This window comes from Nocardia sp. NPDC056611 (genome assembly GCF_042792755.1).
Classification (GTDB): Bacteria; Actinomycetota; Actinomycetes; order Mycobacteriales; family Mycobacteriaceae; genus Nocardia.
This window is the reverse complement of record NZ_JBHTVV010000005.1, coordinates 450,516-506,180: the sequence shown is the minus strand read 5'-3', so window position 1 is coordinate 506,180 and position 55,665 is coordinate 450,516. Positions and strand designations below refer to the sequence as shown.

The following is a 55,665-nucleotide window of genomic DNA, read 5'->3' as shown; positions in this document are numbered from 1 at the left end:
GCCGACCACCTGTCCGGCGTCCGCCTCACCGACGGCACCGTCATCCCCCGTGAAGTTCTTGCCGCCCCCACCCACATGCGACCCCGAGCTGCCTTCCTCACCGACCTCGGCCTCACCCCAACACCCCACCCCTCGGGCGTAGGCGAATACATTCCCGCCGACGCCACCGGCCGCACCGAAGTCCCCGGCGTCTGGGCGGCGGGAAACGTCACTGACCTCTCCGCTCAGGTGGGCAACTCCGCCGCCGCCGGCTCCATGGCAGGCGCCCACATCAACGCCGACCTGGTCGCCGAGGAAACCCGCCAAGCTGTTGAGGAGCATCGAGCTCGCGCCCTGCTGTAGTCGGGATCAAGACGAGACCAAAGACAAAAGAAGACCAAAGACAAAAGACGCCTGGAGAAGGAAGAGAGGTGGCCGAGCTTGCGAGGCCCCTCACCTACCAGCCCCCTCTAGGTTCGGCCGCGCATCGTCCCGGGGCAAGGACGACGAGATCTTTGGGGTTTGTCTGTAGAAGGTGATGCATGCAGTCCGTGGGCTGGGATCGGCGGGATACGGATCCCAACCCGGCGTCAGCCCCAGTCCGGCAGGGCAGGCGAGGTGACCACACTTCGCGCAGCTTTGCGCACGCCAGTGCGACACGAGCAGCCGGGTGTCACGCTGCCCGTGAGCGCCACGTTCGGCAACTGGAATCGACGGCAGCGGCGATCGCCTGCCCCACGTGATGACGATCGTTCACGCGTGGGGTGCCGGTCGGATCAACACTCTTCGGCGCGATCCACCCCGTCCGGCCGGGGTAAAGCGAATCTTTACCCATTACAACGGTTTTCCAGCCATCAGGGCCGTCGTTGACCAGCGCGTGACAGTGGTCGCACGCCAAGGTCAGGTTGGTGACGTCGGTTGGCCCGTTCTTGGCCCAGTCATTGATGTGGTGGACGGCGCACATGTTGGCGGGTTGTTCACACCCTGGTCGAGTACATCCCTTGTCGCGGGCGAGAAGTGCCAATCGTTGGGCGCGGTTGGCGGTGCGGCGGGAGCGGCGCAGGTAGAGCGGCATCCCGTCGCCATCGAGGACCGCGATCACCGGCCGGGTGCCCTCGGCCATCTTCAGCGCCTCGTTGACCGAGATCTGGGTGCCCGACGCGGTGGTGGCGACACCGGTGCCGTTCTCGAGGTCGGACAGGCTCATGGTGAGCACGACCTCGACCGGCAGCCCACGGTGCATGCCCAGGGTCCGCATGTTCACACCCGGCTGCACCAACGCCAGCAACGCGTCATGAGTCCGCTGCCCGGCATCACGACGATCACGACGCGCGGCAGCATCAAGAACACTGTCGGCGATAAACCCACCAGTGGCCGACGGGCTTTCCGGATCCTCGACATTGCACATGCCCGGCCGCGCCAGCTTCGCGAACACCGCATCCAGGCACGCACGCAGCTCTGGCGTGATCCAGCCCTCGATCCGGGTCATCCCATCCACGCCGGGACGGCACAACGTGATCCCACGACGGCGGCGACGGTCAGCGTCCGACACCACTTTCCCGTCGGGATCAAGGCGGGCGAGGATGTCACGCCCGATCTTCAACAGATCATCGGGCCACCCATGACGGGAGTAGTCCACCAAAATCTGTTCGGCTTCCACCCGCGCCTCGGCAGGCACATCAACCGGCAGGTGGTTCATCACGTCCATGATGTGACGCACGTGATCGCGCGAGATCTCCCCGGCCGCAAACGCTTCGGCCGTCACGGGCAGTACCGGCGGCGCGACATGCCCGGTCTGCTGGACGAATTCGCCGCAGTGGTGGGTGATCTTCACCCGCACCGACGCGTCGTAGCGGGACAGTCCGAGGGTGTGGCGCAGGAACGGCACCATCTTCCCCGCGCCACTGCGCGAATGCAGCGACCGTTCTCCGGCTTCGATGATCAGACGGGTATCCAGTGCGGCGAGTTGACGCTTGCAGGTTTCGAGCTGCCGCATCAACGACACAACGTCCTCGTCGGAGAACTCCACCATCCCGTTCTGCAAGGATTCGGTCAGGGTCGAGACCGCGGCCGCCAGTTCAGCGATACCGCAGTCGTCGAGTGTCACCCCATTCGAATCCATGCCTCCATTTTACGCCCGCGTGATCATCCTCGGAACCCGAAATGTCCAGTATTGCAACATATTTCGAGATAGTCTAAGCCGGTCTTCCGGACAAGACCTTGCTGTGGCGATTCCGGGCAATAACCGTGTTCATTCCGAACATCAACTCGGCAGGCGGAGCATTTAGGGGCGGAATGTGTTTCCACCCTGATGGTTTGGCGCTATCAGGGGTTGGGCAGTAGTCCGTGCACCAGTGCTCGGATTCCTGGTTCGGGGTCGAATTCAGGTTTCGGCCAGGTGATTTGGTGGAGGATGTGGCCGTCGAGGTGGTCGAGGAGGGTGTGGCAGTGGGGTGCGGGGGTGGGGGAGCCGAGGCGTTCGAGCCAGGGGGCGAGCCATGTGGTGATGGTGGTGCGGGCAATCGCCAGGGGTTCGAGGAGGTCGGGGTTGGCGACGGCTTCGAGGAAGAGGGTGTAGCGGGCCAGGGTTCGGCTGCGGGCCGGGCCGAGGGCGTGGCGGGTGACGGCGGTGAGGGCTTCGACGAGGGCGGCGTGGGTGTCGGGGCGGAGTAGGCCGCTGACGACTTCCCAGTCGTGGCGGTCGAGTTCGACGAGGTGGGTGACGATGCCCAGGAGGAGGGCGTCGCGGGTGCGGAAGGAGTTGGAGGCGGTGCCGGCGGGGACGGCGGCGGCCTTGTCGGCGGCCTGGAAGGTGAGCCCTCGGGGGCCTTCGGTCGCCAGGACCTCGATCGCCGCGTTCAGTACCTGCTCCCGGCGGGACATCACTCCTCCTTGCACTATGTCTGTAGTGTCCGACACTATGAATGTAGTGTAGCGTCGGGACGTGGCGTCACTGCCACACGTCGAGGAGCCATCATGCCCGTGTCATCCGTTGCCGGCCTGCCCCGAGGTCACAAGACCATGCTTCTGGCTCACCGGGCCATGATTCGAGATCTGGATCGGGTCCAGCGGACCGCCCTGGACCTGGCGGCGACGCCGAATCCGGTGCGCGCCAAGGCGCTGGCCGAATACCTGGGCAAGCTTGCCACGGTGATCCATCATCACCACGAGGGCGAGGACGAGTTCCTGTGGCCGCGCCTGCGTGACGCCGGCGCCGATGAACAGGCCCTGGAAATCCTTGCGGCGGAACACTCCGAGCTCGCCACCCTGCTGAGCGCGTGGCAGGAGTTCGGCGCGACGCCGGTCGCCGACTCCGCGGCGGCCAACCGCCTGTCCGAGCTCACCACCGCCGTCCGCGGTCAACTCGCCGCGCACGCCGCGGACGAGGAACGCGAACTACTCGGCCGCCTCGCCCCGGTCCTCGACGAGCCCACGTGGAAGGGCTTCGAGAACCACATGCGAAGTACGGCCCCGCTGTGGACCCTGCGTTTCATGCCCGCCTGGCTGCTGTCGGTCGCCGGTCCGGACGATGCCGCGGGCGTCCCGGTTCCCTTGCTGGGCAGGCTGTTCGGCGGCTGGCTGGAACGCGCCCAGCGGGCCGCTTTCGGCGACAACTATTGAGCCGGTGTGTGTCGTGCTCCGGAGGGGAGACCACGGCACCACCGTTATTGCACGGCCCGCCTACTGCGGAAACGGCAGCGAGGACTGGGCCGCGTCTCGGCCCGAGCGCTTGAGGAATTCGCGGGCCAGCTCGCGGTATTGCTCGGCGCCTTTGGATTTGGGGTCCAGGGTGGTGAGGGGTTCGCCGGCGATGGTGGAGTCGGGGAAGCGGACAGTGCGCGAGATCATGGTGTCGTAGAGGCGTTCGCCGAAGGTGTCGGCGACTCGGTCGAGGACCTGGCGCGAGTGCAGCAGCCGGGAGTCGAACATGGTGACCACGATTCCCGACAGTTCGAGGCGCGGGTTGAGGCGTTCGCGAACCTTTTCCATGGTGTCGTTGAGCAGGGCCAGGCCGCGCAGCGAGAAGAACTCGCACTCCATGGGGATGATGACGCCGTCGGCGCAGGCCAGGGCATTGACGGTGAGCAGGCTCAACGACGGTTGGCAGTCGATGAGGATGTAGTCGTAGCGGTCGCGGATGGGGTCCAGCACCCGGCTCACGGAGTGTTCGCGGCCGACTTCGTTGACCAGCTGGATCTCCGCGGCGGAAAGGTCGATATTGCTGGGTAGCAGATGCAGATTGGTGACGGCGGTCTTGATCAGGACATCGTCGATGGGCGGGGCGTTGCGGCCGAGTAGGTCGTAGACGGTCAGTTCCAGGTTGTGGTGGGCCACGCCGAGCGCCGCCGAGAGCGCGCCCTGCGGGTCGAGATCGACCAACAGGACCCGCAGCCCGCACTCGGCAAGCGCGGCACCTAAATTGACCGTCGAGGTGGTCTTTCCGACGCCGCCCTTCTGATTGCACAGGGCAATCACCTGGGCCTCGCCCGTACTCGCCACGTCCTCCCCAACAGCATTGTTTGCCGACATTTCGCCAGAATAACCTGTCACGTGTCGGAACTGGCGGACCCGCTCCGGGGCGCTTTGTCGCAAAATCGCTGGGCATTAGCCAATCCCGGTGTGGAGGGCCCCAACCCATGTCGCCCTCCACCCCCGGATCGGACGGACCGGCAGTTCAGCGACCCGGCAGCACCAGGATCTTCACGTGCTCCTCCGGGTCCCGCAGCGCGGTGAACGCCTCGGCTACCCCGTCGAGCCCGACGCGGCCGGTGATGATCGCCTCGGCGTCGATCTGCCCGGCCGCCAGTCGCTCCAAGGTGATCTCGTAGGCGTTCTCGTACGGCCCGTGCCCGAAATTGATGGCGATCCGCCGGAACTGGCCCACCACCGGAATGATCGGCTCGTCGGCGAACGGCGCGGCCACCACCTGGATGCGCGAATTGAACGGCATGGTCCGCATGAGGGTGCCGAGGATTCCGGCGCGCCCGCTGCATTCGAAGGCGATGAGAATGCCGGTGCCGGACTGGCCGACAACCGAATCCTGCTGTGCCACCGCCGTCATCCAGGCCGCGATCGGATCCTGCTCGTTCGGATCGACCACGATGTCCGCGCCGACGGCCCGCGCCAGCTCGCGGCGCTTGGGCGAGGGTTCGGAGGCGACCACCAGCCGCGCCCCGCGCGCCTTCGCCGCGATGATGGCCCCGAGGCCGATTGTCCCGCAGCCGATCACCAGCGCCGAGTCCTCGGGCGTCAGCCCCGACTGCTGCACATGCATCTCGCCCACGTGCAGCGGCTCGGCCAAGGTGGCGTGCTCGAGCGACAACCCGTCGGGCACATGCCGCACCCACCACGAGTCCACCACGATGCTCTCGCCGAACGCCCCGTGATAGTCGTTGGAGTAGCCGATGATCGTCGGAATCCCGGTGGCGGTCTCGGTGGCCAGCCCGATCCCGGCGACCCGGTCCCCGACCGCGAAATCGGTGACACCGGAACCGATCTCGCTGACGGTGCCCGCGTACTCGTGCCCGAGCACCACCGGCCGCTCGGTGTCGAAGGTCGCCAGCGGATACCCGCTGTCGGTGGCTACCTGCACGAATCGGCAGGGGTCCTTGGACATCGACAGGTCGCTGCCGCAGATGCCGCACGCGGCGACCGCGATGCGCAGCTGGCCGGGTCCGAGGGCGGGCGGCTCGGCCACCTCGGTGGCGGTGAACTCGCCGTTCAGAAACTGTGTGGCGCGCATGGTGTCAGGCTCCCGTCGCGGCGGCTTCGCCGTAGTAGTCGGTGTGGGCCTTGGTGATCGCGGTGACCAGCTGCCCGATCAGCAGTTCCCGGTTGTCGGCGGCGTACTGCAGGCTGTCCTCGCGGCGGCGGTTGCGATTCTTGAAGTGCGGGATCACCTCCGAGGCGAACAGCTCGTAGCTGCGCTTGGTGTCCTCCCAGCTCGCCATGTCCACGTGCAGCACGAGCATGGTGCCGAAGCCGCCCGTCTTCTCGATCAGCTTCTCGATCCGCTCGATCGCCTCGTCGGGCGTGCCGATGATGGCCTGCCCGAATTCGCCGAGGTTGTCATTGCGCCACTGGTCGATGATTCCCTTGGGCGTGTCGGCCCAGGCGGGGTTCTCGCCGGTCTGCCGGTTCACGTAGGCGGCCATGGATCCGATGCGCCGGCTCACCGCGCGCTCGGCCTCCTCGCGGGTCTCGGCCAGGAAGATCGGGTTGACCAGCCGCCACCGCGAGCGGTCGGCAATGTGCCCGTGTTCGGCGCACGCCTTCTCGTAGACGCCCCAATTGCGGTCCAGCACTTCGAATCCCATGGGCGAGCTGGCGGCCAGCGACAGCAGCGACAGCCCGTGGGTGCCGGCCAGCACCGACCCGTTGGGGGAGATGGTGGAGGCGGTGGCGACCTCGATCCCGGCCGGATCGTAGGTGGGCAGCTGGGCACGCGCGTCGCGCAGGGTGAACCAGTCGGTGGTCATATTGACGACCTCGCCGCGCAGCAGCGCCAGGATCGCCTCGAGCGCCTCGCCCTGGCGGCGGCGCTGATCGGAGGGGTTGATGCCCATCATGTGCGCGTCGAGCGGGATCTTGCCGGGCCCAGTGCCGAAGATGAGCCGTCCGCGGGTCTGCAGGTCGAGCTGGGTGATGCGGTCCACGGTGACCAGCGGGTGGTGGTAGGGCAGCGACATGACGCCGGTGCCGAAGCGCAGGCGTTCGGTGCGTTCGGCGGCCGCGGCGATGAAAACGTCGGGCGCGGGCACGATCTCGGCGCCGGTGGAGTGGTGCTCGCCCATCCAGGCCTCGTCGAAGCCGAGGTGGTCGAGGTGTTCCATGAGATCGATGTCGCGCCGCAGCTGGAGGGCCGGGTCGGCGTCAAGGGGGTGGTAGGGGGCCAGGAACGCCCCGAACTTCATCGATTCAGCGGTCCACATGCGGGATCTCCTTACCCAGTGCGCCGGGCTTCGTCGCCCGGAGCGGTTCCCCGAGTAAACCTGGATCAAGTGATCCAGAAATGTGGTCGTCCCGGTGAGTGGGCATGATTCGAAAACTGAGGTGGAAGTACTGATCGCATCTCGATAATGGGCGGTTTCAGCGTCCGGAAATCGTTCTGTCGATCCACTTGTGTACCCCGGGCTGGCGGGCCCGCCGCGCCGATGTGCGAAGCTCGTGGCGTGACCGTCCCGATGCAGAACCGCCAGGGCAATGCGACCCGCACCCGGCTGGTGAAGACCGCCGAGCGCCTGTTCGCCGCCCAGGGTGTGGACGCGGTGTCGGTCCGCGCGGTCAATGCCGCGGCCGGTCTGGGTCCGTCGTCGGTCAACTACCACTTCGGCACCAAGGACGATCTGATCGCCGCGGTGCTGCTGGATCTGGGCGCCGCGGTGCGTGACCGCATTCGCGCCAATGCCGATGCGCTGGCGGCGCGCCCCGAGCCGCCGACCGCGGAGACGCTGGTGCGCGCGGTCACCGAGCCGTATCGAGACCTGCTGCTGGCGCATCGGACTCGCGGCATGCGCTGGATCAAGATCGTCACCCAGCTCTCCCTGCTCTCGCATCCGGCGCTGACGACCGCCGAGCAGGACCTGCCCGATCAGCTGCACGTCCAGCTGCGCCGCGCCTTCCCGGCCTCGGATCCCGATCGCCTGGAAGCTCGCTGGGCCATTGCCCTCATGGGTTTCCTGCAGGCGCTCAGTCGAGCCGATGACTGGCATCCGGGTGCGACTCCACCGCCCGCGCAGGAGCTCTCCGACTTATACGAAGACCAGGTCGTTTTCCTGATCGGTGGGCTCGATCGTCTACTGAGTGGGACTGCCGGCTGACAGTTCATGCCTCGTTTATCCGTATGTCTGGACGCTGGACCAGGTTAGCTGTAGCGTCACTGTACGATTCGCGAGAGGCTTGCTGTCTGTCCTCTCCCGGTTCATGGGCGCGGCTGTGCCGCATGCCAATCCGTTGCTTGTTGGTCGACCGTTCGTTCACGTGCAGTCGGGGGCGCGAGACTCGAACGGCTGAAGTGTGAGGGAACGTCGTTGTTCGCAGTATCCGCCAGGGCGGTGGTCCTGGCCTTGAGCATCCTGACCGCGGGGGCGGTGTGCGCCCCCGTATCGGCTCAACCCCTTTATCCCACACAGGATTCCGATCCTTTCTACAACCCGCCCGCCGATCTGAGCGGTTTCGCGCCCGGTGACGTGGTCCGTACCCGTCGCATCGACCCGGGCCTGTACGTGGGCACCGACGGCTGGCAGGTCGCCTTCCGTTCCAGCAATTCCCAGGGCCAGCCGATCCTGGGCATGACCACGGTGCTGATGCCCAAGGGCGTCAAGAACCCGCCGCTGGTCTCCTATCAGGCCCTGATCAATTCCCTGGGCTCGCAGTGCAACCCGTCGCGCTCGCTGTTCAACGGCGAACTGCAGGACGGCGCGGGCGCCATGCTGCCGATCGGGCGGGGCTGGGCCATCTCGATGCCGGACTACCTGGGCCCCAATGTGGCCTACGGTGCGGCGAAGCTGAGCGGCATGGTCACCCTGGACAGTGTGAAGGCGGTCCGCAAGGTCGCCGAGCTGGGCCTGGGCAACTCGCCGGTGGCGCTGGCCGGGTACTCCGGCGGCGGCATGGCGACGGCGTGGGCCGGGGCCCTGCAGCCGGAGTACGCCCCCGATCTGAAGCTGGACGCTGTGGTGGCGGGCGGCATTCCGGCCGACCTGGAGCAGATGGCGCTGTCGCTGGGCTTCGCCCCGCACCCGGGCTTCGGCCTGGCCTTCGCCGCGGCCATGGGGCTGGAGCGCGAGTATCCGGACCGTCTGCCGATCTCGGATCAGCTCAACGAGAATGGCCTGTGGTTCCGGGAATTCACCCATGACGCCTGCCGCCGCTTCCTGTTGTTCCACGGCGCCTTCCGCAGCGCCGATCAGATGGCCGCGTCCAAGAGTCTGATGGACTCGCCGGTGGCGCACGAGGTGCTGCGGGAGAACAGCCTGCGCTATCACCCCGGCAACCCGACTGCCCCGACCTACTTCTGGCAGGGGCGTTTCGACGAGCTGACGGCCTTCGATCCGGTTGCCGAGGTGGCCGACCACTACTGCAAGTCGGGCGCGCCGGTGGTGTTCCGGCCCTTCGAGATCGCCGAGCACATGACCACGGCGGTGGCGGGTTTCCCGGACGCCTGGAACTACGTGGAGTCGCGTTTCCGCGGGGATCCGGTCCAGACCAGCTGCTGAATTCGATAACCAATTGTGTGCTGCGCCACCCTGATCGCGTCGATACGTCAGCAGGGACAGAGTGCTTCGTTTCTGAATTTCCTTTGGTAACAGCTTGATCCCGAAACTTGTCAAGCGCTGGTTCGTCCATTATTCCTAGATGGAAGTAGTTAGCTGGCTCAACGCTGAGCCGTGTTCCAAGGGGAGAAGTCCGATGCGAATCCTGCTCGTGGCCAGCGCCTTCGACAGCCTGACGCAGCGCATCCGGATCGAGCTGGCCGAGCGGGGTCATCTCATCGGGGTCGAACTGGCGCTCGGTGACGACGCGATCAGGGCCGGGGCGGCGGCCTTCGGGCCCGACCTCATCGTCGGGCTCATGCTCGCCGAACCGGTCCCGGCGGACCTGCGCGCCCGGCACGTGGTGCTGATCGTGCGGCCGGGGCCGGAAGGCGATCGCGGTCCGTCGTCACTGGATTGGGCGATCGGCACCAATGCCGCGTCGTGGAGCGTCACCGTGCAGCGCGCCGGTGACGCGTCCGGCCTGGGTCCGGTCTGGGCATCGGAATCGTTCCCGATGCGCATGTGCTCCAAGAGTGAGCTGAACCGGACCGAGGTCGCCGACGCCGCGGTAGCGGCCCTGCTGCGCGCGCTGGACCGGTTCGAACAGCACGGCGCCGCACCGATCGACCCGCGCACCGAGGTGACCGCGCCGCCGCACCCGCGCTACGCCCAGTACTTCCGACGCATCGACTGGGCTCACGACAGCACCGCGACGGTGCTACGAAAACTCCGTGCCGCCGACTCGAATCCGGGCGTGCTCGACGAGCTGTACGGCGGCGAGTACTTCCTCTACGGAGGTCATCTGGAGGACCGGCTGCGTGGCGTTCCGGGCACGGTGATCGCCACGCGCGACGGCGCGATCTGCCGCGCCACCGTCGACGGCGCGGTGTGGATCCCGCAGCTGCGGGCCCACCCGCATCCCGACGGCCCGCCGACGTTCAAACTGCCCGCCACCGACGTGCTCGGCCCCGAGTTGCTCGCCGATATTCCCGACGTGCCGGTGAGTCCTTGCGAAGCCGCTGTGCGCGTCACCTGGTCGGAACTGCGCTACTACGAATACGACGAGGTCGGCTACCTCGGATTCACCTATGCCGGTGGCGCTCTGAGCACCCGCCAGTGTGAACGCCTGCTGGCGGCCTACCGTCAGGCGTGCACCCGCGCGGTGAAGGTGCTGGTCCTCGGCCCGGCCCGAGACTTCTTCTGTAATGGCATCCAGCTCAATGTGATCGAGGCGGCCCCCGACCCCGCTGCCGAATCCTGGCGCAATATCAACGCTTTCAACGACCTCGTCGAGGCCGTCCTGACCACCACCGACAAGCTCGTGATCTCCGCGCTGCCCGGTAATGCCGCCGCCGGCGGCGTGATGCTGGCCCTGGCCGCCGATGAGGTCTGGTGCCGTGAGTCGGTGGTGCTGAACCCCCATTACCGCGTGTCGGGCCTGCGCGGTTCGAAATACTGGACCTACACCCTGCCCCGCCGGGTGGGCGCGGCGTGCGCGGATCGCCTGACTGGAGAGGCGCTCCCGATCGGCGCCCGCGCCGCCGCCGCGCTGGGCCTGGTGGATCACGCGGTGCCCGGCGATCCCGCGGAGTTCCGCACCTGGGTCCGGCACGCGGCCGCCGCCCTGGCCGCCGACCCCGACCTGCCCGCCCGCATCCACGAGAAGCAGCGCCGCCGCGCGGCCGACGAGGCGGTGAAACCGTTGGCGGCGTACCGCTCCGAGGAGCTCCAACACCTCACCGAGGAGGTGTTCGATCCCGCCTCGCCGTTCCACCGCCTGCGCCACGAGTTCGTGACCAAGTCCGGCCCGCCGAGCACCCCGGCCTACCTGCTCGGGTAGGTCAGGCGGCCAGTCGCAGCACCAGCGCCCCGGCGATGATCGACCCGAAGGCGATCACCTTGGGCGCGTTGATCTTCTCCTTGTAGATGAGCGCGCCCAGGACGACGGTGCCGATCGAGCCGAGGCCCGTCCAGATCGTGTACCCCACCCCGACATCGAGTGTGCGCAGGGCGAGACTGAGCGTGTAGATTCCCGCCGCCGCGGCGGCCAGGGTGAATACCGACGGCCACAGGCGGGTGAACCCCTTGGTGGCATTGGTGCCGAGTGCGAAGGCGACCTCGAAGACGGCGGCGATGAGCAGGTATACCCAGGACATGACGGTTTCTCCTCGAAAAGGGTGGAACGGGAAGGTGAGTCGTCGAATCAGGCGGGAGCGCCGGTGAGCTTGTCGGCGATCTTCAACCCCACGACGCCGCCGATGATGAGCACGAAGGCCAGGACCTTGGCCGGGGTGAACTCCTCGCCGAACACCGCCGCCCCGAACAGCACGGTGCCGACCGACCCGATGCCGGTCCACACCGTGTAGCCGACGCCGACGTCGAGGGATTTCAGGGCCAGGCTGAGGAAGAAGATCCCGCCCGCGGCGGCCGCCGCGGTGAGCAGGGACGGGCCCAGGACGGTGAACCCGTGGGTGGCGTTGGTCGCCAGTGCGAAGACGATCTCGAACACGGACGCGATCAGCAGATAGACCCAAGCCATGGGAGCTGCACCCTTCATGTGATTGTATGTACGTGCAAGTAAATGCTCGCGAAGAAGAGCATGCATGTACATGTAAACTTGTGTCAAGCCCCGGTGGCCGACGTCTCGTCCGGACACCGCCAGATCGAGGGAGTGAGTCGATGCCGTCGCAGGCGAAGAGCGTGAAAACCGGTGCGGACGCCCAACTCTGGAACCGCATGCTGATCCTGCACGCGCAGGTGGAGAGCCGCCTCGCGACGGCCCTGCAGCGTCGTCACGGGCTCGGACTGTCGGAGTACCGGGCGCTGAGCTTCCTCGATCAGGCCCCTGACAGCGAGCTGCGCATGCAGGAACTCGCCGACAAGCTCGGGCTCAACCAGAGTTCGGTGACCCGGCTGGTCGGCCGCCTGAACGCGGCCGACTTCACCTACCGCGACCTGTGTCCCGACGACAAGCGCGGGGTGTACACCGTGCTCGCCGACGCCGGACGCGACCGCTACCGGGAAGCCCGCACCACCTACGAGGACACCCTCGCCACGGCGTTCGCCGAGGTCGCGGCGGGCGACCCGGCGATCGCCGCGATCCTGGCCGCCGCCCGCGCCGCGCACTGAGCGGGGCACGGCGCGCGATGTGCGGGCCGCGTCAGAGTGCTTCCAGGATCATGGCATTGGCCTGACCGCCGGATTCGCACATGGTCTGCAGGCCGTAGCGACCGCCGCGTTCGTGCAGTGCGTGCACCAGGGTGGCGGTGAGCCGCACTCCGCTGGCCCCGAGCGGATGCCCGAGCGAGATCGCGCCGCCGTGGACGTTGACCCGGTCGAGGTCGGCCCCCGTTTCGCGCGCCCACGCGAGTACGACGCTGGCGTACGCCTCGTTGATCTCGATGAGATCGATGTCGTCCAGCGTCAGTCCCGTTTGCTTGAGCACCTTTTCGGTGGCGGGCACCACGGCGGTCAGCATGAGGAACGGATCGTCGCCGACCGCGATGTGGCTGCGGATCCGGGCCAGCGGGGTGAGCCCGAGTCGCTTGGCGTGTTCGCTGGTGGTGACCAGCACCGCCGCGCTGCCGTCGCCGAGCTGGCTGGCATTGCCCGCGGTGATGTGCCAGGCGATCTCAGGGAACCGCTGGGCGATGGCCTCGTTGTAGAACGACGGCGACAGCGCGCCCAGTCCGGCCGCGGAGGCGTCGAATCGGATGGTCTCGTCGCGGGCCAGGCCGTTGATCGGCGGGGTCAATTCGGCGTCGAATCCGCCCCGCTTCGTGGCCTCGGCGGCGCGGCGATGGCTCTCGAGCGCGTAGTCGTCGAGCTGGCCGCGCCCGAATCCCCAACGCGCGGTGATGAGTTCGGCGCTGATGCCCTGCCACGGCACGCCCTGCGGATAGCGTTCCAGGAACGCCGATCCGGTGAGGTTGTCCACGTCGAGCAGGCTGGTGCCCATCGGAATCCGGCTCACCGACTCCACGCCGGTGGCCACCACCAGGTCGCAGTCCCCGGCGATGACCGCGTGCGCGGCGAAGCGCAGCGCCTGCTGGCTGGCGCTGCACTGCCGGTCGATGGTGCTGGCGGGCACCGATTCCGGGAATCCGGCCGCCAGCGAGGCGCGGCGGGTGACATTGGTGGCCTGTTCGCCGACCTGGCTGACCACGCCGCCGATGACCTCGTCGATCAGCGCCGGATCGATGCCGGCCTGTTCGACCACGGCGCGCAGGCTGTGCGCCATCAGGTCCACCGGGTGCACGCCGTCGAGCGCGCCGCCTTGTTTTCCCCGTCCGATCGGCGTGCGTACCGCCGCGACGATGACCGCGTCACGCATCACGGGATCCCCAGCACCCGGCGCATGGTCGCCAGCTTGGCCGAGGTCTCGGCGAACTCGGTGTCGATCCGGCTGCGCGACACCACGCCGCCGCCGGTGCGCAGCGTGAGATCGCTGCGGTGCGAATCCAATTCGAGTCCGCGCAGCGCCATGTGGAACTCGCAGTCGCCGGCGCTGTCGATCCAGCCGACCAGGCCGCCGTAGTAGGCGCGGGCCGGTTCGTAGTCGGCGATCATCCGCCGCGATGCGGCCTGCGGCACGCCGCACACCGCGGGGGAGGGGTGCAGTGCGGCGACCAGGTCGGTCACAGGGACGTCGGCGTCGAGCAGGCGGGCGGTGATGGGAGTTCCCAAGTGCCACAGGCCCGGAGCGGTGACCAGTTCGGGATCGTCGGGATAGTCGAGGTCGGGGCAGAACGCGGACAGGCCCTTCACCATGAAGTCGACCAGGTGCCGGTGCTCGGCCAGGTACTTGTCGTCGAACAGCAGGGCGCGGGCGCGTTCGCGGTCCGCGGATTCGGGCAGCCGGGTGTCGCGCAGCACCGTTCCGGCCAGCGGCGTCATGGTGAGGGTGGCCCCGGACTTCGCGAGGAACAGCTCCGGGCTCGCGCCCATCGTGTACACGCCCGGGTGGTCGAGGTGCTCGACGAAGTAGCTGCGCGCGTTCGGGTACAGCTCGGTGATCCGATCGAACAGGGCGAGCGGATCGACCACGCCGTCGTAGAAATAGCGCTCGCAGCGCGAGATGACGATTTTCTCCAGCTCGGGCTCGGTGGCGCGCAACAGGGCCAGCGCGTCGTCGATGTGGCGCAGATAGTCCGCGATCGCGGCGTCGTTGAACTCGACGTCGGCGCGGAACTCCGGACGCGGCCCGGGACGCCGGGGGCTCCGGTCCGGCGTGGTGGTCCGCCAGCCCAGGTACAGCGAGGACTCGGCGAGCTCGGTGTCGAACGGGATCGCGCCGGCCACCACATTGCCGTACGCGCCCGCCCGCACCGCGGCCTCCGCCTCGGCGAGATTGTGATAGCAGATCAGCGGCCCGTCCAGGCCTACCGGGCCGTTCGCGCCGGCCAGGCGGAATCGCACGGGATCATGCATGGGAGTGCTCCGATTCGGTGGTGGTCAGTCGGTCGCGCACGGCGCGGCGGTCGATCTTCTGGTTCGCCAGCAACGGCAGCTCGGCGCCGAGAACGAAGCGCTTGGGCACCGCGGCCCGGCCCAGCCGCTGCCGCACGCGCTCGCGCAGCGGCTCCAGGTCGCGGTCCGGAATCGAGTGGCGCGTCACCAGATACGCGCCCACGAGCTCGCCCCACTCGCGGTCGGGCACGCCCATGACCACCGCGGACTCGATCCACGGCACGCCGGTCAGGGCCTGTTCGATCGCGACCGCGGACACCTTCACGCCGCCGGTATTGATCAGGTCGTCGACGCGGCCGGTGGGCACCAGCAGCTCCTGCGACCAGTGCCCGCGGTCCGAGGTGCGGTACCAGCGGGTGTCGCCCTCGCGGTAGAAGGGCTGCTCGCCGGTGACATCGAGATAGCCGTCGGCGACCACGCTGCCGCCGAGATGGATTATGCCGTCGATGATCTCGACCTGCACACCCCGCAACGGCGTGCCGTCGTAGACGCAGCCGCCGCATGTCTCGGTCATGCCGTAGGTGACCACGGCGTCGGTCAGCTCGCGCAGGACACGGCCGGTCTCGTCGTCGAGGCGCGCGCCGCCGATCAGGATCTTGTCGAAAACCGCCAGGGAGGTTCGGGATTCGGCGTCGGCGAGCAGCCGGGTGACCTGGGTGGGGACCAGTGAGGTGTAGCGGCGACCGGCGGGCAGACGCCGGGCCGCGGCCGCGAACGCGGCGGGATCGAAGTGGCCGCCGGGCAGCGTCGTCACCCGCGTGCCGCCGAGCGTGGCCCGCGAGATCACCTGGAAGCCGGCGACGAATCCCGCCGGCAGGCACAGCAGCCAGTCGCCCGCGCCGCCGAGCCGCTCCGAACTCGCCTGCGCCGAGGCGGACAAGGCGGTGCGGGACAACAGGGTTCGCTTCGGGACACCGCTGGAACCGGAGGTGGACAGCACCACCGCGGTGGTAGCGGGCACGGTCGGCGGAAGCCCCTGTGCCTGCACGGGATCGGTGATCGGGGCGATGGCCTCGCCACCGCGGTACGCGAGCTCGATGGCGCGGCGGATGGTGTCGACCGCGGCGTCGGGATCGTCGGGGACGAGCAGGGGAATCAGTGGTATGGCGTCGGACGGGTCTGGCATCAGGAGTGCAGCTCCAGCTCGAGATTCAGTGCCGAGACGGCGGTCGCGTCGAACGCGGCCTCCACCGCCTGGCGGGTGCGAGCGTGCACATCACGCAGATCGGTTCGGGCGACCGGGATTTCGAGCACCGACAGGCGATCGGACCGGCGGGCGCGGCCCAGTGACGCGGCCAGGTCGTCGATCTCGACCGTGGCGTGCGCGACGTCGTAGGCGCGGCACAGGTGCGCGATGTCGATGTTCTGCGGTGTCCCGTAGATCCGTTCGAAGGTGTCGCCGTAGGGCTCGCGCTTGTAGCGGGCGTCGCCCTGCTCCAGCAGTTCGAAGATGCCGCCGCCGGCGTCGTTGGACACCACGATGGTCAGGTTCGCGGGCATGCGTTCCAGCCGCCCGGTCTGCAATCCGGACGCGTCGTAGGCGAAGGTCAGGTCGCCCAGCAGTGCGACGACCTGCCGGTCGGGGCGGGCCAGCGCGGCTCCGGTCGCGGCACTGACGTTTCCGTCGATACCCGCGACGCCGCGATTGGACAGCACGTCCACGCCCGGCGGGATCAGGCCGGTCAGCGAGACGTCGCGAATCGGGTTGGACGCGCCGAGCCACAGCAGGTCGCCGGGGCGCAGGGCCCCGAGCACCGCGTGCGCCACACCGACGCCGGTGCGGCGGTTGGCGGGCTCGGTCATCGTCCGCGACCAGGCGTCGCGCACGGTCTCGTCGGCGTGTTCGAGTTCCTCGATCCAGTCCGGCGCCGGATCACCGGTGCAGCGCGGATTCCGGGACAGCAGCTCGATATCCGGTGCGGCGTAGAGCCAGTCGCCGCCCCCGGCGACGAGTACGGTGCGCACGCCCGGCCGGGCCAGCAGGCGGCCGACATTGCGATGCAGGGTCGGACGGCCGTAGACCACGACCTGCTCGGGCCGCACCTGGTCGAGAACCCAGGGGTGCAGGCGTTTCCGGTCGCCGACCGCCACGGTCGGCTCGGCCATCACCGGCAGCGGCGGCAGCGCGGCCGGGTCCGCACCGTCACCGGCGATGAGCAGGGTGGGCCGGCGCAGGTCGAGCTCGACCGTATCCGGGTGCGCCGCACCCGGGATCTCGGGCATGGCGATCCACGGGACGCCGCCGGGACGTCCTGCGGGAGAAGAGGTTTCGGGCTGCGGTGGCAGGCCGGACGACAGCGGTACGTCGATCTGAACCGGGCCCGGGCGGCCGATCAGTTTGCCGGTTCCGATACCCAGTGTGCGGCAAACCTGTGACCGCAGTACGCCATTCGCGGTCGCGTCGACCGGGCCGCCGGACCAGGTCTGCTGCACGTGACGCGTCTGCGAGGCGAGCAGCGCGGGCTGGTCCACCGTCTGCGACGCGCCGGTGCCCAGCACGTCGGGCGGGCGATTCGCGGTCACCAGCACCAGTGGCAGGTCCGAGTAGTTGGCCTCGGTGACCGCGGGTAGCAGGTTCGACACCGCGGTGCCGGAGGTGGTCACCACGACCGCCGGACGGCCGGTCGCCTTCGTGATGCCCAGTGCCACAAAGGCTGCCGAGCGTTCGTCCAGCCGGACCTGGAATTCGATCTCCCCGGCCCGGGCGCGCCGCGCCAATTCGAAGCCGATCGGACCGTTCCGAGACCCGGGGCAATACACGAACCATTGCACGCCATTGCGAATGAGTTCATCGATGACTACGGCCGAGATCACCGATGGCATAGTGTATTTCCAAACTGAAATGATGTCATTCCGCGCAAATGCGAAACCCATTGAAAAATAGTCACAAATCAATCCCGACAGCGCGTCCCCGACAATTGTTCGCTGTTGGTCATCTGACCCGCAACGTCATGGCAACACGCTATCGGGACCTGGCTGATGCTGTCAATGTGAGCCGTCACTCTCAACAGCCTTGCAGCTCAGAGCGATTCAGTCACGGTGCGGCGGTGTGATCTGGGTGGGTGGACAGACTGGTCTGTCAATGCCGTTGTCGCGCTGCGATAAGTCGGATTTATCGTATTGGGCAGCGTGTATTCAGGTGGCTACCAGGCCACCGGAAGCGCCTTCGGGCCACGCAGCAGCATGCCTTTCTTCCATTCGACGGCGTCCGCCGGGACCGCCAGGCGCAATTGCGGATATCGGTGTAACATCGCGGTGAGCGTGACATCCAGTTCGAGGCGGGCCAGCTGCGCGCCGACGCAGTGATGGAATCCGTGGCCGAAAGTCAAGTGTGAGTTGTGATGCCGGGTCAGATCCAGGGTGCCGGGATCGGGAAACACCATCTCGTCGCGGTTGGCGGCCTGCAGATCGACGAAGACCGATTCCCCCGCGCGGATCACCGTGCCCGAGAGTTCGATGTCCTCGGTGGCGATGCGGGGGAACGCGCCGCCGTTGCCGACCTGGATGTAGCGCAGCAGCTCCTCGATGGCGGTCGGGACCAGCCCGGGATCGGCGTGCAGCCGGTCCCATTCGCCCGGTTCGGTGAGCAGCACGTAGGTGAAGTTGGCGATCTGGTTCGCCGTGGTCTCGTGCCCGGCGACCAGCAGGGTGATGCCGAGGGTGATCAGCTCCTCCTCGCTGAGCCGATCCTCGTTGTCCCGAGCCGCCACCAGCGCGCCGAGCAGGTCGTCAGCCGGTCGCTCGCGGCGTACGGCGATCTGCTCGGTCAGATACCCCGCGACGGCGGCATACGCCATCGCGCGCTCCATGTCGGTGACCGCGGTGGTGGACATGATCGCGTCGGAGAAATCGCGGAAGCGATGCTGGTCTTGCGGTGGGACGCCGAGCATTTCGCAGATGACGGTGACCGGCAGCGGCAATGCCAGCGCCTCGACGAGATCGGCGGGCGAGCCCGCGGCCTCCATGGCGGAGAGCAGCTCGTCGACGATGCGTTCGGCGCGCGGGCGCAGCTGCTGGACCCGGCGCGAGGTGAACGCGGTCATGGTGAGTTTGCGGAGCCGGGTCAGCTCCGGTGGGTCCATGCTGGTCGGAATGTTCGGCAGCGCAGGCGTTTCCCGCACCCGTGGCACATCCATTCGGCCCACCGTGGCGGCGCGGCTGAAGCGGGGGTCGCTGAGCACCGAGCGCACATCCGCGTAACGGGTGACGAGCCAGGCCTCGCCGCCATACGGCAGCAGGATGCGCGAAATCGGTTCCTCGCGTTGGAGTTTCGCCACGAGCGGCGGTGGATCGAGCCGGACCGGCTCCCCGAACGGGTAGGGGCGGGCTTCGGTGTGTGTGGTCACGCGGTACTCCCTGTTTTTGGGACGTGACCTTAGTTGTCCGCGCAGCCTCACGCCTCGCCGAACGACGTCTCGCTGTGCGTTCGGCTTCGGCCGCACCCATAGACTCGGCCACGGCGCGAGCCACGCCCGCGCGGTCGTCCCCCTGCGAAGGAGTGTCGCTCGTGAACATCGATCTGACCGGCAGAACCGCACTCGTCACCGGCTCCACCCAGGGCATCGGGCTGGCCATCGCCGCCGGACTGGCCCGCAGCGGAGCGCGCGTCGCCGTCAACGGCCGCACCGCCGACCGGGTCGAATCCGCGGTCGCCGAACTGCGGCTCACCGGGGCCGACGCGCACGGCGTCACCGCCGACGTCGCCACCGCCGAGGGCGTGGATCGACTGCTGAACGAATTGCCCGCCGTCGACATCCTGGTGAACAACCTCGGGATCTTCGGGGCCGTGCCCGCGCGGGAGATCACCGATGCGCAGTGGCGCACCTACTTCGAGGTCAATGTGCTGGCCGCGGCCCGGCTGATCCGCACCTATCTGCCGGGCATGATCGACCGGGGCTGGGGTCGCGCGCTGCAGATCGCCAGCGACTCGGCCATCGTGATTCCCGAGGAGATGATCCACTACGGCGTGTCCAAGACGGCGCTGCTGGCGCTGTCCCGCGGATTCGCGAAAGACGCAGCCGGAACCGGGGTTACGGTCAACTCGGTCATTGCCGGGCCGACGCACACCGCCGGGGTGGAGGACTTCGTCTACCAGCTGGTGGACCCCGCGCTGCCGTGGGATCAAGCGCAGCGGGAGTTCATGCGCGCCCACCGGCCGCAATCACTGATCCAGCGACTCATCGAGCCCGAGGAGATCGCGAACATGGTGGTCTATCTCAGCTCCCCGTTCGCCTCGGCCACCACGGGTGGTGCACTGCGGGTCGACGGCGGCTATGTCGACTCGATCCTGCCGTAGACCGCGCGCCCGCTAGCCCGACAGCGCCGCGAGGTACGGGGCCACCAGCTCCCGCGCCCGCGCGTCGACCACCGTCGGTTCGGTGCCCGCCTCGACCATCCGGGTCGCGGCGTGCACGATCGCGTTCACCAGCTCGGCCGTCAGCTCCGGATCGGCCGCGCCCAGCTCCTCCAGCGCGGCCGTGAGCGGTGTGGTGAGCCCGTCGTGCAACTGCCGTGCGCGCCCGGCCATATCGTTGTTCGGCAGGGCGGACGCGAGCGCCCGCGCCACGGCGTGCTCGCCCTCCACCACGAGATCGATATTGGCGGTGATGTATTCGAGCACCCGCGCCGCCGGGTTCGCGGCCCGGCCCATCTGCTCGGCGATGCGCGCACTCCAGCGCGGGAACGCGTCCTCCAGTACCGCGATCAGCAGGTCGTCGCGCGACTTGAAGTACTGGTAGACGCTGGGCCGCGCGAGCCCGGTCCGTGTCGCGACCTCGGTCAGCGTGGGCACCTGCCCGGCCGTCAGCACATCGCGCGCGGCGTCGAGCAGCGCGCGCCGCTGGGCCGCGTGGTGTTCGGCGACGGTCGCCGCCCGGATCTTCGGCACAGCGCCGGGTCCTCCTCGCCGGATCGGGTGAATGGTCCCGACAGTGTCCCATCCACCCGATCGGTCAGCGGCAGGTGACCGGCAGTTCGCTGAGACCGTGGATGACCAGGCTCGGCCGCCACCGCAACCGCTCGCGCTCGGTGACGGTGAGTGCGGGGAACCGCGCGAGCAGCCGGGCCACGGCGATATCGGCCTCGAGCCGCGCCAGCGGCGCGCCCAGGCAGAAGTGGGCTCCATAGCCGAAGGCGATGTGGTGATTGTCGATTCGGTCGGCGTGAAAGGTGTGCGGCTCGTCGAAGCGGGTGTGGTCGCGATTGCCCGCGCCGAGGGACACCATGACCAACTCCCCGGGCTCGATGCGGACCTCACCGAGGGTGAGCGGCGCCGTCGTGTAGCGGAAGGTGGCGATATTGACCGGGCTGTGGAACCGCAGGACCTCCTCCCGGAAAGTCTTGGCGGCCACCGGATCCGTGGCGATCCGGGTCCGGGCTCCGGGATCGTCGGGCAGTTCGAGAACACAGCCGCCGATGAGGTTCACCGTCGTCTCGTGTCCGGCGATGAGCAGCAGCAGGGCATTGGACCGAAGCTCGTCGGAAGTGAGCCGGTCGCCTTCCGCGGTGGCGCGGATCAATGCCGACAGCACATCGGTCCCGCCATCGGCCCGGTGCCCGGCGATCAGATCGTCGAGGTATTTCGCCAATTGGGCGTTGGCATCGGCCTTCGACTCGTGACTCCGCGCACTGACCAGTTCGCTCGACCAGCGCTGGAAGTCGGTGCGGTCGGCGGCGGGCACGCCGAGCAGTTCGCAGATGACGGTGATCGGCAGCGGGAAGGCGAACTCCCGCAGCAGATCCACCGTCGTGCCGGGCGTGATGGCATCGAGCAACTCGTCGGCGATCGCGGTGATCCGCGGCGCCAGGGCGGCGACGGCGGCCGGGGTGAACGCCCGATCGACCAGCTTGCGCATCCGGGTGTGGTGCGGCGGATCGGCATTGAGCATGTGCCGGCTGTTGCCCGGATCCGCGACGGTCGCACCCGCCACCAACCGATTGTCGTCGGCCACCGCGTGCAGGTTCTTACTGACCGTCGGGTCGCTCAGCACCTGCCGCGCGGTGGCGTAATCCGTGACGAGCCAACCGATCACGCCGTGCGGGAACCGCACGTGATGGACCGGCCCGAGCTCGCGTAGCCGCTCGTAGGTCGCGTGCGGGTCCTGGAAGAACTCATCGGTCAACACGATCGGCCGCTCGTCGATCAAGACAACCCCCGGAGGTGAATGCGTCCGCAGCGGAGAACCGGTCCGCGACAGGGACGGACCTGTGACACAGGATAGGCGCTGGTCGGCCGTCCCGTCGGCGGTTGTGGCGCGTTGCGGCGGGAATCGGAGGCGCATGGGGCACGATGACGAGAATCGGTGATTGCTGAGTTATTGCCAGTCTGTTCGTGGGAAGGCGGGATCGCTGTGATCAGTGCGGCCTCGGAGGCGGTTTCGGGGAACCCGGCCCCATTCACCTGGGTGACCGCGGTGTCCATGCTCGTGTTCTGCGCGATCCTCTGGGTGATCGTCGATTACATGCGGGTGCACCCGCGTCCGGCGACCTGGGTGTGGGGGCTGTCGCTGCTGACGTTCCCGCTGTGGATCTGGGGACCGGGGCACGATATCGGGCTGGTGAACTGGTTCTCCTGGGCCAAGATCCTGTCGGTGCTGATACCGCTGACCATCGTCGGGTTGATGCGCGTCGCGGTCGCCGAGCAGCGGGTGGGGCGGTTCTGGGACATCCTGCGCAATCCGCGGTTCCTGTGGTTCCCGTACGCGATCCTGTTCCTCAATATCGCCGAGGCCACGCTGCGGGACGCGGAGATCGGGAACTACTGGAACGCGGCGGTGGGACTGGGCCTGTGCCTGACGATCCCGTACTCGCCGCGGTTCTGGGAGATCCTGCCGGGCCGCAATGCCGAGCTCGTCGCCTACACCACGATGGCGTGGAACTTCCTCTACACCACCTGGAATCTGTGCTTCACCTTCGGCGGCTACCCGCCCGAGGAGGAGCATTTCGCGGCCAGCGTCTGCATTCTCGCGGTCGCGGAGATCTATCCGCTCGTGAAGCGGCGGCCCGAGCTCTACATCATGGCGCGCATCTACACGCTGCCGGTGCTGATGCTGGTGATCGCCATCTACAACATCTTCCCGAAGGTGATGCCCTCGGACGGCTGGTTCGACAACGACGTCTGGATCGTCTGGGGCATAGTCAATTTCGTGCTCACCGTGCCGTACCTGTTCTGGTATACCTGGCAGCTCGAATCCGACCGGTCGTTCATCTCCTTCCGTCGCGGCAGGGCCCGCGAGGAGTTCGTCCGGCTGCACGGCGACACCATCGACCAGCTGATGGACATCAACCTCTCGCTCGACGCCGCTGTCGACGCCCACGGCCGGACCCGCACCCGCGGACCGCAACCCGCGGCCCACCCCGGTGCCCGAGGTCGGTGACCCGCGATGACCGCCGCCGATCCGGCCGCCCGGATGCCCGCCGCGTTCCTCGGCCACGGCAGCCCGATGAACGCGCTGGAGAGCAACCGGTACACCCAGGCGTGGGAGGCGTTCGGCCGCAGCGTGCCCCGCCCGCGCGCCATCCTCATCGTGTCCGCGCACTGGTACATCAACGCGACCGCGGTGACGGTGATGCCGTACCCGCGCACCATCCACGATTTCTACGGTTTCCCGCCCGAACTGTTCGCCGTCCAGTACCCCGCGCCCGGGCTGCCCGCATTGTTCGAGGAGGTCAGCGAAGCGGTCGAACCGAACTGGGTCGGCGCGGACACCGACAGCTGGGGCATCGACCACGGTTCCTGGTCGGTGCTGCGGCACGCCTTCCCCGACGCCGACATCCCGGTCGTGCAGCTGAGCATCAATGCCGACAAGCCCCTCGAATACCATCTCGAGCTCGGCATCCGGCTGCACGCGTTGCGCGAGAGCGGAATTCTCATCGTCGGCAGCGGCAATGTGGTGCACAATCTGCGCGGCATCGACGCCAGCCGCCCCGACACCGGCTTCGACTGGGCCCGCCGCTTCGACGAGGCCGCCCAGAACCTCATGCTGAACCGGCCCGCGGACATTCTGGCGCTGACCGACCAGCGGGACTACTCCCTCGCGGTGCCGACCCCCGACCACTTCATCCCGCTGCTGTATCTCGCGGGATTGGCCGCCGCGGGGTCCGAGGACACCGAGACGCTGGTCGACGGATACAGCTACGGCTCGCTGTCGATGACGGCCTATTCGCTCGGAATCTCCTGCCCGGGAGCCGATTCCGGCTCTGGCGCGGCCGCCGAACTGCCCGACGGCATTCCGGCCGACGGCACCAACAGCTGAACGGCCTCAGGCCAGCCGGGCGCGCGTCCGCAATGGGGGTTCGAGCGGCTCGGCCCCCATCGACCCGTCGGCGAACATCTCCGCGGCGGTGCGGCGGGCGGCGGTGAACACCAGCGGCGCGATCCGCCGCAGTTCGAGCTCACCCCGGGTGGCCAGTGAGATGGCGGCGACCGGCCCGTCCGGACCCAGCACCGGCACGGCGACCGCGCTGATCCCCATCTCGCACGTGGTCCCGAGCGAAATCGCCAGCCCATTGCGCTGCCGCACCCGATACAGATCGGCCTGGATCGCCCGCCGGCGCGCGATCGGCCGAACGGCGGAGCTGCGCAACGGAAGTCGCAACACCCGGTCCGCGTCCTCGGGATCCATCGAGGCCAGCAGCGCCAGTCCGCACACCGTCTGCGTCGCGTCCAGCCGCGCCCCGACCCGCGACGGAATCGATGCCGCGTACGGTCCGCCCACCTTGTCCAGATAGTGGACGGCATTGCCCTCGAGCACCGCCAGATGCGCGACCGCTCCCGTCGCCACGTGCAGATCCGACAAGGCCGCCGACGCCGCGGCTCGAATGTCCTCGAAGTCGGTGATCCGCGCGAGCCGTCGGGTTCGGGCTCCCAGGCGGTACCCCTGCTCGTCGTGCACGAGCCACTCCAGTTCGGTCAACTGGCACGCGAGCCGGAAGGTGGTGGATCGCGGCAGCCCGGTCCGATCGGTGATGTCCTCGAGCCGCAGGCATTCCCGCCCACTGTCGAACGCGTCCAGAATGGCCGACATCCGCTCGATGACCCCGGAGCGCGATTCCCGAATGGCGGTGTCGCCGCCGACGGGCGGCTGGTCCGTCACCGTCATGCACAGTCCTCTCACCAAGCTTCGCTCCACCGCAGCGTACGACGCGGGCGAGCCGGGCGGAATACGAGCCGACCGATTGGTCCGGGCGAGCGTTCAGTCGTGCGCGGTCGGCGCCGGCTTCTCCACGTCGTAGCGGCGGATGTAGGCGGACAGGAAGGCCTGCGCGGTGGCCGTGACCGGGATCGCCAGCAGGGCGCCGGTCGCGCCGAACAGGGCCGCGCCCGCCAGGACCGCGCCGAAGGCGACGGCGGGGTGCATGTCGAGGGTGGTGGCGGTGATCCGGGGCTGCAGGACGTAGTTCTCGAATTGCTGGTAGACCACGATGAATCCGAGGATCCACAGGGCCGTGCGCGGCTCGTGGGCGAGGGCGACCAGGACCGGGAGCGCGCCCGCGAGGTAGGTGCCGACGGTCGGAATGAATTGGGAGACGACGCCGACCCACAGCGCCAGGGCGAAGGCGGACGGGATGCCGAGGACTCGCATGGCGGCGTAATGGGCCAGCGCCGAGCAGGTCGCGAGCAGGGCGCGGGAGTACAGGTAGCCGCCGGTCTTGTCGACCGCGATGTCCCAGGCGCGCAACACGTGCCGCTGGCGCTGCGGCGGCAGCAGGGAGCAGACGGCGTTGCGGAAGCGCGGGCCGTCGGCGGCGAAGTAGAAGGTGAACAGCAGGACGCCCAGGCCTTGGAACAGTACGCCGAGCGCGGTGGTGCCGATGCCCCACACATCGTCGGCGAGGTCCAGCGCCCAGGTCTGGAGTTTGGCGCTGAGCTCCGAGGTGCGGTCGGTGATGTCGGCGACCGAGAGGTCGGTGTGGAAGGTGTCGTTGATCCAGGTGACCACGCTCTGGGTATCGTGCGGCAGATTCTTGATCAGGGACGACACCTGCCCGACCACCAATTCGCCCATGGTCCAGACGAATCCGACCAGCACCGCGGTCACGATCGCGAACACCGCGCCAGTCGCCGCCCCGCGCTTCCAGCCGCGCGCGGCCAGCCAGTTCACCGCGGGCTCGATGGCGAAGGCCAGGAACAGCGACACCACCAGCACGGTCAGCAGCCCTTGCAGCCGGGTCAGCGCCCAGAAGGTCACCACGATGCCCGCGACCGTGGCCGCCGCCAGCAGGTACGCGCGCGGCAGCCAGGCGGGAATCACCGAGGCCACCAGGGCGTCGGGACGGACGCCCGCGTCGTCGGCGTCCTGGACCTTCGCATCGGTGTCCTCGGATTTCGCGCCGGTGTCCTGGGCGTTGGTCTCGCCGTCTCCGGCGGGGGATTTCTCAGCGGCCACACCGCCAACCTAGCGTCGACCCGCCTCGCGGGTCCGGCCGCGCCGTCGCGTGTTGCCGGTAAATACGGCGGCGCGGCCACGGCGGTCAGGACACCGTGCGGGTGAGGAATTCCCGGATCAGTGCGGCGATCTCGGGGCCGTGGGTCTCCAGGGCGAAGTGGCCCGCGTCGAGCAGGTGCAGCTCGGCGTCAGGCAGGTCGCGCAGATAGGCGCGGGCGCCGTCGGCCCCGAAGATCTCGTCGTGTTCGCCCCAGGTGATCAGCACCGGCGGGCGGTGTTCGGCGAAGTACTTCTGGAACGCCGGGTAGCCGTCCAGGTTGAACTGGTAGTCCCAGAACAGCTGAAGCTGAATCTCCTTGTTGCCCGGTCGATCCAGATAGGCCTGATCGATGGTCCAGCTGTCCGGGCTGACCAGGTTCTGCCGATCGGCCGGGACCCCGTGCAGGTACTGCCACCGCGTCGCATCGGCCTCGAGCAGCTTCCGGACGCCCGGCTCGTGGGCGGCGCGGTCCTTGGCGTGCGCGAAGAGGATGTCCCAGAACGGGGTGAAGCCCTCGAGGTAGGCGTTGCCGCTCTGGGTGATGATCGCGGTGACGCGCTCGGGATGGGCGGAGGCGATGCGCAGCCCGATCGGCGCGCCGTAGTCGTGGATGTAGAGGGCGAATCGGTCGAGGCCGAGCGCGTCGAGCAGGCCCGCGGTGATCTCGGCGAGTTTGTCGAAGCTGTAGTCGAATTCGTGCACCTGCGGCATGGCCGAGCGGCCGAAGCCGATGTGGTCGGGCGCGATCAGGTGGAAGTCGTCGCCCAGGTCGCGCAGCAGGGTGCGGAACATGGCCGAGCTGCTGGGGAATCCGTGCAGCAGCACGAGAGTGGGCTTGGACGGGTCGCCCGCCTCGCGGTAGAAGACGGGCAGGCCCTGGATCTCGATGGTGTGGTGGCGCACGGCGGTCATGTTCTCGGCCTTCCAATTTCTTACCGATCAGTCTTTCTAACCGGTTATCGATTGATAGAAGGTTAGAAGTATCGGGTATGTTCCGCCGCGCGCCGAATTCGCCGCGTGATCGCCGTCACGCTCCGGCGATTTACCTCCTGACCTGCGACCACAACCGCAGATAGACCTCCGCGCCGTGGAAGACGTCGGTCATGACCTCCGGTCCGCCGAGCACCCTGACCGCCTCGAGCCAGTCAGCGTAGGTGCCGTAGGTCGCGGTGCCGTCGGTGTTGATGTCGAAAGTCCGCTCGCCCCAGCGTTCCCGGTCGAAGGTCACCGCGCCGTCGTGGGAGGTGAAGGGGTACTGGATCACGCCCGCGCCCAGCGGCGCGCCCTGGCCGCCGAGTCCGTTCATGTCCGAGCCGAAGCCGAATCCGAAATCACCGGTGGGACGCTGCATCGCCCGGGCCTCCCTCCAGGCCTTGACGAATCCCGCGGGCCCGCCCGCGTACGGGGTGGCGAATCCGCCTACGGCGTAGACGCGTTGGGTGGTGCGCTCGGAATCCCAGCCGTGCGAGGACAACACGCCCGGATAGCGCCGCGCCTCGATGATCGACATGACCTCGTCCGCGGTGGCCTCGCTCAGGTGATCGATCTCGATCAGGAAGCCCTGGTCGATCATCGTGTTGATCAGGTATCGGCCCAGCTCGGTCAGTCCGCGTGCGTTGCAATGCGTTCCGGACGGATACAGGGGGAGGGGAGCGCCGCCGAGCAGGGGACCGGTGAGCTTGGCCAAGAGCTGATTGATATCACCGGCGATCGGCACCGACGGTTGCGGACTGTCGTGGCCGGGGCCGGTGCAGGGCTGCACATTCCAGAAGGTGCCGGTCTGCAGGAAGTTACCGGCGTTGACCAGCAGGCCGGTGGTATTGCTGTCCATCTTGGTGCCGCCGAAGGCGTTGTCGAACTTGTGGACCGGGAAGAAGCTGCTGACGCCGAGCGCGCGCAATTCACCCAGCCAGCGGTCGACATCGGCGGTGCCGCACTTGGGTTGGCCGAGGAAGACGCCGCAGCCCATCGGGTCGGACAGTTCCATGCCGAGGATCACCGCGAGCTTGCCCGACGCCGCCACCTGACGCGCTTGCGCGGGATCGGTGACGATGCGGAAGAAGCCCTGACCGGGGCCGCCGGCCTGCGCGTCGATGTAGTCCTGGAGCGCGCGCATGTCCGCGGCCTGGGTGCGCACGGAAGTCATGTCGTCGCACGGGTTCCGGCGGTCGGTCATGATCGTGCACAGCGATTCGTTGTCGACCAGGTCCACGGTCATCACCCGCAAGCCCGCCTTCCAGCTGCGCTGGATGCTGGTCCAGTAGGTGCCCTCGGTGCTGAGCTTGGAGGGTTTGGGCCAGTCCCGGAAGGTGGGCCACCCGGCGGTGTCGGATGTGCGGGGCCCGCCGTAGTCGAGGAAATCGGCGACCAGGCCGTTGGATCCGGTGCGGTCGGACGCGCAGTCGGGCAGCGCGTAGGTCACGCCAAAGGGATGCCACGGGCGGCCGCAATGGAAGTCGCCGCCCAGGAATTCGTAGGCGGAGACGTGCACGTGCGCGTCGATGGTGCCGATGATCGAGCCGTCCGCGCCGACGCTCGGGCCGGGCGTGCCGGTGGCGCTGTCCTGGGCTTCGGGGAAGTCCGCGCAGCCGGTGTCGGGGACGAACGTGGCCGGGGTGCTGGTCTTGGTCGCGGCGTTCGAGAGCGTGAATCCGGTTGCACCGGAACCGTCCACCTTCCAGACCGCGGTGACCGATGGATTCTTCGCGGGGTGGATCGAGCCCGCCGAGGCGTCGACGACCTCCTTGGTCCGTCCGTACAGCAGGTACTCGCCGAGCGTGGTCGCGTGTATCCGGAACGGTCCCGCGGCCGGCGCCAGCGGTCCGCTCGGGGTGTCGATGCGGTAGCAGCCGTTGACCAGGGAGTAGCGGGTCTGCGACGGATCGGGGGTGGGGTCAGCGGTCGCGAAACCGGTGCCGGGGCCGAGGGTTCCCGCGGCCAGCAGAACCGTGGCGAGGGCTGGTAGGTACTTCACGCGGACGAAAATACTATGCAGCATAGTTTTTCGCGGGTGAATCTCAGATCGTGATCACGGAGGCGACCGCGGTGATCAATCCGATGGCGACGACCGACGCCGCCGGAGCCAGCAGAATCGTCCCGACGACCAGGAGCAGCGCGCGGCGGCGCGCGGCGGCGCGGGATTCCGGTGGGGCCGAGAGGCATTGCAGTCGCGAGTCCAGCGACGTATCGACCAGGTCCAGCGCGGTCGTCGTGCGGGCGGCGACCGTCCGCAACGCGGCCGCGAGGGCCTGCGGGCCGGCCTCGGCCGCGGCCGCGCGGTCGGCGGCGAATTCGATCAGCGTGGTCATGGCCGCCGGTGCGGCGGCGAACAACGGGATCCACGGGAACGCGCGGGCGAAAACCTGGCAGACGCCGAGGATCCGGTGATGGAATCCGCGCAGATGCGCGTGCTCGTGGGCGAGCACCGCCCGCCACTGCGCCTCGGTCAGGCACTGCGCGAGACCGTCGGTGACCACGACGTACCCGCCGCGGCCCGCGACGCTGTAGGCCAGCGGCGCCGGATGCTCGAGCCACACCAGGTCCGCGCGGGCGGCATCGGCGCGGCCCAGCACCTCGACCAGTTCATTGTGCTTGCGGCGCAGGGCCGCTCCGCGTTCCCGATGCCCGAGGGCGATCCGGGCCAGCTGACCGGTCGGGGCGGTGAAGCCGATCGCGGTCACCGGCGCGATCAGCCCCGCCGTCCAGGTGACGACGATCGGTTCGAGCGCGCCCAGGCATGTCAGCGCACTGCCGACGAAGGTCTCGCCCGGTGGATAGCCGGGCCACGCCAACGCGATCAACGCCAGCGCCAGGTACCCGAGCGCGGCGGCGAACGCGCCGAGCCAGGCCGCCATCCCGATGACGGGGGCGGCGCTGAAATCGATGCGGGACAGCGCCGCCGGGGCGGCCACCGCGACTGCGACGGCCGCCACCAGCAGGGCCGCGATCAGGATCACCGGCGGTGCTCGTCGTCGGACAGGCCGCGCCGCAGCGCCTCGACCTCGCGGGCGCTGGCGGTGCGGGCCAGATGCAGGAGTACCGCGGGCGCGTCGGGGCTGGCGTCGAGAATTTCGCGCAGCAGATCGGTGGTCGCCTCCGCGCGCGTGCGGCTGGGGCGATAGCGGTAGGAGCGACCGATCTTCTCGCGCAGCAGCCACTGCTTTTCCCACAGGTGGGTCAATACCGTCAATACCGTGGTGTACGCGGGAACTCGCTGGTCGTCGCTGAGCCGATCGACGACGTCGTGAACCGACAGCGCCTCGGAACTGTCCCACAGCACGGCCATCACCCGGCTCTCGAGCGCGCCCAGTCCTTTCATCACCCTCCTCGGTTCGCCCGCCAATCTACTATTCGCCATAGTTTCCCGAGGGGTGATACCCATCCTCTATCGGAATGCCACGGAAACGGCTCTCCGACAGGTACTCTCGATGCGGTGGGACAACGTGTGCTGTTCTCGCTCGTCTGTATCGTTCTGGCGACCTGGGGTGTGGTCGCCACGCCCGGAAAGGCCACCGCCGATTCGTGGTTACCGCCGGTGGGCGGGAATTTCCTCTGGGGCGTGTCCAGTTCCGGATTCCAGAGCGAAGGCTTTGCGCCGGACAGCAATTGGAGCCGGTACGCCGGATCCGGTCGCGCCGAGGGATACGGGAACTCCGTCGACTTCCTGCATCGATACGGCGAGGATATTCAGAATGCGGCCGACTTGGGTGTCGGCGTCTATCGCGTGAGCGTGGAATGGGCGCGCGTGCAACCCAGTCCGGGCGAATGGGATTTCTCCTTCTACGACAGCATGATTGCGCGAATTCGCGGCGCCGGAATGCGACCGATGATCACCCTCGACCACTGGGTGTTCCCGGGCTGGGCGGTCGATCGCGGAGGCTGGCGCAATCCTGGGATGATCGAGGATTGGCTCACCAATGCCCGTGCGGTGGTGGACCGTTACGCGAGCGCCGACCCGCTGTGGGTCACCTTCAACGAGCCGCTCGCCTATGTCGGCAAAGAGCAGGAGATCGGCGATATCGGCGCGGGCGACGTGGTGCCCATGATCGATCGGATGGTCGCGGCGCACCGCGCGATCTACGACCACATCCACGCCCGGCAGGGCGGCGCGATGGTCACCAGCAATATCGCCTTCACCTCGGTCGGCGCGGACCAGGCCGACGCCTCCTTCATCGACCGGATCGCGGACAAGATCGACTATGTCGGCGTCGACTACTACTACGGCGGATCGCTGAGCAACCCGCCGAATGTGCTCGCGCAGTTCACCAATCAGCCCTCGCCCCTCATCCTGGAGCCCGACGGCATCTACTACGCGCTGCGCCGCTACGCCCACCGCTTCCCGGGCCGCCCCCTCTACATCGTCGAGAACGGCATGCCCACCTACGGCGGATCGGCCACCACCGACGGCATGACCCGCGCCGACAATCTGCGCGACACCGTCTACTGGGTGCAACGCGCCAAGGCCGACGGCATGAACGTCATCGGCTACAACTACTGGAGCATCACCGACAACTACGAGTGGGGCAGTTACGCACCGCGTTTCGGCCTGTACACCGTGGACGTGACCAGCGACCCCGGTCTGTCCCGCCGCCCCACGCCCGCGGTTCCGGCGTTCCGGGATATCGCCCTGTCGGGCGGTGTCCCCGCGGGCTATGTACCCACCCGGGCCCCGGCCCTGTGCTCCATCCAGGACCTGCCCTCCAGCTGCGTCAACCCCGTCACCGCGCCGGGTCGCTGACCCAGTCCCCGTCGTGGGCGTTCAACTCGTGCCGCATCGTCTGCCGGAGCCGATCCAGAGCCCGGAGGAACGGCTCGTGGACCGCGTGCCACTCCGGTGAACCAGCGGGCCGGCGCCCGACGGTCATGCTGGTCTCGATCAGGGCCTCCCGGATGTCGCGCAGCTTCCGATACGCCTCCGCGGCGTCCTCCCGGACCGCCCGGGCCGCCACCAGATCCAGCTCGTACCCCACCGCCACCAAGGCGAAGGACCGGAAGGCCGCGGTCACGGCCTCCCGGTCCAGTGGTGTCGGCTCGTGCAATCCCAACGCCTGCATGGCGGTATCGGTCTGCACAAGTGTGGTCAGGTACTTCACGTAGATCTCACGCTTGGTGTCACCGAACCGCTGGGACTTCTCCCGGCGCGCCCGCGTCGTATCGATCGCGAGCGTGGTGGCGGCCCCGACGACCGCCCCTCCCAGCGTCCCGACGACCGCCAGCCATTCCAATGCCACAACTGCCCCCGGTCGCCTGGAATCGCGCCGGATCTCGGCCCGGCGCCCTCTCCGAAGGAGTCTAGGCCCTGGTGGGGGTACGGAGCAGAGCGTCGAGATCCATTGCGGCCGTGGCGTAGTCCATGCGTCGGTGCAGATGGCGTTCGGAGATCCGTTCCACCAGCAGGGGAATGAACTCGCGGACACGGTGGCCCTCGAAATCGCGATGGACCCCGTGCACGACCTCCCCGATGAACCGCACCGTCAAATCGGGAAACCGAGTGGCCAACCGCGCGACGAGTTCACTGATCTGCTGCTCTTCGTCGGAATGCGTCATGCCTCCAGCCCTCCTGCATCGCGGTGTTCGAGCCGGCACCCGTACCGCCCTGCGGGTGACCGGCGAAGTGGACAACGGCCCGGAGCCCTGCAGCTCCGGACCGTGCCCCTCGATTGTTACGGCACCCAAACGAGCATTTCCTCCGCAAATCACTATTTGGCACTGGTTGTCAGCGACTAGGCACAGTGAAAGGAGCAAATGTAAGTACATCTGCAACAGTGACTTTCACGCACACTTCGCGCGGAATGTGGAATTTCCTCCGCAATGCCAGAAAAAGGCTGGTTAACGGCTGGTTCCTAGGCCCGCCCGGGGTGGTTGGGCCCGATGGTGGGCGAGATCTTCCGCCATTCCTCGGCCCAGTCGGCGCTGTGCCGCCGTGCCAGGAACCGGTCGGCGCACCAGGCGAGCAGTGCCGCGCCACAGGCGGCCGCGAGGACGATGAGGACCCCCGTGCTGACGCCCTGGGCCACGGCGTCGGAGTCGGACCGGGGCGGGGTGGTGGCCTGCCCGGTGGTGTCGACCCAGTGCACGACCTTGTCACCCCGCTCGGCGGTCCCCGGCACGTCGACGAGCGCGATATTGGTCTGGCCGTGGGCATTCCACTGCACCATGGCCTGCGGCGGACCGGGCGCCACACTCTGGCCCGCCGCGCGGGGGAGCCGGATCGGATCGGAGACGACGGTGGCCGTGACCGAGGTCTTGGTCGCGTTGGCGGCGTGGATGCGGGCGGCGGCGCCGTCGGCGGTCCTGATCCCGGCGGTGATCGCGACCGGAACGCACGCCGCGACCAGCAGCGCGGCGAGCATGCGCCACGTCGCCTGGAATCGATCGGACCGTCGCATCAGCCGGTTCCGGCTCCAGGGAGCCGTCCGGCAGATTCGCCGCACGAGCTTCCGCACGTTGGCGCGTTACCCCGTGGCGGCCGCCCGAAACGGTCGTGGCGGGGTCAATCCTGGGCGCGACGCCTCGTGGAGCGACCATTCCCCGCAAGAAACATGCGGGTCCGGGATCGTCGCCGGTGAACTCAGAAGCTGCCCAAGGGGTCCTGGTTGTCGAAGATGTATTTGTCGCCGTTGTACCAGGTGACGATGATCGAGGAAGTCTCCTCGGGCTCCTGCCGGCAATAGGAGACGCCAGGGAAGGGGAGGGACGAGGATTCTCCGCACTGGTAGGCGTAATCGTCGGCGAGCTTCTGTGTCTCGAAGCGCTGCCCGAGGCCGCCGTAGCTGCCGGGGACCCAAATGGAGTCGGGTCCGGTGAACACCCACAGAATGCTGCCGAACAGCCAGGCGTAGAAGAGATAGGTGGCGGCGCCCGCGCCCGCGCAGAGCACGATGAACCGCCTGGTGCGGCGTCGGCGAGTTTTCTGTTCCCGGAACGGGTAGGAGCCTGAATCGGAACTGTCCATCATGTGGTCCTCCTCAGTCGGAGAGATGACATGTTCAGGCGTATTGATCAAATCTACCGTGATCGAGTTCGAGAGTCTCTAGTGAATTCGAATGGGCTGCACGCGAGAGTATTTCGAACAGCGGTCGTCCGGCATTTATTCGGACGACCGATTTGTTCGATAATCGCGGCCGGATCGGCCCGCCGCCCTATCGTCGCCGAAAACCGCTGAGCGGCAAGGCGACCGGTCCGCTGCTGCCCGCCGACCCCAGATCGAGGTGGTTGAGCAGGTTCTGGATGACGACGTACGGGTTCATCGGCTGATCCTTCTTCCGGAGATCCGCGGCAGGTGGTTGTGACTGCCGTCACGGTGTGGTCTCATCAAGATACACAGATACGCGAACTGTGTCTGTGTATCAGGCCCGATCGAAGAGGATTCACGGCTATGGATGCACACCGTCTGAGCAGGCGCGACGCATTGAGGACAGGAAGCGGTCTACTGGGAGTCGTCGGCGCCATGGCGCTGACGCCCCGCACCGTGCGCGCGGAGCCCTGGAAGTGGTCGCCCGCCGATTCGGTGGTCGGCGTGGGCGGCGGCGCGGACCCGATGACCGTCTACGACCCCGACGCCGACTCCGTGCTGGCCGACATCATCGACCACGCCGACGTACCGCAGATCAACCGGCTGCTGGCGACCTGGATCTACAACGATCAACCCCTGCCCGCCGGACTGCCGAAATCCCTGGCGGACTTCATCGAGGACGCGCGGCAGCTACCGTCCTGGACCGACCAGGGCAAGCTGGCCAGCTCGTTCGAATTCACCAAGAAGCGGGGGACCTACCTGGGCGTGTTGTACGCGTTCGCCAGCGGCATGATGTCGACGGTCATTCCGCACGAGGCGCGGGCGGTGTACTACTCGCGCGGCGGGTCGCATCTCAAGGAGCGCATCGCCAAGACCGCGAAGTTCGGGTACGACATCGGCACGGTGAACGCCTATGGCGAGGGCGGTGAATTGGTCGTCACCTGCGTGAAGACCCGGATCATCCACGCATCGGTGCGGCATCTGCTGCCGCAGTCGCCACACTGGCCGTCGGATGTCACGCCGATCAGCCAGGAGGACATGATGGTCACCTGGCACAGTCTCGCCACCACCATCATGCGCACCCTGACCGCGTGGAAGCTGCCCATCCCGGCCGCGGAATCGGCTGGCTACCTGCACAGCTGGCAGTTGGCGGCGCACCTGCTCGGTATCCGCGACGAGTACATCCCGGCGACCTGGGACCAGGCCGACGCGCAGGCCGCGCAGCAGCTCGACCCGATCCTCGCCCCGACCGCCGAAGGCACCGATCTGGCGCATCAGCTGCTCAATCTGGGCGCGGATCTCGACCTGACGCTGCTCAGTCACGGCATTCTGGGCGCGTTCACCCGATTCATCATGGGGGACAAGGTCGCCGACTGGCTCGCCATTCCGCGGGAGCCGGTGTGGAGTCCGCTGCTGGAGGTCGCGTGGGGTCCGTATGTCGCGGTCCGCGAGGGCGTGCTGTCGGTGGCTCCGGTGGTCGACGCGCCCTACTGGATGTTCGACGAGTTCCTGCGGCAGTTCGTGCTCTGGTACATGGCCGAGCTGCGGATGCCGTTGAGTATCGAAATCCCGCTGACCAACCGGTGATTCACCTGCCGGTCCGGGGCAGCGCGCACTGACGGGGACGGCGAGCCGCGGCTCGCCGTCGCCTGCGCGCCTCCGGATTCAAGGAAACAGCTAACGTATCGCTGTATCGGCAACGATGTGGAGACGTGAAACGCGATCAGGAGGACGCCGTGGAACCCGCGCCGCGCGCGAAGGAACTCCCACTCGGCCAGTCCTTGATCGAACGCGCCTACCTGCAAGCGGTCGAACAGGTCGACGACACCGACAGTATGCGCACCCGCATTCTCGACGCGGCCGACGAGCAGTTCCGGCGCTGGGGTGTGCAGCGGTCGACGATGGAGGATGTCGCGCGGACCGCGGGGGTTTCGCGGATCACCGTCTATCGGCGCTTCAGCACCAAGGAAGAACTGGTGGAGCGCGTCATCCTGCGCGAATTCCGCCGGTACTTCGACACCTTCCTGGTCGATATCGCGGCGGCCGCCGATGTCGGGGAGCGGGTGGTCGTCGGGTTCGTGAGTTCGCTGCGCGCGCTGCGCGGCAATCCGCTGATCGGCGCCCTGATCACCGCCGAACCCGACTATTTCGTGAGTTCCCTGGTCGGCGACGGCGGCCGGGCGGTGGCCATGGTGCGGGAATTCGTGGCCCGTCAACTCCGGCAGGAGCAGCGGGCGGGCACCATCTCCCCGGATCTGCGGGTCGAGGTCGTCGCCGAGCTGATGGTCCGAATCTGCGCTTCCTTCTTGGCGATTCCGAGTCAGGTCGTCGACATCGACGACGACGAGCAACTCGCGGCGATCGCGCGCCAATTCCTCCTCCCCATGCTCGACCCGCCGGGTCGGTAGCCCTGTACCGATCGATAGGGACGACCCGTATGGACCCGCGCGATATCGAACTGCGCGACATCGAGATCTTCTTGACGCTGTCCGAGGAACTGCATTTCGGCCGCACCGCCGAGCGGCTGTACCTCTCGCAGGCCCGCGTCAGCCAGGTGATCCGGAAACTCGAAAGCCGTATCGGCGGAAGGCTGTTCGACCGCTCCAGCCGCACCGTCTCGCTGACCCCGATCGGCCGCCGCCTGTTCGAGGACTTGCAGGTCAACTACCGCGACCTGTGCGCCAGCCTGGGTCGCGCCGAGCGGTCGGCGCGCTACGGTGACGACGGGCTGCTCCGGATCGGCGTGACCAGCAGCAGCCTCGAGGAAGTCCGCCCGCTGCTGGACACCTTCCAGGCTCGGCACCCGAATACGAGCGTGCACATCGAACACGTCCATTTCGGCAACCCCTTCGGCGCGCTGCGCGCCGACGAGATCGACATCCTGATCAGCTGGCTCCCCATCGAGGAACCCGATCTGATTGTCGGCCCGATTCTCTACGAGGAACCGTTCATGCTCCTCGTCGGCGCGAATCATCCCCTGGCAGAACGGGATTCGGCCACATACGAAGATCTCGCCGACTACGGCGTCTTCGGCGCGGGCACCGACGCCGCCAATCAGCCTCCCGACTACTGGCAAAGCGCCATCACCCCCTTCACCACCCCCTCCGGCCGCACCATCTCCCGCGTCGCGTACGTCGACAACTTCCAGGACATGATCCTCCAGCTGGCCGCGGGTAAGGCCATCACACCGGTTCACGCCCACGCCAGTCGCCACTACGCGCGCCCCGACGTCACCTACATCCCCATGCCCGACGCCCCGCCCGCGCGCTGGGCCCTGGTCTGGCGACGAGGCGCGGAATCCGACCTCACCCGCAGCCTCGCCGCCATCGCCACCGACTTCGTGAAAGACCGAGCGGCAGAGCGCTGACTCAGCGATGCCCGCCCGAGTGGTCGTGCGAGCAGGTGTCGGTGCGACGGCCGTCGGGGCTGGTGGCCGCCTGGCCCGCACCATGACCCTCGAGCGCCGCGAACGGCCCGCACTGGTTCGCGGTGATCCACACATGAACCATCGGATTACCGGCACCGGGGTTGATCGAGGCGGGCGGGCAATTGCCCTGCGCATCGGTGACTCCGGCGACCTGCGGGCCACCGTCGCCGGCCTTCCAGCAGAGGTTGTCGTGAACATGCCACTGCATCAGCGCCCCGCCGTAGTTCACCAGATCCGGGTCGTCGATCTTCTTGCCCTTCGCGATGTACATCGCCGACACCAGGGTCCGATTGTCGCCGTCGACCCGATAGACCAGCGACTCCGGATGTTCGGCATCGAGGAACAGGTCATCGCGAAGGTAGGCCGTATTGATGAAGTGCTCGTACCCGGTGACCGAATCGCCGATGGACCGGTAGCCCAGCGCGCCGATGGCATGGACGTCGCCGCCAGCCGCGTATACGCCCAGACCGCCACGGCGACGACGTTGACCCCGATCACCATGATCGGCACAGCTTTCCGGGCACTCACCATCGCCACGAGCCCCGCCGCGCATTGCGCCGCCGCCAGCACGACCATCAACCGCGCCAACGTCGCATGCTCGGTATGCAACCCCGCCGCGAACAGATGCAATGCCCCGGCCCCCACCGCCGCCACTCCTCCGAGCAGTAGAAACCCATTACGCACACCAGCCATATCCCGGGTCTCCCTTCATCCCGCGTGCACACTACGGGGCGGAGACCGACCCTTGAACCCTCCGACTCGTGAGGAATCTCTGTGGAACCGCGAACCCAGACGCCCCGGTGTCGGTTCGACCCCCGGTACGATGCGCCCATGCTCGCCGCCTGCGGGGGATTTCTCCTGGCCATTCTCTGGATGGACCTGATTTTCGACACCCAGCTGTTCCGTCACCGCCACGAGCCCGAACTACCCGAGCACGTACTGGATTCCATCGCCGCCTACTACCGCCGAGCCACCACGACCTCCCGCCCGATGCCCCACCTGATCGCCGCCGTGATGGCAATCCTGCTCGGCGGCCTCGTCATCGAAACCATCCGCTGGCACGACCCGATCTGGCTGGCCCCACTGGCAACCGTGTCAGCCGCCGCCGCCATCGCCCCGGCCGTTGTTCGGACGGTCCCCAACGCGGTGCGCCTCGGTGCCCGCACGGACTCGCTCGCCGAACAATCACGCTTGGCCCGATCGATTCTGCGCGACCACCTTTCCAGCGCCGTCTTCATGCTCATAGTCATCGTGCTGTGGAGCGCCCGAGGACCCTTGGCCGACCTGGTCCGCTGAGCGCGCCACTATCGGCCACACGATCAGGAGGCGGCGGCGCAGCCTCGGGCGGGTGGGCCGGAGGCGAAGCGGTCGCCGAGGTAGCGGAGAGCGCCGACGGCTTCGACCATGGCGGCGCCGCTGTGGCCGGGGATATTCGAGAAGTGTTGTGTGAGAGTCGATCCCATGGAGCAATAGCGGTTGATGAGGGCGTGGACGCCGGGAGTGGGGATCATTTCGTCGGCGTTGCTGTGGTACAGGTACAGCGGGACGTCCGGGGTGATCGCGCCCAGCTCCTGGCGTTGGGCGGCTGCCACGACCGTCGGGTGCGCGAAGAGGTCGGCTGCGAGGGAGTAGTCGCGGACGTGGGTTCCCGAATAGGTCTGTAGCAGACCGCTTCCGCAGCGTTTGCCGACGTCGGCGAGCATGCCGGTGCTGCGTTTGTTGAGCAGGACCTCGATCTTCGCCTTCGGCTCGTTGCGGATCAGGGCCGCCGCGATCAGGAGGGCGAGGGCCGCTTTCGGGCCGCCGTCGGCCGCGCGGGCGATGGCGGGGATGTCGGCGGGGATGCCACCCGCGGCGATTCCGGTCAGCGGCAGTTCCGGAGCATAGGTGGCGCGAAGTTGCCCCGCCCACAGCGCCGCGTAGGCGCCGCCGGAATAACCCCAGATCCCGGTCGGGCTGTTGGCGAGTCCGGTGGACGGGAAGCGGCGCGCGGCGCGGATCCCGTCGAGCAGGGCGTGGCCGGACATCACGCCGTCGAGGAATCTGGACTGCGGGCCCTCGTAATCGGGGATCACCAGCGCATAGCCGAGAAGCAGCGGACCCACGAGAAACGGCAGGTCCAAGGTGGTTTGGCTGCCGATGTTGATGGGGGCGCGCAGAGTGGCGGAGGGAGCGCAGGCGGTGGTGAGAGCGTCTTCGGCGCTGGCGAAGGCCACCAGCGGCCGGGAACCGGGGCCCCGCCAGGGCGCGGTCGGTTCGATGACGGTGGCGATCGTGGTGATGGGCTTGTTCTCGGAATCCGTTGTCAGGTATTGGATTTGCCACACCGTCATGGGCAGCGGCGTCGACAACCCGAACAGCTTCACGCTGCGCCAGGCCAGCGGGTCCCCACTCTGGTGGGCGCCGAGGTCGGCGGGTGTGCTGTAGAAGGGATCGGGTTCGGGCACGGGCGCGGGCGCGGCCACCGCGGAGGAGATTGCGGTAGTGAACGCGAGAACGAGCGCGCCGAGGAACAGGGCGTGCCGGGCGGTCTTCTGCACAATGCCGCATGACGTGCGGCGCCTCATGGTCTTCCGCATCGCAAGCACAGTATCCGCTGTCTTGGCTGGTCAAGCGGTGCGGAAGCGGTGTGTCGCGCCGGGATTGTCCGGCGTGGGAGAGCCGCCCGGTCAGCCGCCGGTATCAGTCCAAATCAATGCGAACGGTCATCAGATCAGTCCCGACCACCCGCACCGCCGTGCTGTTCGCCCTCGGCAACGACCGCAGCCGCGCCACCGGATCGTCCTCCGGCATCAGGTGCGCGGTGCCGGTGAACCACCGCCCGCGAATCCGCAGCCGAACCCGATTGTCGGCTTCGATGTTCCGGATGTATTGCGACCGCCGCCCGAACTCCGACACGAACCAGAACACGCCGCCGCTGCGCCGCCCGCCGATCGGCGTGATCCGCGGCTGCCCGCTCACCCGCCCGGTCGTCTCCAGCAGGGTCTGGATCGGCAATCGCCCCAGGATCGGATTTCCCACTCTCCGTTGGAATCCCGTCACCACAGCATGCTGGATCTCGCGCCGGTCGGCCATGCCCCGACGTTAGCACCGCCGGCTGGTGTCGGCGATCCGAGCTACCGGACGGGCAGGTGCGCCCCGTCGGCATCCGGAACCATGATCGGCGAGGTAGCCGGTTGACGCCGTCCGGCCGGCCGGGAGCGCGCGACCGATACCGCCCGGGCGGCAGCCGCCGGCTGCGGTTCGCGACCGCACTTGCGGATGAGGTCGTAGAGGTCACCGTCGAATTTGTCGACGCAGCAGGTGTGCTGATTGCCGACCACCCCGTCGGAGGCGAATTGCAGAATGGTGGGCTTGCGACCGGACATCACGTTCCAGCCCGCGGCATGGTCACCGACGCCCTGGTATTGCTCCTTGAACGGGCGGGGCGCGCCGGAGCCGTTGTAATTGCTGGCCCAGATGTCGTAATCCCCGGCGAGCGAATCGCCGTACATCCAGAACGGGGTGTACCCGACGACGTACCCGGGAGCTCCCCGGTCGGCGAGCCGCTGCTTGGTGAGTTCCACCGCCTGCAGCACCTCGTCGGCGCTGGGCGGGCGCGGGGCATTCGTCGATTGTTCCGCGTCGACCTGCCAGATCCACGGCTTTTCCTTCCACCACGGCGTCTGCTCATCGACACAGCTCACCCAGAAATCGACCTGCTCCGCGATGTCTCCCGGCCACAGGAAGTGGTAGCTGCCGAGCACCGGGATCCCGGCGTCGCGCGCCCTTTCGAGCACCTCCTGGTAGTGCTGGGACCTCCAGTCGCTGCCTTCGCTGGTCTTGTAGATGAAGAACGAGATCCCGTCGGTGTGGGCGGCGACCATGTTCATGGGACCGCGGGCGAAGTCGTAGTCGGAGGCGTCCCAGCCCCAGACCGGTGCGGTATTGGCGACGGTAGTGGTGACGGAGGTGACGGGCGTCCCGGTGATCTCGGGATGGACCCGGTCGGGCGCGGACCCGCCGGCGAGCTGTTCCAGCTGCGTCATCAGGTCGGCCGAGGTCGCCCAGTGGATGTGGTCGAAGTGGCCGATCGACGAGGGTGGGCCGTAGGGTCCGCCGCCGGGGAACTTCTGCTGATTCTTGACGTAGAACCCGTCATCGTCGGCGAACGGCGTCGAATGGATGAGCTCGACGGTGTAGTTCCAATACCTGTCGTACATCCACTTGGCGAAGTCCCGCATCTTGACGTCATCGCGATCGCAGCCGATATCGATGGCCGCCGTCGGCGAGCCGCCGTAGGACAACCCGTAATGGTGCGATTGCAGGCCGTGATCGCCGTCCATGCCACTGGTGATCCGCAGCTCGTCCGCTCTCGGATAGGTCTCAAGAAACTTCACCATCCTCTTACCCAGAGGGCCGAGCACAACGCCCGGAAACTGTTGTATGGCCATGACTCTCTCCTCGGTACGGATGGTGTGAAAGACCGCGGAAATCAGGGCGATTTCCGCCGCTCACGGCGACCGATGTGCTGTGAGAATCAAAGAATTGCACCGGAATTCAGCACTGTAACGAGTGTTCTACTACGTGCCTTCCGCCCGATCCGGCCCGAAACCCCAGGCGACCGGCCAGCAAGCCCCCGCCACGTCAAACCGCGACCCCAGACACGCTGACGTCAGAGCAAGTAGTCCGCTACCTGCACCTAATGTCCTGTTCGATCCTGCCCACGATCGCGTCCAGCCCCCACGCGGCATCGATCCGGACTTCATCAGCGAACGGGAGAGGCTGCCACCCGTGATACCACTCCGCCATCTGCTCAGCAGTGAACTCGCGGGCCTGAGCCCGCCCGGCATGCCGGAGCACCGTTTCGTCGAAGGAGAGATCGAACCCGTAGTGCAGCGCACGGGCCGCTGATCGGGCGAGGCGCTCGAGCATCCCGCCATAGCGATCAGCGTCGAGGATCCCCTCCACGATCACCACCAACCCGCGTGCCAGCCCGAAAGTAGCGACATGCTCTATAAGTTCGATATTGAGCGCCGCGACAGTGTCACGCTCCCGGAGCATGTTCCGCCGCACGGTGTCCTGCGGCACCACCAAACACCGCGCCCGAGGAAACCGCTGCTGCACAGCGCGCGCAACGGTCGACTTCCCCGACCCGGAGTTGCCGCGAAGCACCACCAGCACACTCACTACAAACTCCGCGGCCGCAGGACGCTGTCGAGCTTGCGGATGAACCGCGGAAGATGCGGATCGGTCGCAGGCAGCCGGCTCGGCTCGAGGTCCCACCACCGAGCACCGTCGAATTCACCTGGATCGAGTGGATATCCACGATCGCGATCCCCACGAATCACGAACCAGAGTGATACATCGACATGCCCGGCCGTCAGTCCGACCGTGGTTGTCCGAGTAAGAAACAGCGGGCGCTCACCAATCACATCGAACACAGGCGCGATCCCAAGCTCCTCGCCCGCCTCACGACGCGCGGCCTCCAATGGATGCTCCTGCGGTTCAACATGTCCGCCCATCGGCAGATGCAGCCCCGCCATACGGTGCAGTCCGAGGTAAACCCTGCGCTTGTCTGGATCGACAAGGACGACGTAGGCGACCAAATGAGGCGACGGCGTCGCAGGTTTGGCGCGCCGGAAGATGTCGTCAGTCGACGCCAGCCAGTTCAAAGTCGTTGCGATATGCCGCCGTTCGAGATCATCGAACGGCGACAGGTTCCCTACGATGTTCGAGACCACGGCGGTCGCGGGCTGCATGTCGGAGGACCATACACGGACGGTCCGACAGGTCTCATGCCCGTGGTGTCCGAGCAGCATCGGCTGCGATGCGCACGGCGACTTGTCGTGGTTGCAGATCGGTAGTGTCGATAACGTGGGCCTCTCGGCGGTGCCAGGACCGCGCCGCGTCGTAGTCCCCGAGGCGCCACGCGGAGTTCGGCATGATCGGGTCGGATTCGATGCGGCGCAGCAGCTCATCCCGTTCGGCGTGCAGGACGACATGCAGTAGCGGGATCCCGGCGCTGTCGAACCCCGCGCGGATCTCCTGCCAATATTGCTGTACGAGAACCGATTGGGGCATGACCAGAGTTCCGCCGACGTAATCGAGAATCTGCGCCGCAGCTGTGACGACGAGCCCGCGCCAGGGCTGCCAGTCCTGGAAGTCCCGAACCTTCTCGCTGGACAGGACATGCCGAAGCATGATTCCGACTTCCTCGGTATCGAAAACGCGCGAGCCGGGCAGGAGCGCGATCAATTCCTTCGCGGTCGTGGTCTTTCCGGCACCGAATGCTCCGTTCAGCCAGATGATCATGGGGCCCAGCGTATTCAGGCACCGGCGCGAGGTGTGACGGCGAACCGTCACCGCTTCTTCCGGCAGTACCAGGTGTAGGCATTGCCGGTTTCACGCAGTCCCGACACCGCGTTCGAGCCGTACTGGTGGCGGCACTGGTCGTCGATGTCGATGCCCCCGGCACTGGTCTTGCCGTGGACGCATTCCCAGGTGAAAGCGTTGTGCTCGTCGCGCACATGTGCTGTGGCGCCGTTGAATTTGCGGGCGCAGTAGTCGTTGAGGTTCAAACCGCCCAGGCTCGCATCGTTGCTCGGCGACTTCGAGTTCAGGCCGAGGTCGATCAGCGCCTCGACTGTGTTCTCGACACATCCGGCCGCGAAGATGACCGCGCCGGCACCGTACTTCATCCAACCCGGCGGGACCGCCTCGACGAGTTCGGCCTCCTTGACCAGCTCCAAGCTCCCGTGCACGGAACAGCCGACGATGAGATCGACGACCGGCTGCGGGAACGGCTGGGGTTCCTGCCCCGGGCCGATCCATTGCGGAATCCCCCAGACATCGCACCCATCGCCCTTGGGGCCGCCCTTGGGGACCATCGACTTCACCACGCAACTGCTGTGCAGGTAAGCGGCTTTCGTAGGTGCCGCGTGCGCGGGCACGCCGGTGAGTCCCAGCGCCGTGAACACCAAGACGAACGTCGCCAATGCGGCACGCAGAGCGCGTCGTGTCGGACCTGTCATCGATAAGCCCCGTTCTCGATACTCCCGAATATCCAGGGCCACCGACTCCCCGGACCGCGACTATGGTCGCTCTGCTGAGGGTAGCGGGATCATTGCTCTTGCGATGGTGCCGAAAGTCACTGGGCTGGAACCTATTTCGTTAACTCGGCGAATGGCAAACGGGGCGGTCGGAGGCATTTGTATTGCCTGGTATTCGCCGTCGGACGGGGTGGTGTGGAGAGTCCAGGTTTCCCGGGCCGGGTCGGCGATCAGATTTCTCGCTAGTCGAGGAAGTAGGCGTCGACCTTCTCCTCGGTATCCAGAACCTCATCCGAAGCCACGCCGAGTGCCGCTGCTAGCTCAACCGATCCGACGAGCGCGACCTGCACGTCAGGCGAGAATGCTCGTTCGAGCAGTCCGAGATAGTCCGACATGCTCTGGTCCAACTTTTCCAGAATCTCCTGGTACTCGGTGGCGAGTTGCTCGTCGAGCGCGCGCTGTTCGTCGAGGTAACGCTCGATCAGCGCCGCCTCCCACTTCGTCAACGACGATGCGACGGCCTTGTACATCACAATGCCGACTGTGTTGCCGATGACGGCACCGAGGATTGGAATGGGGATAGTCGCCTGGCCGACAGAAGCGGACAGCGCCCGGACGGCGGCCTCCAAGGCGACGAGCTCGGAGGTTTCGATGAACTCCAGTTCGTCGATCTCGTTGCGGCGGAGCTTGTTCGCTTGCTCGGCGATGCTGAAGGACGCGGTGACGATCGAGCTGGCGACGGCTGCGGAGGTAGCGGTGAAGTTCGTGAGCGCGTAGATGCTCAGTCCTCGGACGCCGCCCTCGCCGAAACCCAGCCCGGTCTCGCCTGCGATGTCGAGCCAGTCCTGTCCGGTGAACTCATTGAGCCTCTTACCTTTCCGACGCTTGGTGAACACGGCCAGTACGAAAGCTGTCCCGCCGGCTGTCACGGCAGCTGTGAGTGCGACCGTGCCCCCTTCTCGCAGCGTCGGCCGGCTCTGCTGGTGGGCAGCGTCGCGCAGAGACCGGTCCGTGACGCGGAGCGAGTCCTTTTCCGCCGCCATGGTCGAGGCGTAGACATCGCGTTGAACTTCGTCGTACCTGAGCGTCGAGGGTTCGAGCGATTCGATGCCGACTGATCCGGCTTGGAAGAACGCCTGGACTCGCTGCCAGTCCCTGAGGGAAGGTCCGTCGCCGCTGCGTGACAGCAGCTTGCTCGCATCCTCGGGCGACAAGGCGTGCAGCCGCTGGATCACCTCGAAGTGATCACTGGGGATCTGGTACTTCCCACCGTTGTTCACGTATTCGGGATACTTCTGGAGGTGCTCGGCGATCGCCCCCAGTGAGAAGCGCCCGCCCGCCGCGACGAACTTCTGCTGGATCTCGATACTTCCGCGCATCAGGTCGACCGGTCCGTTGTCGTTCACCCACTGGTAGTCGGCCTCCTGGCCGATGATCAGCTGTCGGGCGTTGCCGATTCCGACCTCGGCGATCTCGGCGATGAAGCCGTGCATGCCATGCTGTCCGCCGCGGTTGGCGGCGACCACCTCGAGGTCGATCTTCCTGATGGCTTCATCGACGCTGGTGAGCGCGTCCCGAAGGTGCTCGTCCTGTTGGCTGAGCGCGCCTAGAAGGTTGTCGATGCGGAGCTGGTTGAGATAGCTCACCCAGGACGCGACTGCCTGCTCCTGTGTGTTCGTGGCGAACTCGGCAGGATCACTCACTGTTGGCGCCCTGTTCGATGCGCAGGCTCAGCATTGTCGCGCACGATTTCGTGTTGTTCACCAACGCGGCGAGAGTCGACCGTTCGGCAGGGGCGAGCGTGTGGAAATCGGCGCGGTAGTGCATCAATGCTTCGCCGTAACTCTTTACCAGCCCTTCGCGGAGCGAGGTCGTCCGCTGGAGGAGGTCGTCGATCTGAGCATCCATGCCTTTGACGAGGGTGGTGTTGCGCTTTATCGCAGTCAGCGCTTCGTGCTTCGCCTCTCGATTCTCGAACTTCTTCTTCGCGAACAGGGCGATCGACGCGAGTAGGGTTGCGCCCGCGATGGTCCAGCCGATCGGGCCGGCCAGCGCGAGCAATGTGGTGCCTGCCGCAGTGCCGCCGCCGCCTGCGGCCAGCGCGCCTCCACCTAGCCACGCCAGTGCTGCCTGGCTGGCTGCAGCCCCGGAAAGGGTCGAGATCGCGGTCCCGGTCGACGCCGTCCCGAAGGTGGTGGCGACCCACATCGCCGCCGACGGTGCCAGGCCCGCTACCGCGGTGCCCGCCGCGAACCCGGCGCCCGCGCCGGCAACCGACACCCGCGCCGCTTCCAGCTCTTTCTGTGCGAATTCCTCCGCGTGCACGAAACGCTTTCTGTGCACCTCGATCTCGTGGAAGTCGGTATCGAATGACTTCGGGGTGTTGGCGATGCTGTTCACCAACTGCTCGACCAGCTCGATCAGGTCCGTCGAACGTTCGCGCTGACGCAACAGCGACAGGCCCCGGTCAGCCATCGCGGTGAAGACGCCGTTGTATTCCGCTACGGCCACTTCGTAGGGGTCCGGCTTCTTCACAGTCAGCTTCTCGACCCTGCCTTTGGCAGCGTCCTTGACGTTGCCGACCTGCCCGACGAACTGCGTTGAAGCGGTTCGCGCGGCCTTGCCGATACCGTCGACGGTCCTCCCGATGCCCTCCTTGGCGTTCCCTACGCTGAGCTTGGCGTTGCCTACGTCGACCTGTTCTTCCATCGCACCCTCCAAGACCATTGCGCTCAACTACGCAACGGAGAATATCGACCACACGTGACCAGGCGTTGTTCGCGACCGCGAGCGCCGTGTGGCCACCACATGTCCTTTGCTCTGCCCCGTTGACGCCCCGTGAGTTGTACGAGAAGGGCCGACAAGACTTGCTGGACACCAATACTCTTCGACACGTTTTCTCGACACATGGTCGGTTCGGGTGACCTGGGTGTTACTCGCGCCGATAAGTGGCGGTGTTCTCGCGTCTTCAGGTGGCGCCGATAACCAGTGTGCTGCGGGCGGTTTCGATGACGTCGGCGGTAGTGCCGAATAGCATGTGGCAGAAACTCCCCGATCAGATCTCAGTTCCTGACCGGCAGGCTGATCGTCGAGTTCACCGGGCTCGCTCGTACTTCGGGCCGTCGCAACGTTCGAGCCACCACCATCCGCCCGCCAACTCCATGGTGGGGCACAAGGGAATTCCGAATCCGTTGTACGGCCCCGGCTCCGGTGTGCCGACGAAGTGCCCGTAACCGTAGGTGTACTCGAAGACGTCGACGTAGTCGGCGGCGTACCGGACCGGTGCTCCATTGCTGTAACCGAGGTTCGCGATCCGGCAGTTCGGCGCCACGACGCACAAATGACTCGGTAGCTCGACACCGTAGAGAGCACCTTCGCCGTGCTCGGGTACCTCCACCGTGGCCGCCGCGGCGAACGCGGGATACTCGAGCCAGAACCGCGCCCACCCGCTGGCCTTGGTATCGACGAACAGGAACAGCGACCCGCTGACACCCACAACCGCCAGTGCCGCGGTGGCCACCGCCAGCCCCCTGGAACCACTGCGGGTAATACGCCGCAGCAACACCACGAACACGATGGCCAGGATCAGATAACCGAAGGCGAACAGCGGCAGGTACAGCACCCAGATCCAGTGCAAGAAGAACTCGGCGTGCAGTGTCACGTAAATCGAAACCATGACCAACGTGGCGGTTACTCCCAGCCCCAGAACCGAACTGCGCTTTTCAGACGGCATCCTGGAAACCTATCCGGACGGTGTGCAGAATCCGCGGGAGAAATGTGCGGATTCCGTGTGCCTCCCGGCGCGACCCGCCACCCATACCGTCACCCTCCCCGCATCGGTAAACATCCGGGTTCGGCCGTCCCGCGTCTGCGCATCGGGCACGCGCGTAGCCCAGAAATCGTTCCAATAGCGTCGTCGAATCCGCCCGCAGCACCCTCGTCATCGGCCCCGCCTGACAACCCAAAAGACCGCCATCTATCGGCGCGAGTCACAAGAAGTCGACAAATCCCCGGAGTCCGCGCGTAGCACGGGTGCCTGATGGCGGCAGGCTGGATGATTCCCGTATGAACGCCACGCCGTCCGCTCGACGTCGTCTTACCAGGGTGGTTGCCGGGTCCCGCGGGCGGGCGCCAGCGGGTCAGTCGGGTGTCCGGCTGCGGCGACCGGCGCCGCCGGCGGGTGGTTGGCGGCGCTGGCGGCAGCTGGCGCGTCAGTCCCTGCTCGGCTTCATCGGTTGGAGCGGCTGGTCCAAGGTTGCTGCGTTGGCCACGGCGGCGACAGCCATTGCGGCGCTGTGGTTTTCCGGACAGTCCCTGCGATCCACCGAGCAGCAATACAGCCTGTCCGAACAAGGCCAGGTCACCGACAGGTTCACCAAGGCTGTCGAGCAACTCGGCTCAGAGAAGCCTGATGTCAGGCTCGGAAGTATCTACTCGCTGGAACGTCTCGCCCAAGACTCCCCGGCAGATCATCCGGTCATTCTCGAGCTTCTGACTGCCTTCGTGCGAAGTCACGCTGGATCGACCTGCGGTCAGTCGACTCCTACGGTGTCCTTCCCCGCGGACGTGCAGGCTGCTCTGACCGTGGTCGGCCGTCGAAACGTCAAGAACGACGGCCCTCGCTCAGTAAACCTCTCCGACACCTGCCTCAAGCACGCGAACTTGTACCGTGCGAACTTCGCTGGCCTGTCGTTGTTCAAAACCGATCTGACTGACGCGAACTTGAACAGCATCAATCTTGCCGCTGCGTTCCTGGACGAGGCGCACCTCAGCGGTGCGACGCTGGGCACCGTCGACACCGACCTCAGCGGCGCATCCCTGAGGTTCACAGACCTCACCCGGGCGAACTTCACCTCCTCGAAGCTCACCGGCGCGCGCCTCAATATGGCGAATCTCGCGGGCGCGAGCCTGGACGAAACGGACCTCACCGGTGCGGTTCTCGCCGGGGCGAACCTCACGGGAGCAACCCTCATAGGCGCAAACCTAACCCGGGTCTGCTACGACGGCACAACCATTTGGCCGCAAGGCTTTATCCCACCACATCCGCCGATCTGCCCGAGCTCCTAAAGTAACCGCACCCAGCTGTTCCGGGAGACGGACCCGACTGTCACCGAGACCGACGACTGGCTCTGACCTCTCGATCCGCGGTTGGCCCCGACACCAACCGGAGCCAACCGTGCTCTGGTGGCGGATCGTTTTCCTAACCGTGAGGGTGCCCATCGCCACCTCTTCAGCGGCGACCGGTCGCTGGTGTCATGCGCGCCGGCGAATCCGGCCCCGATTCCTGGAAGTTGTACATGCGCCGCGCCACCAACACCGTCAACTACTCAACCGAACTGTGCCCTGGCGCAGGGCATTCGGTTCGAGTCGCCCACAGTCGTTCGGGGACAGTGCAAACCCACGCAAGCACCTGCTGGCAGGCCCAGATTGAGGGATGGGCACACGTGTCAGCACTTGGACCAAGGGCTGGATCGCGGTGGTGCTGCTCGGACTGGCCCTGTTCGGATACGGAGCGGCGATTTCGTTCAATTGCGTAGCGTTCTTGTCTTGTCTTGGCATGGCACGGTGCGGACCGTGCACGTCGAAACCGTCCACCCGGTGACCATCAGTGAGAATGGCATCGAGAGCATCCAAGGCGACGGGTACTACCTCGATGCCGATGGGCAACGCCATGCGTGCAGCGTGGTGCTGGACGGCCTCGAACCGGGTGCGCAGGTGCAGGTCCGTTCCCCTGTGATCCCGGTTAGCCCACCCACCCTGTTCTACAAACGCAGTGAAGCAGTTTCGATTTTCGTTATCGCGGTCATCCTCGGGATCCTGTTCGGTGGCATGTTGGTGTGGGCCGGATTGATCGCTCTCCTCATTGAAGCCCCTTAGGGCCATTACAGATTGGTGGCGATGGAGCGAATCTGCTCGTACTTGGCGCGAACGGTTTCGTCGGTGGGGCGCAGGGCGCGGTTGCCACTGAACAGGCCGCGCGAACGGACGTAGACGGCCGACCCGAGGCGGTCGGGCAGGCGGCCGGATGCCCGTACCCTTGCCGCGGAACTCGGTGCCATCTGACGGTGCCAGAACACCGCCACACATCGCTGCGAGTCACACACCGCGCCGAGGTGTCGCGGGTGTTGAAAATCGACCGTTTTCCGTACAGGCCCGTGAGGTCCAGATCCGCGAACTGCATCGCGCGTAATCCGGCTGCCCGGCTTGTCCGGGGTCGCGCGGCTTTTCACGGTAATGGTCGAATCCCCAGGCCGGCCCGATCAGGCGATCGCACAGCCGACGGCGGCGGCCGCTGCGGAGAACTGATCGGTGGTCTGCGAGGTGTTGACGCTCAGCGTCGCGGCGGTCCCGTGCGGTGTGGCGACAGCCAGGGTGCTGAATCCGGGGATACCGCCGGCATGCCCCCAGACGTCCTTCATGTCCTTGCCATCCTGACCACAGGGCAGGCGCAGCCGGATCAGGCCGAGCCCGTAGTTCATCTCTCCGGACTGCTCCATCGCGACGGTCTGCTCCATCTGCGTGAGTTGTGCTGCGGGAAGCAGCTTTCCGGCGACCAGGGCGAGGAAGAACCGGTTCAGATCGGCGCCGGTGGAGATGAGGGCGCCGGCGGCGCCCGCCCACGCCGCCTCGGTGTCGGTGGCATCGACCCAGTTGACGTCGACCTTGCGATAGCCCAGCGGGTGCGGATCCCGGATGGTGGTGTCGCCGGCCGCGGGGAAGTAGGTGTCGTGCAGCGCGAGGGGCTCGAGGATGCGACTGCCGATCTCGACGGCGAGGGTTCGCCCGGTGAGCTTTTCGATCATCATGCCCAGCAGCACGTAATTGGTGTTCGTGTACTCGAACCGCGCCCCCGGCTCGAACTGTGGTGGCATGCTCATCGCGATCGCCACCAGATCCGCCGGTGCCAGATCCCGATACGCCTTGCCGTCACTGGTCTGATCGAGCTGCTGCGGCAACTTGCTCGAGGGATCCTCGGGTGCGAAGTCCGCCAGTCCGCTCCTGTGCTGCAGCAGCTGCCGCACGCTGACGCGGTCGCCGTCATTGCCGTTGCCCTGCACCACGCTCGGTAGATAGCGTGAGATCGGCGCGTCGAGGTCGACCTTGTTCTCGGCGGCGAGCTGCAACACCACCGTGGCCACGAAAGTCTTTGTGACACTGCCGATCCGGAAATGCGCGCCCTCCGCGTAGGGCGCTCCGGTGGCCATGTCTCCCGCCCCCGCGGTCACGACCTGCCGCCCGCCGGGACCTTCGAGAACCACCTGTGCCCCGGGCATCCCGGAACGCACCGCCGCTGTCACCGCATCGGACACCCGCTCGGCCGCCGGCGACCGACCCACGGTTTCACCCGCCCCACTCCCGCACCCGGCCACCACCACCGCCGCGACCACCAAGCCACACCGGAACCCATTCGCACCCATGCGTCCACTCTAAGGACGACCCTCTTCCCGTCCATCCGGCAAAACCCGGAATCCTGTACTCGGGGTGCGAGGTCCAGATCCGCGAAAGGTCACGCGAAGCCCCCGTGGCCGTTTTGCGGCTGGTGACTAGTTCCTGAAGGGCCGGTCACGCCTGTCCGATTCTTCAAAGACGCCACGCTCACCGCCGCCTAGCCTCCGGTTCATGAGTATCGACCTGGAAGCTGCTCGACAGTTCATCGAATCCGGCGCCCGTGTCCTGGAACGCCACCAGCTCGCCGTCCTTCTCGACAACAGGCCCGTCGAGCCCGTGCTGACCGCGCTCGCGGCGTATCAGAACGATGACGGTGGGTTCGGCCATGCCCTGGAGCCCGACGTGCGTTGCCCCGGCAGCCAACCGGCCGCGGCAGTGGTGGCCCTCGACGTCCTCGCCGACGTCAACGCCACCCGCGCCCCCATGGTTACCGAGATCGCCGACTGGATCGCCACCATCGCCCACCCCGACGGCGGTATCCCCACCGTGCTGCCCTCGGCAGACGGCCACCCCCGCACACCCTGGATGACACCGAGCCCGGAAGCGGGCTTCCTCACCTACGCCCTCGCGGCCGGACTGTGGCGACTCGGCGCACAGCATTCGTGGCTCGACACCGCGACGACCTGGTGCTGGAACCAGATCGAGGCGATCGACGAACCGGTCGGCTACACCGTCAAATTCGCCTTGCAGTTTCTCGACGCAGTCCCCGACCCCGCCCGCGCCGCCGCGGCCATCGAGCTGCTGCGTCCGGCGATCCGCGAGGACGGCACGGTGCCCGTCGAGGGTGGAATCGAGAACGAGCACATCAAACCTCTCGACCTTTCACCCCGACCCAACGCACCGAGCCGGGCCCTGTTCGACGACTCCACGATTACCGCCGAACTGCAGCGACTCGAACAGGAACAACTCGACGACGGCGGCTGGGACTTCGACTTCCTGCACTACTTCGCCGGCCAGACCGTGGAGTGGCGCGGCCTGACCACCCTGGCCGCCATCCGAACCCTGCGCGAGCACCGACGGATCTGACCCGCACCACAACAGCTGCTTCGACATCTGCATCATCGAGGACGACGACGCCCGAGGATGTCGTCAGCGATCGTTTACCGGGCACGCCCGTTCGGTCCCGGCTATCGAAGCCGGTGCCGCCCGGCCGTCGAGATCGGTAGGGCGGGAAGAACATCGGTGGGTGCATCCAGCGCGAGGTGCAGGTGGGTGCAGAAGGCGTCGATGCTGTCGTAGCGAGTGAGAACCTCTTCGAGTAGCCGGTGACCGGCTGTCTCTTCGATCGTGTCGCTCACTTCTGTCCCCTCTCGGAAGTGCTGCCGCTGGTCTGGACTGGCGTTGTCCGGCATTCTGCACGCTGTCCTCGCCCACGGGGCAGCTTCTACACAGCTATCTATGACTTTCTGTGCCGATAGCACTCTCGATTTGTGTCAGCAGGCGAGGAATCGACCTGCTCGGACTTCGGCGGCCAGTACCGTCCGACGAAGGGCGGGATGATCGGGGACACGCGGCGGCGCTCGGGTTCGGTTACTCCGCCGCGACCGTTTCGCCTCGTCCGCCGGGTGGATCGCTCAGACTCCCGATCCACCCGGCCCCGCCCCGCCATTACCGGTGAAAGACCGGCACGAGAATTCACCCGCCTGGGCTTGTTCGCCGACCGGCATCCGGCGCGAGCAGCCCAGGCAGAGATTCGCTAAGAGGTTGCCTAGCCCGGGCTTCTGGCACGAAAGGTCATACCTCTCAGCACTGTTGCGCCGTCTTTCCCGTCTACAGTGGTCGTCGTCTCCGAGTGCTGGGGGTTCGCCCGGAGATGATGGGGGTAGGTGTCTCGACTCTGCCGGTCCCAAACGCACATCCCAGCGTTCGGCAATCGAGACCCCTACTCCACCCCAGATTCCTCGCGTGCAGGCGACACCACTCGGCGCGCTCCCCCTTTTTTGCTGCGAATCGGGACCTGTCCGCCGATCGGATTCCTGCACCGCCACCGGGCGGTTCTCCGTATCGGTGAATCAACAAGGGAGGTGGCTTCGGTGTCGATGCCCGTCGGTGTCGACGCGGTGTGGTGGACACGCCTTGCTGTGACACCGCCTGGACGGTGGCGCCGTTTAGGCTTGCCAAGCGGTAACCCTCCGTGTGGGCATGCCCAATGCGTTGTCGAGTTGCCCATCGTCGCGAACCGGAAGGCTGCAGGCATGCGACGTTCGTTCACCGGCGCCGTGGTCGCTACGGTCGCGGCGAATCTGGCCGGAGTGGGCTTGTGGGCTGGCGCCGGACTCGGTCGCGCTCAGCCGCCCGGCACGGATGCCTCCGGTGGGGGAGTCCATGTGACGGCGTCGGTCGACAGCATCGAGGCGAGCCCGCCTGGTGACCGGACACCGAACATCCTCATGACGTTCTCGCATGCGGCGCAGATATCCGGTGATTACTCGGTCACCGTGGACGGCGGCCCGATCACCTCGGGTGAGGCGGTCGCAGGATTCATCCTCGGCTGCGGGATCAGTGTGGACGGCGGCTTCGACGCCGATATCGGCGCCTATCAACAGCTGGGCGCGAGTACTCCCGTGGGGGTCATCGCGCCCGGTGTCATCGGGAATCTGGGTGTGGCCGAAGGCGTATTCGCGAACTTGGGACCCGGCCAGGTCACTATCGCGAGAACCGAGACGGTCCGCCTGGGTGCCACCACGACGTTCCCGCTTCGCATCGCGTTCAACAATGCCGCGCTCAATATCGCCCAATGCGCCTCGCCGGTGTCGGCCGTCCCGTTCGTCACCACCACGGTGAGCACCGCCGTGGGACTCGCGCAGACCACCGCCTACGGCGACCAGTTCACCTTCTGAAGCGGTGGCCCGGTTGGAGATGTAATCCTGCGCGTGGCCAGTGTCGGCCGGTCATGTGCGATTCGGGCCGCCCGCGGTGTGTTAGGTGGCACAGCTAGATCCGGTTGAGCGTCTGCGCAGCCGACTGCGTCCTCCCATATACCCAGCGCTCGAGATATATACATCTCTGCACTCGAGCCGGAGTCGGACCGATCAATCTGGCTTGATCAGCTAGTGCTATCTGCGCGTCCATGCGGTCACGTGGACGCCAGGATCGCACGTCTGGACGGTCTGTGGCGTGCTGCGGCTAGTTGGATCCGTCCAGCGGCTGCCGGCTGCCGGAACCTACTGCGCTGCAGAACATCCGGAAATGCCGAGTGGAACTCGTCCTGGTGCCCATTCGGCGGCGTTCGGGAGGCGATGGCCAGCGGCGTGTGGATGGGTGGATCAGTTGGTCTCGGGGATGGTGATGTCCTCGGGTACGCGGTCGAATCGCAGTCCGCGCCAGGACGAATGGCGCAGCCCGGTGGCGGTGCGTTCGCGGTAGGCGATATCGCCGACCAGCCGCGGCGTGACCCAGTGCGCGGTGACCGCGATCGACGACGGCACCGTGCCGGTGACCGGCGGTGTGGCGGTGGACAGTGCCAGCAGCTCGACATGCAGGGAGTGGCGTGCGGCGTCGGTGAACCCGGTCCCGACCGCGCCGAGGAGCACCAGCTGCCCGTCCTGGTCGTGGGCTTCTTCTGGATCGGACACGTCATCAGGACGGATTGACTGCGGTTGGCTGGGGTAT

Annotated in this window: 57 protein-coding genes (1 of these 57 cut by a window edge); 18 read left to right on the top strand and 39 right to left on the bottom strand. The window is 67.0% G+C overall.

The features are described from left to right. Positions 1-342, top strand: partial view of an NAD(P)/FAD-dependent oxidoreductase gene (locus ACFRAQ_RS27860; RefSeq protein WP_379104782.1) — the 3' end only. The gene continues 624 nt to the left of window position 1, outside the view; the window shows 342 of its 966 coding nt (coding positions 625-966); its start codon lies off the left edge, out of view; the stop codon is at positions 340-342. Between the two features lie 310 nt (positions 343-652). Here the strand turns inward: ACFRAQ_RS27860 and ACFRAQ_RS27855 are convergent, their stop codons facing one another. Continuing rightward, on the bottom strand, positions 653-2,101 hold the full coding sequence (locus ACFRAQ_RS27855; RefSeq protein ID WP_379104779.1) for a DUF222 domain-containing protein: 1,449 nt from the start codon (positions 2,099-2,101) through the stop codon (positions 653-655). A 203-nt stretch (positions 2,102-2,304) separates the two neighbouring features. Further along, positions 2,305-2,862 carry a TetR/AcrR family transcriptional regulator gene (locus ACFRAQ_RS27850; protein ID WP_379104776.1) on the bottom strand — a complete coding sequence of 186 codons (558 nt, stop codon included), beginning with the start codon at positions 2,860-2,862 and terminating at the stop codon, positions 2,305-2,307. 93 nt (positions 2,863-2,955) lie between these two features. Here ACFRAQ_RS27850 and ACFRAQ_RS27845 point away from each other — a divergent pair, with 93 nt between their 5' ends. Beyond that, positions 2,956-3,600 (top strand): hemerythrin domain-containing protein, encoded by a 645-nt coding sequence (locus ACFRAQ_RS27845; RefSeq protein ID WP_379104773.1) that lies wholly within the window; start codon positions 2,956-2,958, stop codon positions 3,598-3,600. Positions 3,601-3,660: 60 nt separating this feature from the next. Here the strand turns inward: ACFRAQ_RS27845 and ACFRAQ_RS27840 are convergent, their stop codons facing one another. The 3 genes from ACFRAQ_RS27840 to ACFRAQ_RS27830 all read right to left on the bottom strand — a co-directional run bounded on the left by ACFRAQ_RS27840 (position 3,661) and on the right by ACFRAQ_RS27830 (position 6,911). Continuing rightward, positions 3,661-4,509 carry a ParA family protein gene (locus ACFRAQ_RS27840; protein WP_379104771.1) on the bottom strand — a complete coding sequence of 283 codons (849 nt, stop codon included), beginning with the start codon at positions 4,507-4,509 and terminating at the stop codon, positions 3,661-3,663. A gap of 145 nt (positions 4,510-4,654) precedes the next feature. Then, on the bottom strand, positions 4,655-5,722 hold the full coding sequence (locus ACFRAQ_RS27835) for an alcohol dehydrogenase catalytic domain-containing protein (protein ID WP_379104769.1): 1,068 nt from the start codon (positions 5,720-5,722) through the stop codon (positions 4,655-4,657). Between the two features lie 4 nt (positions 5,723-5,726). After that, positions 5,727-6,911 (bottom strand): LLM class flavin-dependent oxidoreductase, encoded by a 1,185-nt coding sequence (locus ACFRAQ_RS27830; protein ID WP_379104766.1) that lies wholly within the window; start codon positions 6,909-6,911, stop codon positions 5,727-5,729. A gap of 240 nt (positions 6,912-7,151) precedes the next feature. Between ACFRAQ_RS27830 and ACFRAQ_RS27825 the strand changes: the two genes are divergently transcribed. The 3 genes from ACFRAQ_RS27825 (at position 7,152) to ACFRAQ_RS27815 (ending at position 11,076) form a co-directional block, all read left to right on the top strand. Then, on the top strand, positions 7,152-7,799 hold the full coding sequence (locus tag ACFRAQ_RS27825) for a TetR/AcrR family transcriptional regulator (RefSeq protein WP_379104763.1): 648 nt from the start codon (positions 7,152-7,154) through the stop codon (positions 7,797-7,799). 210 nt (positions 7,800-8,009) lie between these two features. Further along, on the top strand, positions 8,010-9,197 hold the full coding sequence (locus ACFRAQ_RS27820) for a lipase family protein (protein WP_379104759.1): 1,188 nt from the start codon (positions 8,010-8,012) through the stop codon (positions 9,195-9,197). Positions 9,198-9,390: 193 nt separating this feature from the next. Then, positions 9,391-11,076 (top strand): enoyl-CoA hydratase-related protein, encoded by a 1,686-nt coding sequence (locus tag ACFRAQ_RS27815; RefSeq protein WP_379104757.1) that lies wholly within the window; start codon positions 9,391-9,393, stop codon positions 11,074-11,076. A 1-nt stretch (position 11,077) separates the two neighbouring features. Here ACFRAQ_RS27815 and ACFRAQ_RS27810 read toward each other — a convergent pair whose 3' ends face one another. Together ACFRAQ_RS27810 and ACFRAQ_RS27805 are read right to left on the bottom strand one after the other, a co-directional pair. Then, positions 11,078-11,392 (bottom strand): DMT family transporter, encoded by a 315-nt coding sequence (locus tag ACFRAQ_RS27810; RefSeq protein WP_379104754.1) that lies wholly within the window; start codon positions 11,390-11,392, stop codon positions 11,078-11,080. A 47-nt stretch (positions 11,393-11,439) separates the two neighbouring features. Next, complete coding sequence (locus tag ACFRAQ_RS27805) at positions 11,440-11,775, bottom strand: DMT family transporter (protein ID WP_379104751.1); 336 nt, start codon at positions 11,773-11,775, stop codon at positions 11,440-11,442. Positions 11,776-11,915: 140 nt separating this feature from the next. On the opposite strand from ACFRAQ_RS27805, the gene ACFRAQ_RS27800 reads away from it, so the two are divergent. Next, a complete protein-coding gene (locus tag ACFRAQ_RS27800; RefSeq protein ID WP_379104748.1) occupies positions 11,916-12,365 on the top strand; it encodes a MarR family winged helix-turn-helix transcriptional regulator in 450 nt (149 codons plus the stop codon). 31 nt (positions 12,366-12,396) lie between these two features. On the opposite strand, the gene ACFRAQ_RS27795 is transcribed toward ACFRAQ_RS27800, so the two are convergent. From ACFRAQ_RS27795 to ACFRAQ_RS27775, 5 genes are all read right to left on the bottom strand, one after another. Then, positions 12,397-13,569 carry a thiolase family protein gene (locus tag ACFRAQ_RS27795; RefSeq protein WP_379104745.1) on the bottom strand — a complete coding sequence of 391 codons (1,173 nt, stop codon included), beginning with the start codon at positions 13,567-13,569 and terminating at the stop codon, positions 12,397-12,399. After that, positions 13,569-14,666, bottom strand: coding sequence for a chorismate-binding protein (locus ACFRAQ_RS27790; protein ID WP_379104743.1), 1,098 nt, complete (start codon positions 14,664-14,666; stop codon positions 13,569-13,571). The genes ACFRAQ_RS27795 and ACFRAQ_RS27790 overlap by 1 nt, the downstream gene beginning before the upstream one ends. Next, a complete protein-coding gene (locus tag ACFRAQ_RS27785; RefSeq protein WP_379104741.1) occupies positions 14,659-15,831 on the bottom strand; it encodes an AMP-binding protein in 1,173 nt (390 codons plus the stop codon). The genes ACFRAQ_RS27790 and ACFRAQ_RS27785 overlap by 8 nt, the downstream gene beginning before the upstream one ends. Next, positions 15,831-17,519, bottom strand: coding sequence for a 2-succinyl-5-enolpyruvyl-6-hydroxy-3-cyclohexene-1-carboxylic-acid synthase (gene menD / locus ACFRAQ_RS27780; protein ID WP_379104738.1), 1,689 nt, complete (start codon positions 17,517-17,519; stop codon positions 15,831-15,833). Before menD ends, ACFRAQ_RS27785 begins: the two co-directional genes overlap by 1 nt. Positions 17,520-17,848: 329 nt before the next feature. After that, complete coding sequence (locus tag ACFRAQ_RS27775; RefSeq protein ID WP_379104736.1) at positions 17,849-19,051, bottom strand: cytochrome P450; 1,203 nt, start codon at positions 19,049-19,051, stop codon at positions 17,849-17,851. Between the two features lie 161 nt (positions 19,052-19,212). Here ACFRAQ_RS27775 and ACFRAQ_RS27770 point away from each other — a divergent pair, with 161 nt between their 5' ends. Continuing rightward, positions 19,213-20,001 carry an SDR family NAD(P)-dependent oxidoreductase gene (locus tag ACFRAQ_RS27770; protein WP_379104734.1) on the top strand — a complete coding sequence of 263 codons (789 nt, stop codon included), beginning with the start codon at positions 19,213-19,215 and terminating at the stop codon, positions 19,999-20,001. 12 nt (positions 20,002-20,013) lie between these two features. On the opposite strand, the gene ACFRAQ_RS27765 is transcribed toward ACFRAQ_RS27770, so the two are convergent. Further along, entirely contained in the window at positions 20,014-20,592 is a 579-nt protein-coding gene (locus ACFRAQ_RS27765) for a TetR/AcrR family transcriptional regulator (protein WP_379104732.1), read from the bottom strand. Between the two features lie 64 nt (positions 20,593-20,656). Then, positions 20,657-21,850: a cytochrome P450 gene (locus tag ACFRAQ_RS27760; RefSeq protein ID WP_379104730.1), complete on the bottom strand. Its 1,194-nt coding sequence runs from the start codon at positions 21,848-21,850 to the stop codon at positions 20,657-20,659. Between the two features lie 267 nt (positions 21,851-22,117). Between ACFRAQ_RS27760 and ACFRAQ_RS27755 the strand changes: the two genes are divergently transcribed. Both ACFRAQ_RS27755 and ygiD read left to right on the top strand, forming a co-directional pair. Beyond that, a complete protein-coding gene (locus tag ACFRAQ_RS27755) occupies positions 22,118-23,080 on the top strand; it encodes a hypothetical protein (RefSeq protein ID WP_379104728.1) in 963 nt (320 codons plus the stop codon). Positions 23,081-23,113: 33 nt separating this feature from the next. Next, a complete protein-coding gene (gene ygiD / locus ACFRAQ_RS27750; RefSeq protein WP_379104967.1) occupies positions 23,114-23,959 on the top strand; it encodes a 4,5-DOPA dioxygenase extradiol in 846 nt (281 codons plus the stop codon). A 6-nt stretch (positions 23,960-23,965) separates the two neighbouring features. On the opposite strand, the gene ACFRAQ_RS27745 is transcribed toward ygiD, so the two are convergent. The 6 genes from ACFRAQ_RS27745 to ACFRAQ_RS27720 all read right to left on the bottom strand — a co-directional run bounded on the left by ACFRAQ_RS27745 (position 23,966) and on the right by ACFRAQ_RS27720 (position 30,450). After that, entirely contained in the window at positions 23,966-24,805 is an 840-nt protein-coding gene (locus ACFRAQ_RS27745; RefSeq protein WP_379104726.1) for an IclR family transcriptional regulator, read from the bottom strand. Positions 24,806-24,898: 93 nt separating this feature from the next. Beyond that, on the bottom strand, positions 24,899-26,092 hold the full coding sequence (locus ACFRAQ_RS27740) for an AI-2E family transporter (RefSeq protein ID WP_379104724.1): 1,194 nt from the start codon (positions 26,090-26,092) through the stop codon (positions 24,899-24,901). Positions 26,093-26,177: 85 nt separating this feature from the next. Then, positions 26,178-27,044 (bottom strand): alpha/beta fold hydrolase, encoded by an 867-nt coding sequence (locus tag ACFRAQ_RS27735; protein WP_379104722.1) that lies wholly within the window; start codon positions 27,042-27,044, stop codon positions 26,178-26,180. 130 nt (positions 27,045-27,174) lie between these two features. Beyond that, positions 27,175-29,106 (bottom strand): peptidase, encoded by a 1,932-nt coding sequence (locus ACFRAQ_RS27730; RefSeq protein ID WP_379104720.1) that lies wholly within the window; start codon positions 29,104-29,106, stop codon positions 27,175-27,177. Between the two features lie 43 nt (positions 29,107-29,149). Then, positions 29,150-30,088: a M56 family metallopeptidase gene (locus ACFRAQ_RS27725; RefSeq protein ID WP_379104718.1), complete on the bottom strand. Its 939-nt coding sequence runs from the start codon at positions 30,086-30,088 to the stop codon at positions 29,150-29,152. Then, complete coding sequence (locus ACFRAQ_RS27720; RefSeq protein ID WP_379104716.1) at positions 30,085-30,450, bottom strand: BlaI/MecI/CopY family transcriptional regulator; 366 nt, start codon at positions 30,448-30,450, stop codon at positions 30,085-30,087. The genes ACFRAQ_RS27725 and ACFRAQ_RS27720 overlap by 4 nt, the downstream gene beginning before the upstream one ends. Before the next feature lie 114 nt (positions 30,451-30,564). On the opposite strand from ACFRAQ_RS27720, the gene ACFRAQ_RS27715 reads away from it, so the two are divergent. Beyond that, positions 30,565-31,869: a family 1 glycosylhydrolase gene (locus ACFRAQ_RS27715; RefSeq protein ID WP_379104714.1), complete on the top strand. Its 1,305-nt coding sequence runs from the start codon at positions 30,565-30,567 to the stop codon at positions 31,867-31,869. Here ACFRAQ_RS27715 and ACFRAQ_RS27710 read toward each other — a convergent pair. The 4 genes from ACFRAQ_RS27710 to ACFRAQ_RS27695 all read right to left on the bottom strand — a co-directional run bounded on the left by ACFRAQ_RS27710 (position 31,850) and on the right by ACFRAQ_RS27695 (position 34,089). Beyond that, positions 31,850-32,362, bottom strand: a complete 513-nt coding sequence (locus ACFRAQ_RS27710; RefSeq protein WP_357287231.1) for a hypothetical protein — start codon at positions 32,360-32,362, stop codon at positions 31,850-31,852. The two genes, ACFRAQ_RS27715 and ACFRAQ_RS27710, sit on opposite strands and share 20 nt — an antisense overlap. Positions 32,363-32,423: 61 nt before the next feature. Next, the gene (locus ACFRAQ_RS27705) at positions 32,424-32,678 is read right to left on the bottom strand and encodes a three-helix bundle dimerization domain-containing protein (RefSeq protein WP_379104710.1); all 255 of its coding nucleotides are present in this window, start codon (positions 32,676-32,678) and stop codon (positions 32,424-32,426) included. Between the two features lie 296 nt (positions 32,679-32,974). Next, positions 32,975-33,520: a hypothetical protein gene (locus ACFRAQ_RS27700; RefSeq protein WP_379104707.1), complete on the bottom strand. Its 546-nt coding sequence runs from the start codon at positions 33,518-33,520 to the stop codon at positions 32,975-32,977. A 182-nt stretch (positions 33,521-33,702) separates the two neighbouring features. Beyond that, positions 33,703-34,089, bottom strand: a complete 387-nt coding sequence (locus tag ACFRAQ_RS27695; protein WP_379104705.1) for a hypothetical protein — start codon at positions 34,087-34,089, stop codon at positions 33,703-33,705. Between the two features lie 420 nt (positions 34,090-34,509). On the opposite strand from ACFRAQ_RS27695, the gene ACFRAQ_RS27690 reads away from it, so the two are divergent. The 3 genes from ACFRAQ_RS27690 to ACFRAQ_RS27680 all read left to right on the top strand — a co-directional run bounded on the left by ACFRAQ_RS27690 (position 34,510) and on the right by ACFRAQ_RS27680 (position 37,513). Beyond that, a complete protein-coding gene (locus ACFRAQ_RS27690; RefSeq protein WP_379104703.1) occupies positions 34,510-35,733 on the top strand; it encodes an oxygenase MpaB family protein in 1,224 nt (407 codons plus the stop codon). A 125-nt stretch (positions 35,734-35,858) separates the two neighbouring features. Next, positions 35,859-36,554, top strand: coding sequence for a TetR family transcriptional regulator (locus ACFRAQ_RS27685; protein ID WP_357289380.1), 696 nt, complete (start codon positions 35,859-35,861; stop codon positions 36,552-36,554). 29 nt (positions 36,555-36,583) lie between these two features. Next, positions 36,584-37,513, top strand: a complete 930-nt coding sequence (locus tag ACFRAQ_RS27680; protein ID WP_379104699.1) for a LysR family transcriptional regulator — start codon at positions 36,584-36,586, stop codon at positions 37,511-37,513. A gap of 1 nt (position 37,514) precedes the next feature. Here the strand turns inward: ACFRAQ_RS27680 and ACFRAQ_RS27675 are convergent, their stop codons facing one another. After that, positions 37,515-38,126, bottom strand: coding sequence for a hypothetical protein (locus ACFRAQ_RS27675; RefSeq protein ID WP_379104696.1), 612 nt, complete (start codon positions 38,124-38,126; stop codon positions 37,515-37,517). A 278-nt stretch (positions 38,127-38,404) separates the two neighbouring features. On the opposite strand from ACFRAQ_RS27675, the gene ACFRAQ_RS27670 reads away from it, so the two are divergent. Continuing rightward, positions 38,405-38,869, top strand: coding sequence for a hypothetical protein (locus ACFRAQ_RS27670; RefSeq protein WP_379104694.1), 465 nt, complete (start codon positions 38,405-38,407; stop codon positions 38,867-38,869). A 23-nt stretch (positions 38,870-38,892) separates the two neighbouring features. Here ACFRAQ_RS27670 and ACFRAQ_RS27665 read toward each other — a convergent pair whose 3' ends face one another. The 10 genes from ACFRAQ_RS27665 to ACFRAQ_RS27620 all read right to left on the bottom strand — a co-directional run bounded on the left by ACFRAQ_RS27665 (position 38,893) and on the right by ACFRAQ_RS27620 (position 48,265). Beyond that, positions 38,893-40,152, bottom strand: a complete 1,260-nt coding sequence (locus ACFRAQ_RS27665; protein ID WP_379104692.1) for a lipase family protein — start codon at positions 40,150-40,152, stop codon at positions 38,893-38,895. Between the two features lie 103 nt (positions 40,153-40,255). Then, the gene (locus tag ACFRAQ_RS27660) at positions 40,256-40,648 is read right to left on the bottom strand and encodes a nitroreductase/quinone reductase family protein (RefSeq protein ID WP_379104690.1); all 393 of its coding nucleotides are present in this window, start codon (positions 40,646-40,648) and stop codon (positions 40,256-40,258) included. A 41-nt stretch (positions 40,649-40,689) separates the two neighbouring features. Further along, on the bottom strand, positions 40,690-41,955 hold the full coding sequence (locus ACFRAQ_RS27655) for a GH25 family lysozyme (RefSeq protein ID WP_379104688.1): 1,266 nt from the start codon (positions 41,953-41,955) through the stop codon (positions 40,690-40,692). 289 nt (positions 41,956-42,244) lie between these two features. After that, a complete protein-coding gene (locus ACFRAQ_RS27650) occupies positions 42,245-42,742 on the bottom strand; it encodes an AAA family ATPase (protein WP_379104685.1) in 498 nt (165 codons plus the stop codon). Then, positions 42,742-43,314: an NUDIX hydrolase gene (locus ACFRAQ_RS27645; RefSeq protein WP_379104683.1), complete on the bottom strand. Its 573-nt coding sequence runs from the start codon at positions 43,312-43,314 to the stop codon at positions 42,742-42,744. Before ACFRAQ_RS27645 ends, ACFRAQ_RS27650 begins: the two co-directional genes overlap by 1 nt. A 34-nt stretch (positions 43,315-43,348) precedes the next feature. After that, on the bottom strand, positions 43,349-43,867 hold the full coding sequence (locus ACFRAQ_RS27640) for an ATP-binding protein (RefSeq protein WP_379104681.1): 519 nt from the start codon (positions 43,865-43,867) through the stop codon (positions 43,349-43,351). A gap of 47 nt (positions 43,868-43,914) precedes the next feature. After that, positions 43,915-44,586, bottom strand: a complete 672-nt coding sequence (locus tag ACFRAQ_RS27635; protein ID WP_379104679.1) for a hypothetical protein — start codon at positions 44,584-44,586, stop codon at positions 43,915-43,917. 260 nt (positions 44,587-44,846) lie between these two features. Beyond that, the gene (locus tag ACFRAQ_RS27630) at positions 44,847-46,307 is read right to left on the bottom strand and encodes a hypothetical protein (protein ID WP_379104677.1); all 1,461 of its coding nucleotides are present in this window, start codon (positions 46,305-46,307) and stop codon (positions 44,847-44,849) included. Then, entirely contained in the window at positions 46,300-47,313 is a 1,014-nt protein-coding gene (locus ACFRAQ_RS27625; protein WP_379104675.1) for a hypothetical protein, read from the bottom strand. Before ACFRAQ_RS27625 ends, ACFRAQ_RS27630 begins: the two co-directional genes overlap by 8 nt. A gap of 385 nt (positions 47,314-47,698) precedes the next feature. Next, the gene (locus ACFRAQ_RS27620; RefSeq protein WP_379104673.1) at positions 47,699-48,265 is read right to left on the bottom strand and encodes a hypothetical protein; all 567 of its coding nucleotides are present in this window, start codon (positions 48,263-48,265) and stop codon (positions 47,699-47,701) included. 404 nt (positions 48,266-48,669) lie between these two features. Between ACFRAQ_RS27620 and ACFRAQ_RS27615 the strand changes: the two genes are divergently transcribed. Both ACFRAQ_RS27615 and ACFRAQ_RS27610 read left to right on the top strand, forming a co-directional pair. Further along, the gene (locus ACFRAQ_RS27615; protein ID WP_379104671.1) at positions 48,670-49,671 is read left to right on the top strand and encodes a pentapeptide repeat-containing protein; all 1,002 of its coding nucleotides are present in this window, start codon (positions 48,670-48,672) and stop codon (positions 49,669-49,671) included. 507 nt (positions 49,672-50,178) lie between these two features. Then, a complete protein-coding gene (locus tag ACFRAQ_RS27610; protein WP_379104974.1) occupies positions 50,179-50,481 on the top strand; it encodes a hypothetical protein in 303 nt (100 codons plus the stop codon). 5 nt (positions 50,482-50,486) lie between these two features. On the opposite strand, the gene ACFRAQ_RS27605 is transcribed toward ACFRAQ_RS27610, so the two are convergent. After that, entirely contained in the window at positions 50,487-50,663 is a 177-nt protein-coding gene (locus tag ACFRAQ_RS27605) for a hypothetical protein (RefSeq protein WP_379104669.1), read from the bottom strand. 201 nt (positions 50,664-50,864) lie between these two features. Beyond that, positions 50,865-52,022: a serine hydrolase domain-containing protein gene (locus ACFRAQ_RS27600; protein WP_379104667.1), complete on the bottom strand. Its 1,158-nt coding sequence runs from the start codon at positions 52,020-52,022 to the stop codon at positions 50,865-50,867. 202 nt (positions 52,023-52,224) lie between these two features. Here ACFRAQ_RS27600 and ACFRAQ_RS27595 point away from each other — a divergent pair, with 202 nt between their 5' ends. Further along, positions 52,225-53,079 carry a hypothetical protein gene (locus ACFRAQ_RS27595; protein ID WP_379104665.1) on the top strand — a complete coding sequence of 285 codons (855 nt, stop codon included), beginning with the start codon at positions 52,225-52,227 and terminating at the stop codon, positions 53,077-53,079. A gap of 101 nt (positions 53,080-53,180) precedes the next feature. Here the strand turns inward: ACFRAQ_RS27595 and ACFRAQ_RS27590 are convergent, their stop codons facing one another. After that, positions 53,181-53,351 (bottom strand): hypothetical protein, encoded by a 171-nt coding sequence (locus ACFRAQ_RS27590; protein ID WP_379104663.1) that lies wholly within the window; start codon positions 53,349-53,351, stop codon positions 53,181-53,183. Positions 53,352-54,248: 897 nt separating this feature from the next. Here ACFRAQ_RS27590 and ACFRAQ_RS27585 point away from each other — a divergent pair. After that, positions 54,249-54,893 carry an MspA family porin gene (locus ACFRAQ_RS27585; RefSeq protein WP_379104661.1) on the top strand — a complete coding sequence of 215 codons (645 nt, stop codon included), beginning with the start codon at positions 54,249-54,251 and terminating at the stop codon, positions 54,891-54,893. 426 nt (positions 54,894-55,319) lie between these two features. Here ACFRAQ_RS27585 and ACFRAQ_RS27580 read toward each other — a convergent pair whose 3' ends face one another. Beyond that, positions 55,320-55,628, bottom strand: a complete 309-nt coding sequence (locus ACFRAQ_RS27580) for a hypothetical protein (protein WP_379104659.1) — start codon at positions 55,626-55,628, stop codon at positions 55,320-55,322. Positions 55,629-55,665 lie beyond the last annotated feature (37 nt).

What these genes read in the sequence shown, in the direction of transcription:
- ACFRAQ_RS27830 (WP_379104766.1), bottom strand. Translation starts at nt 6,911, where the DNA reads ATGTGGACCGCTGAATCGATGAAGTTCGGGGCGTTCCTGGCCCCCTAC.
- ACFRAQ_RS27675 (WP_379104696.1), bottom strand. Translation starts at nt 38,126, where the DNA reads ATGCGCGGCGGGGCTCGTGGCGATGGTGAGTGCCCGGAAAGCTGTGCC.
- ACFRAQ_RS27655 (WP_379104688.1), bottom strand. Translation starts at nt 41,955, where the DNA reads ATGGTGAAGTTTCTTGAGACCTATCCGAGAGCGGACGAGCTGCGGATC.
- ygiD (WP_379104967.1), top strand. Translation starts at nt 23,114, where the DNA reads ATGCCCGCCGCGTTCCTCGGCCACGGCAGCCCGATGAACGCGCTGGAG.
- ACFRAQ_RS27855 (WP_379104779.1), bottom strand. Translation starts at nt 2,101, where the DNA reads ATGGATTCGAATGGGGTGACACTCGACGACTGCGGTATCGCTGAACTG.
- ACFRAQ_RS27800 (WP_379104748.1), top strand. Translation starts at nt 11,916, where the DNA reads ATGCCGTCGCAGGCGAAGAGCGTGAAAACCGGTGCGGACGCCCAACTC.
- ACFRAQ_RS27600 (WP_379104667.1), bottom strand. Translation starts at nt 52,022, where the DNA reads ATGGGTGCGAATGGGTTCCGGTGTGGCTTGGTGGTCGCGGCGGTGGTG.
- ACFRAQ_RS27585 (WP_379104661.1), top strand. Translation starts at nt 54,249, where the DNA reads ATGCGACGTTCGTTCACCGGCGCCGTGGTCGCTACGGTCGCGGCGAAT.
- ACFRAQ_RS27840 (WP_379104771.1), bottom strand. Translation starts at nt 4,509, where the DNA reads ATGTCGGCAAACAATGCTGTTGGGGAGGACGTGGCGAGTACGGGCGAG.
- ACFRAQ_RS27805 (WP_379104751.1), bottom strand. Translation starts at nt 11,775, where the DNA reads ATGGCTTGGGTCTATCTGCTGATCGCGTCCGTGTTCGAGATCGTCTTC.
- ACFRAQ_RS27595 (WP_379104665.1), top strand. Translation starts at nt 52,225, where the DNA reads ATGAGTATCGACCTGGAAGCTGCTCGACAGTTCATCGAATCCGGCGCC.
- ACFRAQ_RS27670 (WP_379104694.1), top strand. Translation starts at nt 38,405, where the DNA reads ATGCTCGCCGCCTGCGGGGGATTTCTCCTGGCCATTCTCTGGATGGAC.
- ACFRAQ_RS27660 (WP_379104690.1), bottom strand. Translation starts at nt 40,648, where the DNA reads ATGGCCGACCGGCGCGAGATCCAGCATGCTGTGGTGACGGGATTCCAA.
- ACFRAQ_RS27850 (WP_379104776.1), bottom strand. Translation starts at nt 2,862, where the DNA reads ATGTCCCGCCGGGAGCAGGTACTGAACGCGGCGATCGAGGTCCTGGCG.
- ACFRAQ_RS27640 (WP_379104681.1), bottom strand. Translation starts at nt 43,867, where the DNA reads ATGATCATCTGGCTGAACGGAGCATTCGGTGCCGGAAAGACCACGACC.
- ACFRAQ_RS27645 (WP_379104683.1), bottom strand. Translation starts at nt 43,314, where the DNA reads ATGCAGCCCGCGACCGCCGTGGTCTCGAACATCGTAGGGAACCTGTCG.
- ACFRAQ_RS27705 (WP_379104710.1), bottom strand. Translation starts at nt 32,678, where the DNA reads ATGACGCATTCCGACGAAGAGCAGCAGATCAGTGAACTCGTCGCGCGG.
- ACFRAQ_RS27720 (WP_379104716.1), bottom strand. Translation starts at nt 30,450, where the DNA reads ATGAAAGGACTGGGCGCGCTCGAGAGCCGGGTGATGGCCGTGCTGTGG.
- ACFRAQ_RS27845 (WP_379104773.1), top strand. Translation starts at nt 2,956, where the DNA reads ATGCCCGTGTCATCCGTTGCCGGCCTGCCCCGAGGTCACAAGACCATG.
- ACFRAQ_RS27665 (WP_379104692.1), bottom strand. Translation starts at nt 40,152, where the DNA reads ATGCGGAAGACCATGAGGCGCCGCACGTCATGCGGCATTGTGCAGAAG.
- ACFRAQ_RS27695 (WP_379104705.1), bottom strand. Translation starts at nt 34,089, where the DNA reads ATGATGGACAGTTCCGATTCAGGCTCCTACCCGTTCCGGGAACAGAAA.
- ACFRAQ_RS27835 (WP_379104769.1), bottom strand. Translation starts at nt 5,722, where the DNA reads ATGCGCGCCACACAGTTTCTGAACGGCGAGTTCACCGCCACCGAGGTG.
- ACFRAQ_RS27605 (WP_379104669.1), bottom strand. Translation starts at nt 50,663, where the DNA reads ATGGCACCGAGTTCCGCGGCAAGGGTACGGGCATCCGGCCGCCTGCCC.
- ACFRAQ_RS27810 (WP_379104754.1), bottom strand. Translation starts at nt 11,392, where the DNA reads ATGTCCTGGGTATACCTGCTCATCGCCGCCGTCTTCGAGGTCGCCTTC.
- ACFRAQ_RS27785 (WP_379104741.1), bottom strand. Translation starts at nt 15,831, where the DNA reads ATGCCAGACCCGTCCGACGCCATACCACTGATTCCCCTGCTCGTCCCC.
- ACFRAQ_RS27690 (WP_379104703.1), top strand. Translation starts at nt 34,510, where the DNA reads ATGGATGCACACCGTCTGAGCAGGCGCGACGCATTGAGGACAGGAAGC.
- ACFRAQ_RS27635 (WP_379104679.1), bottom strand. Translation starts at nt 44,586, where the DNA reads ATGACAGGTCCGACACGACGCGCTCTGCGTGCCGCATTGGCGACGTTC.
- ACFRAQ_RS27745 (WP_379104726.1), bottom strand. Translation starts at nt 24,805, where the DNA reads ATGACGGTGACGGACCAGCCGCCCGTCGGCGGCGACACCGCCATTCGG.
- ACFRAQ_RS27680 (WP_379104699.1), top strand. Translation starts at nt 36,584, where the DNA reads ATGGACCCGCGCGATATCGAACTGCGCGACATCGAGATCTTCTTGACG.
- ACFRAQ_RS27790 (WP_379104743.1), bottom strand. Translation starts at nt 14,666, where the DNA reads ATGCATGATCCCGTGCGATTCCGCCTGGCCGGCGCGAACGGCCCGGTA.
- ACFRAQ_RS27700 (WP_379104707.1), bottom strand. Translation starts at nt 33,520, where the DNA reads ATGCGACGGTCCGATCGATTCCAGGCGACGTGGCGCATGCTCGCCGCG.
- ACFRAQ_RS27795 (WP_379104745.1), bottom strand. Translation starts at nt 13,569, where the DNA reads ATGCGTGACGCGGTCATCGTCGCGGCGGTACGCACGCCGATCGGACGG.
- ACFRAQ_RS27735 (WP_379104722.1), bottom strand. Translation starts at nt 27,044, where the DNA reads ATGACCGCCGTGCGCCACCACACCATCGAGATCCAGGGCCTGCCCGTC.
- ACFRAQ_RS27815 (WP_379104757.1), top strand. Translation starts at nt 9,391, where the DNA reads ATGCGAATCCTGCTCGTGGCCAGCGCCTTCGACAGCCTGACGCAGCGC.
- ACFRAQ_RS27625 (WP_379104675.1), bottom strand. Translation starts at nt 47,313, where the DNA reads ATGGAAGAACAGGTCGACGTAGGCAACGCCAAGCTCAGCGTAGGGAAC.
- ACFRAQ_RS27615 (WP_379104671.1), top strand. Translation starts at nt 48,670, where the DNA reads ATGAACGCCACGCCGTCCGCTCGACGTCGTCTTACCAGGGTGGTTGCC.